The organism is Paenibacillus sp. JMULE4 (assembly GCF_013337105.1).
Lineage (GTDB): Bacteria > Bacillota > Bacilli > Paenibacillales > NBRC-103111 > Paenibacillus_G > Paenibacillus_G naphthalenovorans.
Window position 1 is genome coordinate 288,358 of the sequence record NZ_SGWF01000012.1, and the last position, 57,671, is coordinate 346,028.

Genomic DNA, 57,671 nt, shown 5'->3' on the forward strand with positions numbered 1-57,671 from the left:
TCAAATTGCGGAGATCGCATCGATCAACAACCGCGTATACCGTACGTTAGGCTCGCCGATTCTGCTGCCGAAGCATCACCACTGCGACATCTATCCGAGGGCGAATCAGAACATTCTGCTGTCTCTTGACCACGTATACATGCAGCGCAACGACATCATTTCGATTCGCAGCATGGTAGCGGCAGGCAGGAAGGTGAAGTTCGCCAGGTTTCGCCCGTTCCCGTTTTGGAGCCGCGTTCGCGAAGCCTTTATCGGCTACGATATGATATAAGCGGAGTCCGCTGAACCTAAGAAAGCCCTGCACTCTCTAAAGAGTGCAGGGCTTTCTTGCTGTGCCGCCCTATTCATCGGCAGCAGCGCGAGCCTAGTCGGATTTATTCTTTTGCCGCTTCCATTTCTTCCTCGCTTAATGCCATAGATGCATATACCTGCTTATCCAATTTTTTAGCGGCCTCTATGTTATAGGTTTTCTTATACACCGGCTCTTGAGCTATTTCCGCTCCATAGAACATAATGTCGTGCAGTTCATCGGTTGACAATTCAATAAGGGTCAACGGAAACGGAACGCCCGGCATTTTTTTGGTCAAGATCCTGGCTTTGTTTTGGAAGGATACGATCGATTTGTTGTAAAAAAAGGAGAAATTTACATTGGCGTTCGACTCGATATTGCTGACGATGTCCGATTTGGTGGAAACGGCTACGCGAAGGACTTTCGGTTTATAGCCATAAATCCAGGAGACGGCATTTTTTTGAATCGCTCCCGATTCTTTATGGATCGTAGATAGAAACCCCAAACGCTCATCGGCAAAAATTTGAGTGAAATCAAATTCTGTCGTTGTCATCATGCCATCCCCTATCCATTTTTAAAAATCATGTGATGGTAATATGTGAATCAGTCAGGCTTGGCTTGCTCTCGGAAATGGCAGTCCTCGTCTTGGCGTTTTTCATGCTGTCCTTTAAGCATAGTTTTCCCAATAAAGGGTTAAACATGAGGCCAGTCCGCCATGGCCGAATTTCAGTCTTCCGTTTTCAACCGGATGATGAACACAGTCCAAAAAATGGATAATCCGTTTTCTTCGATCCGCTATATCTGTAGCTCCCTTTTGATAAAACCAGGAATCCACCGTATTATAGACTCCGCGATTCAAACCATATGTTTTTTGACAAAATTGAACAAAGTTTAAATCAGGCAGATGAATGACCTTCTCGGCATCTAACGTAAATCCCATGATTGAACCTTCCCCCCAAACTCCTCCGGTCCCCGGACAATCAGGCTGTTAAACGTAACTGAATTTTTTTTGATACCCCAGAGAATGGGATAACGATAAACATTGTTCCATGATGATGGGGATCGTTTCGGAATTTTCCGAAACATCCAGTGTATCGATTAATCCGACGACCGTAATCGCAGCTATGATTTCACCGTTTTGGCCAAATACAGGGCAGCTGATCGCGGAAATTCCCGGAATTAACGTGCCTTGCGTGACGGCATATCCTTTTCTTTTGACTTCTTCCATCTCATTATAGAAAGCCGCCTGCTCCAGTTCGCCGTTCGGCAGTTCCCGTTTAACTAATTCCAGCGTTCGTGACTGAGGCAGATAGGCGGCAAATAACTTTCCAGGCGCACTGCGCGTAACACTGACTTGAGAACCGGCGCGAATGCCGAGATTAACCGCCCGGTTGCTCTCCTCCCACCGGAGAAAGAAAGGTCCGTTCTCCCCCCAGATAGCAAGGGCGACCGTCTCATTTAATCTTTCTCTAAGGGCCGTCAAATACGGTCCTGAAATTTCCTTTACATCCAATTTTTCAGATGTTTTTAATCCTAATAAAATCAATTCGGTGCCAAGGGAATAGCGTAAATCATCCTGCTTTGCCAGGAAACCGCATCGGCAAAAGCTGGTGAGATACCGGTGCAGCTTGCTTTTGGACATTCCGCATAAATTGGCTATTTCCGTAATCGTGAGCGGTTTGTCCTGGTCCGCAATTTTTTTCAAGATATCCAATCCCAATTCAAGGGATTGGATACCGTGTCCTTTAAGGTCGTTCGTCGTCATCTCTTTTAAACCTTCCCTCCGCGTTTCATTTATTTGAATCATATCACTCCTATGGAAATGATATCAACAATAGAGGGAAGCTGGTCCGTTTTAAGCATTCACGACATTTTGATTAAAATGAGGCAGCACATGCTTGGCAAAGCGTTCCATAGACTTCATGGTATCTTCATGCGACAGGCCGCCGAAGTCAAAGTACAGGATGACTTCCTCCAGACCCGCCGCTTCGCATTTCTTCAGACACTCGGTTACATATTCCGGATCCCCTACAATAATGCTCTTGTCGCTCAAATCGTCGGTCTTCATCTTTTTCAGCTTCTCTACGATATCCACAAAATAACGGATATGAGGAGGCGCCGTCGTCGGATCGGACGGGAAGGCCGGTACCAGACCGGTGAAGTATTTTAGCATACGCTGTTTCGTCTTCTCCGTCTCTTCCTTCGTTTCGGTCACATTAATGAAATACGAACAGCGGGCGCCTTTGCCTTTAAAACCGTGCTTTTCGGAGAGCTCCTTAAAGGATGAAACCGCTCCTTCCAGACTTCCGAACACCATATTGGCGGCAAATGGGGCAAAGATCACATTCTCTCCCATCTCGGCCGCTTTCTCCAAAGAAGGACGGCTGAATGCCGCTACATAGATCGGAGGATGCGGATCCTGCACCGGTCTTGGCGTCAGCTCCACTTCAGGGAACGAATAGAACTTCCCTTGATAAGAAAACGCTTTCTCTGTCCACGCTTTTTTAATGATATCCAGCCCTTCAAAGAAGATTTCCCGGCTTTGGTTGAAATCGGCGCCGAATACATCGTATTCACGCTTGTCGTATCCTCTTCCTGCAGAGAAAATCGCTCTGCCGTTGCTCAAGAGATCCAGCAATGCATATTCCTCAGCCATACGAATCGGATGGCTCGCCGGCAAAAGCACCGTTGCAGGAGCCAAGGTAATTTTTTTGGTTCTTGCCGCGATGTTGGCCAAGAACAAGGATGGTGAAGGCAGAACTCCCAGCACACTAAAGTGATGCTCCGGAACCCAAACGGAATCGAATCCGAGCTCCTCCGCGTATACGCATTGCTCGGCCAAATCCCTGATCATCTGGTTCGCATCTTTCCTTGTGCTGCCGTACTCAATCGGGTTGTCAGTCAAAGTAAAATAACCAAGTTTCATGATTAGTACCTCCCGTTGTTCACTATTAGTGAATAATATTTATTTATTGTTTACACTTTTATATTACCAACAGATTTTTCATTTGTAAATACTATTTATCTTAAATTTGTTCAAAATCGTATTAAAATGGTCAAAAATAGCCGAAATCATCAATAAACCATTGATTTTCGGCTATTATCCATTTTTATTTAGCTATAGCGTCAATACTCTTCGATTGCGGACTGACTTGTTCTTCCGTTGCTGCCGTGCTGCGCATGTCGGCATATTTTTCCTGAACAAACCAGATGGCCAAAGCGGCAATCAGTCCGGGCACAGCAAAGGCTATGAAATTTTGCATTAACGGCAGATCCAGCGACAGCAAAATCCCTCCCATCATCGGGCCGACAATGGCGCCTAACCGGCCTATCCCTAATGCCCAACCGATACCGGTGGATCTCATATGAACCGGATAATATTGAGAAACATAAGCATTGGCAATAATTTGTGTCCCGATCGTAGCTGCACCGGCGATAGCCACCAGAACAAACAATACGACCATGTTGGCTTTAAAGCCGAGCAATGTTAATGAAACCGCTGCCAGCAAATAAAACGCGATCAATACTTTCTTTGAACCCCAACGATCGGCCGCCCATCCTCCGAATATCGCGCCAAAGATGGCTCCGAAATTTAAGACAAACAAGAACATGAGGCTTGACCCCAACGGGTAATCCGCTTTATCCATCAGTTTAGGCAGCCATGTATTCAATCCGTAAATCATCAGCAAGCACATGAAAAACGAAATCCAGAACATGATTGTGCTTAAACTACGGCGATTCTCGAACAGCGTGATAACCGGCATCCCTGTTTTTTTCGGGATAACCATTTCATATTTGTCGTCCTTTTGCGGAGTAAACTCCGGATTGATTTTAGACAAGATTTCACCAAGCTTTTCCGTCTGATTTTTGGCCAGCAAAAAGCTGGGGGAATCAGGCAGCGTCTTAACCATAAACGGCAGGGCAAATAACGGGAGAGCTCCGACAAAGAAAACGGCTTCCCAGCCGAACCGGGAAATTAATAAAATACCCAGACCTGCAGAAAGCATCCCCCCGACGGAATAACCGCTAAACATAATCGAAACGAGCGTACTCTTCAGCTTTTTGGGTGAATATTCCGTCATTAATGCAACCGTATTGGGCATCACCCCGCCCAGGCCTAAGCCGGCTATAAATCGATAGATCCCGAATTCTGCGGGGGTCTTGGCCCATCCGATGATCCCCGTAAAGATGCTAAAGAGTGCAATACAGAACAAAATGACATTTTTACGGCCGATCCTATCCGCCAGAGGACCAAAAATTAAAGCCCCTAACAGCATCCCGAACAAAGCATAGCTTCCCAGCGAACCGGCTTGAATAGGGGTCAACCCCCAGGCTTGCATCAAAACAGGAACAACCGAACCATATACGACAAGGTCATATCCGTCAAAAACAATGATGAAACCGCACCAAAACAAAACAAGACCATGAAAGCGGTTAAATTTTGATTCATCAATCATCCGATTAATATCGATTGAACGCAATGTATTCTCCCCCTCTACTCACAAGCTAAAATTCAGTACAGGATGGCTTTCTCCAGACCCGCCGCTTCGCCAGTCTTCGGCAGTCTGTCATAGTAAAATAACCGAATTCATGATTTGCACCTCCTGTTGTTCACTATTGGTAAATCAAGTTTAATATTATTTATTGGATCACTGTTAATATACCTAAAATCATTTTTTTTGTAAATGCTTTCTTCGGAAAGTTTCACATTTTTTAATTTGTCTTTACAACAAGGAAGCACTTTTGATATATTCACATTGTACGATATTGATAAATCATATTTATTAATTGTGAACAAAAAGGAGAGATGGATGGTGCGTTTAGTCCATTATCGCATTCATGGAGAAAGTCGAATCGGATGTATTGAAGACGGCAAAGTGATTGATTTAAATACCGCTTATGAACTCATGCTGCAAGCCAATGGCTCTATTCGGGCAAAACAAATTGCCGAAGCATTTATTCCGGCCAATATGGTGGAATTTCTTCAGGGCGGAGATGAAAGCCTTTCCTTGGCGAAGAAAGCGGTTCAATTCATTCTCCAATCCCCGGGGCCGTTCGAACGAAACGTCATATATGAATACTCCGACGTTAAAATTGAAGCTCCCGTTTTAAATCCGGGAAAAATCGTTTGTGTCGGCCATAACTACCGGGAGCATATTTTAGAAATGGGCCGCGAGCTTCCTCCATACCCTGTTGTCTTTGCCAAATTCAGCAACACCATCATTGGTCCCCAGGACGATATTCCTTTCTTTCCGGTCTCGGAACAGCTGGATTATGAGGCGGAATTCGCCTTTGTTATCGGTAAACGCGCCAGAAACGTCTCCCGGGACAACGCTTTAAATTATGTTGCCGGTTATACCGTGGCTAACGATGTTACCTACCGGGATATTCAAAGAAGAACACTTCAATGGCTGCAGGGAAAAACAGTGGAAGGAAGCCTGCCGCTGGGTCCCTGGTTGATCACAGCCGATGAATTGGACGATCCTTCAGGTCTTGAGGTGGTCTTGACCGTCAATGGCGAAGAGCGCCAGCGTTCGAATACCGCCAACCTGGTATTTACCGTCCCCTATTTGGTGGAGTTTTTGTCGAACCTGATGACGCTTGAGCCCGGCGATCTCATCCTTACCGGTACTCCGGGCGGTGTCGGAGTGGCGCGTGATCCCCAAGTCTTCCTCAAAGACGGTGATGTGGTGCGCGTTGAAATCGACCGCATCGGCGTCCTCGAAAACCGGGTAAAAAAAGTACAGGAGGGATAAACTCATGAGCGAATTGCAGGACCGGATCCAGTCTATTCACCGATCCATCGATCAAATCGTGGAGATTACCCAAGACCTCGACGAAGAAATTCTCCGCTTTAAACCTGCGGATGACGCATGGTCGGTTATGGAGATTCTCTGTCATGTGGAAGAAGCCACCCCTTATTGGCTGAATGAGCTGACGCAGGTCATTGCATCTCCCGGCATCGAATGGGGACGAGGCTTGCAGCATGAAGGAAGGTTAAACGCGGTCGCTCAAGCCGGACAGCGAACAAAGGACGAAGTATTGAAGGGCATTATCGCTTTGAAATCAAAAGTACGGGATGTGCTCGGTCCGCTGACGGCCGAAGATTTAACTGTCGAATCCCCGAGCCGAAACCCGAGATTCGGAACCAAGCCGATGGCGTTCATTGTAGATCACCTGCTGGTCGAACACGTGGAAACGCATTTAAAACAAATCAAAAGAAATCTGCGGCAGTACGAGGACGCAAAAGGAAAGTGAGGGTCAAAGTATGGCAGAAAAAAACGAATTTTTTCAAAGTGAAACCGTCCAAAACTTTAACAAAGAGATTGAAAAATATTACCTTGGGCCGCTGTGGAATGCGATACCCGATTTAATGCATAAACAGCCTGCGCCTCATGCGCAAGCCTATCTTTGGAAATGGGAAACGCTTTATAAGAAATTGATGGAAGCCAAAGATATTTTCACGCCGGACCGCGGCGGTGAACGCCGGGCGATTTATTTGCAAAATCCCGGCCTGACCAACCGCCAGCCTTGGGGATGGGCTTCAACGACACAGACGCTTTATGCCGCTGTCCAACTTATTCTTCCCGGGGAAACGGCCCCTTCCCATCGGCATACGCAAAGTGCGCTTCGGTTCATTATTGAGGGCCAAGGCGCTTATTCCATCGTGCAGGGCGAACGGATTTTCATGGAGGAAGGAGACTTCCTGACCACGCCCCAAACGTTATGGCACGGGCACTCCCATCCTGGCGATAAGCCGATGATCTGGATGGATTGTCTGGATATCCCAACAATCTATGCCCTTGGAGGCACCTTCTTCGAATCTTATCCGGAGAAAATCGAACAGCCTTCCGTACCGGATAACTATAGCGCGATGCGGTACGCAGGCGGAATGGTCCGCCCGATTTCCGACCGCAGCTCCAAAATCGCACCTTTGGGCTCGTTCAAATGGGCGCAAACGCTTGCCGCTCTGCATGGACTGAGCCGGTTCGAGCCTGACCCGTTTGACGGGTATGCCGTCGAATATATCAATCCATCCAATGGATTAACGGCAAACCCGACGATTGCCGCCTGGATGCAAAAGCTGCCCAACGGTTTCCGCTCTAAAGCTCATCGCCATACCCATTCAACCATCTATCAGGTATTTAAAGGAGCCGGCTATACCGTGATCAACGGGGAACAGTTCCATTGGTCCAAAGGTGATTTCTTCGTCGTACCGAATTGGGCTTGGCACGAGCACGTCGTTACCTCTTCCGAAGACGCCTACCTTTTCTCCTGCAGCGATCTTCCGATTATGGAAAAATTCAATCTCGAAAGAGAAGAGGCATACGAAGAGAACCAAGGTCATCAGCAAATTGTCAAAGAATTTGTTCCATTGCTTCCTTGATACGTAAACCCGCAGGGTGTTCCGAGAGTCAAGCGACTCAGGCACCCTGGTTTATTGTTAACCCGTAAAAATTCAATCCCCCGCGTTTATTTCAACACATACCAAAAAAGCCGACCAGCTTTATCGCTAATCGGCGGTTACTTTATCTATTCCTTTTCTTCCCACACAAAAACAACCCCGCTTGTAGGAAGCATTTTGCTCGTTATAGCTAAATCCGGCGATCAGCTCCCGGTTTATCAAATTGCACCCTGCCGTACATAAGCCCCATCGATCGCTGTGGGAATGTTCATGGCGTAATAGTACGGACGAACGATCATTCGATGGGTTAATCGGTTCAAGGAGACCAGTTGTTCATGATTTTCTTCAATCGGTATCCTCTGCCACCCGCGACCCCCGGGCCAGCAGGTATTGGAGAAAGGTCCTTCATGCAGGCATCCTCCTTAAAGCGCTATTTTTTAGTGCCCAGCTTGCCGCCGCCTTTGCCCTGCAGCGCCAACAGATTGGTGTCGTAAGAGAAGGTGAGCTGCGCCCGTTCCCGGCTCCGCTTGAGCGCGAGCTGGATCAGGTCGTCCGTCAGCTGCTCGAAATCCTTCCCTTTGGGCTGCCACAGGTAAAAGGAGAGCGAGCCCGGAATGGTGTTGATTTCATTAATATACACGCTGTTGGTGTTCTGATCGATCAAAAAATCGATCCGTGACACACCGCTGCAGCCCAGCTCCAGGAAGGTTTGCTTCGCCAGCTCCTGCACCCGGCGTGTGGTTTCCTCCCCGATCTCCGCCGGGATAATCCGGCTCGTACCGCCCATTCCTTTGGCGGCCTGGTTCATATATTTATCCTGATAGCTCAGGATTTCGTCCGATTTCAGCACTTCTTCACACTCGGAAGCTTCCACATGCTCATAGTCGCCGATGACCGAACAGTTGACTTCCTTCAAATTGGTGACCATTTTCTCCACAATAATTCTGGGAGAATAGGATGCCGCTGACTCTATCGCTTCGACCAGTTCTTCCCTGTCGTCCGCTTTCTGTATGCCGACACTGGACCCCAGGTTTGCCGGTTTTACGATCACGGGATAACCCAGCCTTTGCTCTACCAGCTCCACACACTCCTGCTGCGCGTCAAACCAACGTTTGCTGTAAAACCACACGTAATCGATCACCGGCAGACCGGCGCCGCGGACGATCGTTTTCATCATGATTTTGTCCATACCGACCGCAGAGGAGAGCACATCGCAGCCGACATAAGGGATCTTGTTCAAATCGAGCCAGCCCTGCAAGGACCCGTCCTCTCCATAGGTCCCGTGCGTGACCGGAAAGGCGACATGAATTTCATCGATGATTTTTTTGCGGAACAGCCCGGATGCGGCGTTGATCAGAAGATGCTTTCCTTCCTGATTCGTATGTAAAATCACTTGCTCGCTCTTTTTCAAGAGCTCCGGAAGCTGCTTGTAATTGTCGATATCCATCAGCCCTTCCCCGGTATACCAGTGCCCCTGCTTGTCGATATAAATCGGTACGGGCTCGTATTTATCACGGTTCAACGCGTGAATAGCCTGCAGAGCGGATATGATGGATACCTCATGCTCTACCGACATGCCTCCGAACAAAACCCCTACTTTTACTTTCATTGCGAGTCCCCCATCATTCATTATAATTATCGGGCAGGTCATTCTCGAGCAGCACAATGCTTCCCTGTTCGGCTACAAGATGCATTTGCCTGAGCGCATCCTGAAGATCCCTGGCGATATACAGCCGCTCCTGCGGGTAGCCTGCTTCACGCAAGCCGTCCTGAATCGGCTTGGTTTGTTTCTGCCCGACCAGTATAATATAATCGCAGGCTCCCGCCGCATGAATGCCAAACTTGCGGTTAAGCTCATATTCCTGCTCCCCGAGCTCGATCATCCCCGGCGTAATCAGGATCCGTTTGCCCGGCATCTGGGCCAATACATCCAGAGCCGCTTTGGAACCGACCGGATTGGAATTGAAGCTGTCGTCCAGTATCGTGATTTTGTCGGATAATTTCTTGAGCTCCAGCCTGTGTTTTACCGGCTTGATCCGCTTCACGAGCAGCGCCAGTTTTTCCTCGGGAACCCCAAGCTCAAGGCTGACGGCCATGCTCAGAAGAAGGTTATAGATATTATGCTCGCCAAGCAGGCTCGTCTCACAGGCAAGAACCGATCCGTCCGGCTTCACGAGCTCGAACGCTGCGCCTTTGCCGGTGTATTGTATATTTTGAGCACGATAATCGACATCCTGCCGGTGAATTCCGATACTTACTTTTCTTGCCGCAATATTCCCGCGGTAGGATGCGATATTCTCGTCATCCATGTTCATAAACAGGATGCCGTCCGGCGGAAGGCTCTCTCCAAGCTCGAATTTGGTCCGCTGCACATTCTCCAGTGTCTTGAACGTCTCCAGATGCTGGGGCCCGACGGCGGTCAGAATGCCGATCTTGGGACTGACCAGTTCGCACAGCTCGCGGATATCGCCGGTTTGCTTGGCCCCCATCTCGGTAATGAAAAACCGGTGCGTAGGACGCAGCATCGACCGGATCGTCTTGGTTACGCCCATCGGCGTATTGTAGCTTTCCGGCGTCACCAGCACCTCGTACACTTGACTGAGCAGTGTATTCAGAAAATGCTTCACGCTTGTTTTGCCATACGAACCGGTAATGCCGATCACCGTCAAATGCTTCATCTGCCGCACAATCTGCGCAGCATCGTTCAAATAGTAGCGGTTGATCCGGTTTTCGACAGGCAGGTTCATCGTATTGGCCAACAACACCACCATGTCGGACAGCAGCGCGACGACGAACAATATGATGAACGGTGCAAGGCTGTTTCCGGCGGATGCAAAGGTTAGGGAAACCGCCAAAGCCGCCGCTACCAAAACGCCAATCGTCACAAGCAGCCGCTTGACCCTGGCCGTATAGACCAGCTTCTTTTTCTCCTGTTTCCTGGGCCGCAGCCATATCAGCATCGCATATAGCAGCGTCCAAAGAATTAAACCAAGCATCGGCGCTTGGAACAGCAGGGCGGCAAAAGACAATAACGGAAGCCACTCTCTTAAGGACAGCCGTTCCTTCACGTGGCCTTTAAACCAGCCCATAAACCGCTCATTGCGGTAAGAATTCAATTGAAGCATATGTACGCCGTTTAGAAGACGCAGGACAGCATGCCCCAGCCATAACAGCGACGCTAACGCAAGAACAAGCTCAAACATGGCTGCCTCCCTTATCCTTCGCCAAAAAATGGTCTACGATGACGATGAACTCGCGGCCTTTTTCCAAATAGCAAAAATGACCGGCGTTCTTCAGCACGACCAGACCGGCATCCGGTATCATTTGTTCCATCAATTTTCCGTCCGCAACAGGGGTAGCCGTATCGTTCTCGCCCCAGATCAATAAGGTCGATGCCTTGATATGAGGAAGATGGTGCCGCAGATCCTCGTTGACGACTTTGGTCAGCGTCTGCTGCATTACGCCTGATGCATTCTTATAGTCGCTGGAGCCGAATTTGGCTCGCATCCGGTTCAATATGCGCTCCGAATACCGGTTTAGGCCCGGGAGCTTGAGCAATTGTTTGGCCGTTTTGAACGAATATATCTTTACATAATAATTCAGGCTGCGTTTCGGCTTGATTCCCGCGCTTCCGGTCAATATCATTTTCCTTACAGGATTCGCAGCAGCATATCGAATTGAGACCCTTCCGCCGAAGGAATGGCCGATCAGTATCGGATTATCGATCCCCATCGACTGTATGAATGAAGCGAGCAGATTCGTATATTCAGTAACCCCCCACGGCTCGGGAGGAGTATCGCTTTCTCCGAAGCCGGGAAAATCGAATGCATACACTTTAAAATGCCGGGATAAATGCTGCTGAATCGCATGAAAGGTTTGCAGATTGGTTCCCCAACCGTGCAGCATCACCACCTCATGCCCTGTGCCGACAACGGAATAATGGATGTCAAGCCCATTTATGTTTACTTTAGTCAACTCCATCAGCATCCTTATGTCTCAATGTCTCAAATAAATTAATCATAACACTCTCCGATATTTGTTATCAAGCCTCGCATGGCATCCGTGCAACTTTGAAACGCTTGAAAGACAAAGCATTCCGTATTGTATATGCGCAGACAAACTTGGCTTATGTCAGGTATACGAAAGAATCCCGTGCTTTACGTTTCCCCGTAAACGCCGAAAAAGAGCCGCAATGGCTCTTTTTCACAAGAATGGCTTTCATTTTTTGAAAAACTGCATCGAGCCGAACGCCTCCGTCAGCCGTTTCCACTGCGCATCGGTCTTGACGGCGTCGTTAATCCGGATCGTCACGGTATAAATCTTTCCGTTCTTTTCAAACACGTATTCGTTCAAGGTGTACGGAACATAAATTTGTTCAGTCCGTTATCGTGCTCGCTTTCGTAGCCGCTGAACCACAATTCGGGTGCTTCATCATCCATTTCCCCCTACCATTCATTTCCACGTCCACTAAAATCTATCATATCCTCTAATGATCATCAACAGTAATTTAAAAGGCTGCCGTGGGGAGACCACGACAGCCTGGTTCGTTCTTTGTTCCCTATCAGGCATCGGCAGCACAGCGAAAACCGATATTGCCCGTGGAACTATCCGGTGTATTTTTACTGCGCGCAGCGACTCTGTACCGGTTACAATACGATTTGTGGCACAAATAGGAACCTCCGCGCAGCACTTTTTCCTGACCCGTCGCCGGACCAAGCGGGTTAACAAGCGGGTCTGCCGTATGATTCGCAGCAAACCAATCCGAGCACCATTCCCATACGTTCCCGGAAACATTATATAATCCGTAACCGTTGGGTTTAAACGCATGGACAGGCGCGGTTCCCGCATACCCGTCGCTGCAGTTGTTTTTATCCGGAAACTTGCCCTGCCAAATATTGCAGCGATGCTCCCCATCCGGTTTGAGGACATCTCCCCACGGATAACGTTTTTGCACAAGACCTCCTCTTGCCGCGTACTCCCATTCCGCTTCGGTCGGCAGCCGTTTGCCGGCCCATTGGCAGTAGGCATTCGCATCATTCCAGGAAACATGGATCACCGGATGGTCCATGCGGTCATCAATGTGAGAATCCGGACCTTCCGGATGCTTCCAGCATGCGCCGTTCACAACCCACCACCAGGGGGTCTGCTGAACCGCTTGCGTCACACCTTTCGCCGTTTCGGCGGAAACGAACAAATGAAACACAAAGGACCAGCCAAAAACCTCCGCTTCCGTGCGATAACCGGTAGCATCGACAAATGCTTTAAATTCTGCATTGCTCACCGCGTAAGGATCGATATAAAAAGAATCCAGTCTAACCGAACGAACGGGGCCTTCGCCATCTTGGGCAAACCCTTCCTGATCCGCGGTTCCCATTAAAAATTCACCGCCGGGCAAATAAATCATGCCTTCTTTAGGATCTTTGGCCGAGCGTTTGCCCTGCAAGGGCAAAGAATGAGAATCCGGCTGGCCCGAAACCTCTCTGCCGGCCGTGCAGCAGCACGGTTTTTTTCCATTCATTTCAATCCTCCTCCACCGTTCAACGGAGGTCTTATCCCTTCGGACGGCCATGACCGAATTCCGCAGGATGTCTCCGTTTTAGCTCTGTAATCGCATGACCGCGTCCTGTCTGTTCCAACCACTGCGCATACTTCGGCAAAAATCCTTTGGCATGATAAGGTCCTCCCTCTTTCATCACCGTCCAGAGCAGATCTGTATCGAAAGGCATCGTCTCCATCATGTGGTCATGCCACTCATTTAAATAATATACCGCATCTCGGCAAACTTGGCGATGCTCCGCAGCCAGATTCGTTTGCTCATAAGGATCGCTGTCGAGATCGAATAGCATCTCTTGATCGAATAAATGGTACCCGTCATGATACGTTCGGACATAGAGCCATGACCCGAAACGAACGCTTCTTTGGCAGACGTGCGCACATTGCGAAACGACCAGATAGTCGCGTCCCGCCTCCTGACCCTTCAGCAGGGAGGCTGCAATCCACGCCGGCAGAGGATCGCCGGCAAACGGATTGCCGAAATCTTCCGGCGCCCGGTACGGCGTATGAGGGTCCCAATAGTTCACATAAAGAAACCAGTTGTCCTTCCGGGCATTGTGCTCAATCCAATTCAGTACGGCAGGCGTCACTTCCTCGGCCGATTCCATTCCGCATTTGCCGGTATTATGGATTTCATTGAAGCCTGCATAAAACGTCCAGGACGAATGCCGTTCCGCAAAAGGACTGACCAATACCGTCTTTAATCCGGCAGAAGCTATGTCGCATTAAAATATCATGGCAAACAAAAGGACTGCTGAGACATTCTCAGCAGTCTGTTCTTTTAGTCCGAATTAATTTTTGATAAACATCTGTACCCACACGCCATTATAATAAGCCACTCCGATTTTGTTGAAGTTCGGGCTCATAATGTTTTGACGGTGTCCCGGACTGTTCATCCATGAATCCATTACCTCTTGCGGTGTTCTTTGCCCTTTGGCAATATTTTCACCCGCGTAGGTATAACGGATGCCATAAGAGCGCATCATATCAAAAGGAGACCCATAGGTAGGAGAATTATGGTCAAAATAACCTTTTTCATACATGTCCTTTGCCTTGTCTAAAGCCACCTTCGTCAATGCACTGTCGCTGGCAAGCGGGCTTAAACCGGCTTTGGCACGTTCCTGGTTCACCAAATTTACCACTTGGCTGGCATAAGAAGACTGTGTCGTGCTGTCTGTTCCTGTTCCCTGCTGCGATCCGTTACCCGAACCGTAACCCGAGCCTTTACCTGAACCTGTACCGTAACCTGAACCTGTACCGTAACCTGAACCGTAACCCGAACCTATACCCGTTGACTTACCTGGAATATTAAGCACAATTCCTGGCCATATTAGATTTGGGTTAAACAATTGCGGATTCACCGTAATAAGCGATTTCAGGCTGATACCGTATTTCTGGGAGATCGCCCACAGGGTATCGTTGCTTGATACCGTGTGCGACGGAGCAGCTGAAACCGCGCCGGCGCCAATGATCGGGCCAAGTGCCAAAACACCTGTCAAAACCAACTTCTTAAAACCTTTCACTGCATTCCTCTCCTTTTTACGGCCTGCGAGGTTAGCTGACGGATTCGGGTCAAAGAGCAACCACCCGGCCACCATAGTGGCTTCACCCCAAGGATATGGGTTCCCCCGCGCTTACAAATTAAGCTTCGGCCTTTTTGATGTCGCATTCCTAAACAGGAACGGAAACCATTGTAACACGGATACAATGAGATTTCATGACACAAAGTTTACCAACTGTCCCCTAAGCTAGCGAATTTTTGAGAGAAACCCCCGGCGGCAGCACAGCTTCAACGCGGGCCCGCAGCATGGGCTGCCTGTGCAGCTCTGCACATAGAATGGCCACGATCCCCCGATCCTCACGGGAGCGAATCAATCGTCCCATCCCTTGCCGGAGCCTCAGCAGCATATAAGGCAGATCGACCTCTTCAAAAGGAGACTCCGCCGCGCTGCGTTTGGCCATAAAGACCGGATCTTGAGGCGGAAAAGGCAGCGACCATATGATGACATTGGACAAGGACGGCCCCGGTACGTCGAGTCCCTCCCACAAGCTGACGGCGCATAGAACACTCGTTTCGTCATGCTGAAAAGAAGCGATAAGATGGCTGATTTCCTGATCGCCTTCAAACAAGAAGCGCATTTTCCCGAAGAGTTCGGGATACGACGCAATCTCCCGTTTAAACCGCTGCAGTTCGGCTTTCGCCGGAAACAACAGCAGCGCTCTTCCTTCCGTTCGTTCGAGCAGCGAGACAGCGGCCTCCATTTTCTCCGAAAATGTCCCGCCGGCAGACCAAAGAGGCGCGATCGCTTCCATTTGCCGTTCGTATTCATATGGAGAGTCAACGGAAAAGGACAAATATTGCTCGATCCCGAGACTTTCCGCTACATAACGGAAGGAGCCCTCCACGGATAATGTGGCCGATGAAAAAACGATAGGCATGCTCGAGCCAAACACCCGCTCCCGAAGCACTTCCTTGACGGTTCTCGGCATGATCACCAAAGCCGCTCCGCTCCCGCTTTCCGTCAACCAGCATACCAATGACTCCGATCGCTGGAAAAGACTCAATGCTTTCTGCATCATTTCAAGATGCTCTTCGACAATGCGGAGCTGATATTCATTCAAGGTGTGAAGACCGCTTTCAAACACGAGCTCTTCTTCAATCGCTGCAAGCACCGTCCGGAACCGGTGTATTTCCTGAAGCAGCCGATCGTCGAGCAGAAGCTCCTTCCGGTCCGAACCGGGAATCTCTCTGCTCCGGCGCCTTAACCAGTCAAACATCGTCTCGCTTTGCGCAATCGCCTCGTCAATGAGCACAGCCAATGATTCGCGTATTTCCCCCTGCAGCAGCCGGGTAATCAGTTCTTCAAACACGTCATGCTTTAATTTATAGGTCAGCGCCTTCTGCGCGGCAGATTCCAGCAAATGCCCTTCATCAAATACGACCGCACAGTGATCCGGCAGCAGCGGCAGCTGCCCTTCCCGCTTCCTGCTCTCATACGTCCACACATGCTCCATGTAAAAATCGTGCGAACAAATGATCAAATCGGCAGATCGGCGGTAATGCTCGCGGGAGAGCGTTTGCCCGCAGCGGTGCCTTTTGTCGCATACGAAGCAATCCTGGAAAGCATCCCAATTGATCTTGCTCCATTGCTCGTCATTCAAATTCGGATATTGCTTCCGGTCGCCGTAAGCATAAAACGATTGCAGGGTTTCATGAGAATGAACAAACCCGGGCAGCTCTTCGTATAATTGCTCGAACATTTCCGCATCCTCGTCCCTGAATCTCGCTTTGTCCAGCTTGACCAGACAAAGATACTGGTCCGCAGACTTCCCCAGCCTGGCGTCAACGGCCAGGCTCAGGTGCTTCGCCAGCTTTACGATATCCCCTTCCGGCTTGACCAGTTGTTCAATTAAAGACTCGTCCGCACAGGCGATCACAGCCGGCTTTCGCATATAACGGGCGTAACAAATCGCATATAACAAATAAACAAGCGTTTTCCCCGTCCCCACTCCCGCCTCCGCAAAAATGGTTTGTTTCTCGGCAAACGCCCGTTCCAATTGGAAAGCCATATAAATCTGTTCATCGCGGACTTCGAAACCTGCTTCCGGCAGAATATCGTAAAAGACATCAGCTATCCATTCGCCGGCCTGCCGGATGAACGGTTGAGAATGATCATAAGTAAAAGGGTAACGCTCCACTATGATTTTGCCTCCATGATAATCAAAATCGAGAAGACTTTTCTTCCATATGACAACCCCATATTATCACACGGTCCCGGCAGATATGCAACAAAAAAACAGTCCAAACCTCCTATAAAAAAGGTTTGGACTGCCGGATCAGGACATTACATGGCTATCTTCTGGTCCAGTTTGCCCTGTAAATGAACAAGTCTCATCAGAGCGGTTGCCGCTTGGGCTTTGGTCACTTCTCCCTGCGGATTGAACTTCCGGACGGAACCATCGAGCACACCCAGCTGAGTGATCAGCCAGACGGCGCCTTTCTCGGCAATGAGTTCCGAATCCTCGAAATTCAACTGCGGATTCTGCTGCAGTTGTTCCGCAAGCTTATTGTACTTGATCATTTGAGTCAGCAGAACCGCCAGCTTTTCCTTCGTTAGAGCTTCCTCCGGACGAAGCTGCGGCGTTTTCTTCGGATCAAGCCACTTCAACTGAACAAAAAGCTGGGCGGCTGCATAGTAAGGACTCTGCTCGTCGATATCTTCGAACGCCGGCTTGGCATTTCTGTCATAATAGGAATTCGCATAATGCGGATGTACCGCCTGAGACACCATAAGAAGCCAATCGCCTAACGTGATCGTCTTATCAGGATGCAATTGGCCGCTTGAATCTGCGGATAAGATGTTGTGCCGGATCATCGTCTCCAAATCTTTCTGTGCCCAATGCCCCGCAATATCGACAGGCATTTCCACCGGGCTTTCAACGGTGCTCACAGGATTGACGAAGGTAGCCCGCCACCGGCCGTTCGCCGCATCGATCACATAACCGTTTTTCGCACTGTCTTTGTACGTTTGTTGATAGACCAGCTTGATATCGGGCTCCACGTATTGACTGTCCGTATAAAAACCGCCAAAGTTTTTGTACTGCAATTCCTGTGATATGCCCTCCAAAAAGATGGCTTCAGCCTGAGCTTTCGTTATATTCGCTGCAAGGGAAGCCGTACCCGCTTCCAATTGATCTGAACGCGTGCTCTGATAGCTCTTCAATTGGCCCTGGGCATCCAATATAATGCTCACGGAATCCCCTCCGACAGGGATCCCCTTATAGAATCGCTGGAATCGGAATCCAAAGGTTTGTTCATCTCCCGCCGGTGCGGCATACGGATCGGAGGACAGCCATTTTAATTCTTCCGACGCATTCGGATACAACTCGTTAATCAGAGCCAAAGCCTTCTTTTCGGCTTCAGCCTGAGAGATTGCAGCCGTTGTCTTCTCCGTATCCGGCTTTGGATTGGTCCATGGGGGAGCCATACGATCCACGCGGAACTCCAGAATTTGTCCGGTTCGCGCATCCACCACGGCGTTTGTTTGACCGCTATAAGGATAAGGACCGGCAGGCGCCGCTTCCATCCAGGTAATATTCCAAACCTTCTTATTCACGTCCGACCAATATGTATTAAGGCTCTGCGTGGATCTCGTGCGATTGCCCGGAATGGACGCTACTCGCTCGACAAGCTCCGCCGCCTGCTCACCTGTCAATAATTGGTTTTCGCCTTTGCCCGTTGTCACGGTAAACAGTTTATCCGTCTTTTGAATGTCTTTATATTGAACCTTTTCAGGCTGAACGACTGCACCCGTGAAGTTAATGTATTCACCGGTTTGTGCATCGATACTTAAGTCGGCATAAAAAGGCTGCACCCAACCGAGAAACCAGCTCTTGCCCTTGAAATTCGGCTGATTCACCGGGACATACTGCAGGGTTAAATCCCTTAGGGGCACGAACTTCTTGGCGGCCTCTTCCGGGGTGATGGCGGGCTCAGGAGATGGATAATCGGCAGTAACCACGTTCCGGTAATAGCCTGTGACCTCTCCGTTGCCGTTGATCGTTACTGAAATATGTCCCCCGGGATGGGCCAATCCATGAACTAAAGTGGTAAAAGAAAATTCATACTGCACCGGACCGAAAAGCGCCTGATTGGTGTATGGAGACTGGTCCACGGGCTTCAGGCTGTCAAGCGATAAGGTCGGTGAAGCTTTCTGAATAAATGCTTTGGCCAGCCCCAGCGCCTCTTCTTTGGAAACCTTCGGCGGATAGTACGCTTCATTGCCCTCATCCGTCGGGAAATGCAGATGGGTTTGCAGAAGATCGCCGGTGATCGAGTCGACTTTACTGTCGAAGCCGTAGCTGCTGTTGCCGAATGTAATCTGCCAGCCGATGGTCCAAACGTTCTGATATTGGGGAGGATACGAGTGGGAATCTCCAAGCTCCACACGTACCGGCTGCGCATCCTGCAATTTCGGAAAAAGTTTTCTCACGATGGCGACCGCTTCATCCTTCGTAATCTTGGCCTCCGCTTTCACCTGTTTTGCTTCCTTGGCAGCAGAAGGTGCAGTTCCGGAGGAAGCATTAAAACCGCTGACGGAAGCTGCAGCCGCCAAACTGGTGCCCGTACTGATCTCGTTCGCATGAGCCGTTAACGGAAGAAGACTTAAGCTGAGCGCGGACAGCATCACCAGCTTGCCTTTGAATCTCCCGCGATGGGGCCGTCGATTCATCCCTATCACACTCCGTATTTGTTATTTTTTCAATGGCTTTCTGAAATCTATTTACGCAATCCGTTCCAAAAAGTTCCGAAGTTGCATGATTTTATATTAAGTCTATGTCATGCTTCATGTTGATTCGGGAGAATACATTGAGCCTGCCTTGTTCCAGACAAAATAGCAATCTAAAAGAAACCGTATAATTGGTTAGGAGATATAATAGCAATAAAAAAAATCCCTTAACATAGGCAGCTGTTAAAGGATTGAATAAACGGAGTTTTTGCTTTGTAATTATTTTCCTAAAAGCGATAAAACGCCGCGAACGACCAATGTTCCTCCAAAAACGATGACGGCCAGAGAGCCGACTACGTCGAGGATTGTATTTAAACCGGACAGTGCTGTGATTTCTTCTACCGGCACTTTAATCAGTGCATATCCACCTATCAACCCGCCTACATAGGTCAGAAATTTATCCATATATCCCACCTCCTATGTTTTATAGAAATATCATATGATCAGGAGATTTATATGGTTCTAGACCTGTGTATCGATTACAACGGCAGATTGTAAAAGCGCCGTGTATTTTCGAATAACACCATCGCTGCTTCTTGTTCCGGCATTCCCTTCAGCATAGATATTTGCCTAATGGATTCACGAATCATACGCGGATGGGTCGTTTGACCCTCGAATACGCCTCGAAAAGGCCACGGACCGTCCGTTTCCACCATCAGAAGTTCGAGCGGGTACGCACGAACCACCGCTTGAATCTCCGGCTTGTATACCACATCAGGCGTTACCGAAACGTAATAGCCTCTCTTCATCATCCTTGCCATTGTCTTCCCGCTTCCCTTGAACCAGTGGAAATGAGCTTTCTCTGCTCCTTGCTTCTCTAGCAAATCGCATACCCTTTCCGCATCCTCATATACGGCATGCAGCACCACCGGTTTATCCAGCCGGACAGCCAACTGAACAAAGCGTTCCAACAGAAGCAAATAGGGCTCATCATTGAAATGCTCGCCTCTGTTCTCCGCCGCTTTACGCATGTAATAGGGAAGTCCGATCTCGCCGATCGCCATCATTTCATCCCGGTGCCGATCCATCCATTCGAATAAATTTTCCATATCTTCTTCGGCAGGCGGCGCCTGCTCCGGATGATAGCCGAATGCGGGAAAAACAGCATGCGGGAGCTGACGCTTCAACCGGAGATTGCGCAGGCACGATTCCGCATTCATCGAAACCGTCAGCAGCCCTTGAATCCGATATAAATCACAGGATTGAAGCAGTTTCTCCAGCACCGCCGGTTCATATAAATCCAAATGCACGTGAGCATCAATGATAGGATACATGGTTCATCCAACTCCAATATGGGAGAGTTCTTACAAGCATCCTGCTGCTTGTACGGTTTTAGGTATCTGAAATAAACGCAATCCGGGAAGAAAACTGCTGCCAGAGGCTATGAAATCCGTATGCCTTTCTTGAGCGATTTCAGATCGCCATTCGAATTTACAAGGAGAGGCAGCATCTTCATGCTGCTAGTCATGGGGGAGAGGCACTTCCAGCAAGTTGGCACATACTCGAAAGCAAAGTTGTCCCGTATCCATCCATTACAGCCTTCCGTCTCGCAAGACCAAATCCTTGTGTATTCCTCAGGGATTTCCTCTAATGACTTTTTGCGAAAATTCATCGTTTTCCTTCTCCTTTGGTCCAAAAAAGAAAAGCTGCTCTCAACACTTGTTAAGAGCAGCTTGCTTTTGGATTCGTTTATCACAGCTTTATTACATCTTATCACAGCCTGCACCGAATGGCAAGTTCGGATTATTTTTCCTGATCCGCCGGGAATTGAAGTCCGATTTGTTGTCTGGCCTCGTCCATAATTTCCAAAGTGGTCATGGAATGGGCATGAGAATTCGTCGCCGATTCCGTTCTCCCGGCTTTCAACAAGTCGATAAATTCTTTGACCTCATAATACATCGATTGGCTTCTTTGGGGCCGCGTCAGCTCTTCAACCTTGCCGTCTCTATAGCGGATTTCCACTTTTTCCGGCTGGTTGATTTTATCGATGATCATGGTGCCGTATTCTCCTTGAATTTCGGACGGCAGGCAAGAGCTTGAAATTTTGGAGTGCATGATGACCGCCTCCATCTCCTTGTACTTCATCAGTATGCTTCCTTCCCCGTCCACCCCGGACCCGAGCAGGATGCCGGAGGCCTTGATCTGTTCCGGCTTCCCGAACAGCACCGCCATAGGATAGATGCAATACACGCCTAAATCCATCAAAGAACCATTAGAAAAAACAGGATTGAACGCATTCAAAACGGTTCCCTGCTTATAGGCGTCATAGCGCGAGGAATATTGACAATAGCCGGCAAAATAACGGCGTACCGGACCTATTTTATGCAAGTGCTCCCGGATGGCCTGAAAATTCGGAAGCAGCGTTGACTTTAAGGCTTCCATGAGCAGGACATGATTCTCTTTCGCCGCCGCTATCATGTTACGCAATTCTTGGGTATTGGAGGCTATCGGCTTTTCGCACAATACATGCTTGCCGTGACTCATGCAGAGAATCGCTTGCTGCGCATGAAATGAATTCGGGCTGGCAATATAAACCGCATCGAACACATCGCTTTGCGCCATCTTCCCCAAGTCCGTAAATAGGTGAGGAATATCATGCTTGGCCGCAAATTCCTTGGCCTTCTCTTCCGTACGGGAATACACAGCCGTCAAGGCGAAGTCTTCGATTTCCCGGGCCGCCTTGATGAGCTCCTCCGTGATCCAGTTGGTTCCGATAACAGCAAAACGTATCATATGGACTTCCTTTCCGATATTTATTATGTCATCTTGGGATAGCGCCTGACAGGCTTCCCGGCGATCCCCATTTCATTCTATATCTCTTGCCGGGCTGCGTCCACTTCGGCCGCGAAGCGTTAAGATACCAGCCATTTTACCGATTGCGGTTGTACGGAGTCTATGATACATTTGTTCTATATACAAGATTAGTGTTCTTTTATATGCAACAATATGCGACAGCGCTAAAGGGAGAGACTGCTCCATGGACCATTCGAACCATAACGATTATGTACTTTCGTCCGTTAAAAACGCCCTTCGTATTTTAAACAGCTTTTCCTTGGATGAGCCGGAGAAAAAAGTAACCGATTTGGCCAAATCGCTGGGGTTAGGAAAAAGCACGGTCAGCCGACTGCTGAGTACGCTCGCAAGCGAGGGATTCGTCACCAAGGATCATGAAACGCAAAAATATCGGCTGGGGTTGTCGATTTTGAATTTGAACACGATCGTCACCAGCAATCTGGAAGTTGAAAGGGAATCCTTGCCGGTACTGCAAAAACTCGTGGACGACATTCAGGAAACGTGCCATATTGCGGTATTGGACGGCACGGATGTCATCTATATTAAGAAGGTTGAGTGTAAACATCCCATCCAAATCCTGACCCATATCGGCAGAAGGAATCCCGCTTACTGCACAAGCTCGGGAAGGGTGCTGCTCGCCTATCAGGACGAGCAGGTCGTCCGGCGTATTCTTGGGGGTGAGCTGAAAGCCTACACGACAAAAACGAATACCGATCCCGAAACGATCCTCAACCTCATCAAAAAAGCCAGAGAGCAAGGATACACCGTATCGGTTGAAGAGTTGAGAGAAGGGGTCACATCGATTTCAGCACCCATCCGGGACTATACAAACCAGGTGGTCAATACATTGACCGTCATCGGCCCTACCCATCGCATGAATCCCGCCAACCTGAAGGGATACATCCACAAAATCATTAGCGCCGCCAACGAAATCTCCGTCAGGCTGGGCTATAGAAAGCGGCATTAAACGTTGTTGCGTTAAAGACCTCTGTCAGCTAAAAGCCGCAGCGAAACAAAGGAGACTGCCGAAGCCGTCTCCTCGCTCGCTTACACTCCCAAATATTGATGCTGAATGTCCTCGTTTGCCAACAGCTCCTCCGGCGTACCCTTCCACACGATTTGCCCTTTGTTCATCACCAAGACTTCATCGGCCGCATCGCATGCCAAATAAAAATTTTGTTCTACCAACAGAATGGATAGGCCGGTTTCCTTCAATTTTTTAATGATATCCCCCACCTGTTCAATCATGACGGGAGCTAATCCTTCCGACGGCTCATCCATCAGGATAAACTGCGGATTGGTCATTAATGCTCTTCCGATCGCCAGCATTTGCTGCTGCCCGCCTGATAGTTGGGTACCCATGTTGTGTTCGCGCTCCCTGAGAACCGGGAACAATGCATACACGCTCTCCAAATCCCAGCTCTTATGCCCCTTATCCTTCTGCCGGCTGTCTTTGGCGGGCACCGTCAAATTCTCCCGGATGGTCAACGAAGGGAAAATGCGCCTTCCCTGGGGCACCAATCCGATGCCAAGGCGCGCGATTTTGTAAGACGGCAGCCCGGAAACCGGTTTGCCCCTATACGTAATGGTTCCCTTGCGCGGGGGCGTCAAGCCGGCGATGGAATGAATCGTGGTCGTTTTGCCCGCTCCATTCCGGCCGAGAAGAGCCACGCACTTCCCTTGGGGCACTTCAAAGGAGAGGCCCTGCAAAATATGACTGTTTCCGTAATACGTATGAACTTCGTCAAGCTTCAGCATGCTGCAGCTTACCTCCCCCGAAGTAAATATCCCTGACCCGCTCGTCGCCGCGAATTTCCTCCGGAGCGCCGCTTAAAAACACTTCACCGTGGTGCAAAACGGTGATGCGGTCGGCAATCGAAAACACCACTTCCATATCATGCTCAATGACCAGCAGGGTAATGGAACGCGGCATGCTCTGAATGAGCTTGGTGGTTTGAACCGTCTCCGCGGGAGACATGCCCGATGTCGGCTCGTCGAGGAGCAGAATTTGCGGTTTGCAGGCCAGGGCGAGCAGCACTTCCAGCAGCCTTTGTTCGCCGTAAGAAAGCTCATTGACGATGCGGCCGCGGCGTTCCCAAAGATTCCACTGCTTCAGCAGTTCTTCGGCTTCTGTTAACAATTCATTATATTGGTAGTAGGGCTTAAAAAAGTTAAACCGGTACGGCTTGCATGCGATGATGGCCAGATGCACGTTTTCTTCAACGGTCAAGCTGCCGAACAGATTATTTTTTTGAAAGGTTCTGGACATCCCGACACGGACAGCCGTAAAGGCGGGAAGGCCGCTGATTTGTCTGCCGTTCACCTCAACGCTTCCTTCATCGATCGGCAAAGTCCCGGTAATACAATTAAAAAGCGTCGTTTTTCCGGCTCCGTTTGGTCCGATCAGGACATGACGCTCACCGGCCTGCACTTCCAGAGATACATCCTTCAACACCTGCAATCCTTTAAACGATTTGTACAGACGTTCAACCTTTAGCAGACTCAAAGCCGTTCTCCTCCTTTGGAAGCACAGGGTTATCCCGTTTGGTACTCCGTTTGGGTCTGATTTTGCTCCATACCAAATCTGCGATGTGAATGACCCCTCCCCGTCCATAAAGCACGATGGCGACAAAAATCAAGCCCATCACGATCGGCCAACGGTCCGTATAGGAGCTGATATAATTTTGCAGAATGACGAAAAAGCCCGCGCCGACAGCCGGCCCGATCAAGGTTCCGACGCCGCCTACGATAACCATGATCAGCGCTTGGCCGGAGTAACCCCAATGCAGCAGATCGGGCGAAACGTATTCATTAAAGTAGGCATAAAGTCCGCCCGCAAAGCCGGCCATCATGCCGGACAAGGAATACACGATCAGCTTGTAATGCCGCGTATTGTATCCGAGCGCCGTCATGCGCAATTCGTTTTCCTTTATCCCTTTAATGCCTTTTCCTAACGGTGATGAGATCAATGCGCGGAGCAAAAAATAACTCACAAGAAATGCCACAGCGGCTGCATAGTAAAATCCCAGTCGGCTGTGAATTTCGCCTGAACCTAGGTTGAAGCTCGCCGCAACCGCCTTACCGTCAACCCCCCCGGTCAAATTCTCCATTTTATACGCAATGGCGTACAGCATCTGCCCGAACGCCAACGTAATCATTAAAAAATATGCTCCCGACGAACGGATAAACAGCAATCCGGAAACGAAAGCGGCGAACCCCGATAAAACAATAGCCGCAAGGAGCAGCACATAAGTATTGTCCAAGTGTTCGCCAATCAATGTCACCGCATAAGCGCCTACTCCAAAAAAAGCGGCGTGCCCCAGCGATACAAGCCCCGCAAAGCCGATAATCAGCCCGAGGCTCATGACAAAAATGGCCATAATCAGCACTTCGCTTGTCAATTTCAGGCCATACGACGAAAGAACAAGGGGCAGCAGCAGGGTAAAAACGACAAGGGCGGCGCTAAGCGATAAGGTGCTTTTTTTCAAGCATGAGCCCCCCTTCCAAACAGGCCGTTAGGCTTCAGCAATAAAACAATGATCATAATGGCAAAAACCATGGCCATCGTAAACGAAGGGAACCAGACACGTCCCAACGTATCGACGACGCCGATTAAAATCGCCCCTATAAAGGCCCCTTTCCATGTTCCGAGACCGCCAACCACGACAATGACGAGGGATGAAATCAAGATTTCCGAATCGATGCCCACATACATCCCCATGATCGGCCCGCCCAATACACCACTTAAACCAGCCAGCGCGGCTCCCACCGCGAATATGGAGGTAAATACGATTTTAATATGAATGCCAAGCGCGGACAGCATTTCCCGGTCATCCACTCCGGCCCGTATGATGGCGCCGATGCGCGTTTTATTTTCCATATACCACAGCAGAACCGCAAGAAGACAGCCGACGAAGATAACAAAAATCCGGTACGCCGGGAACGTGATCACCCCCAAGTTCATTGAAGCATCCAGCGCAGCCGGAACAGGCAGTGTCAAAGGGCTCGTTCCCCAGATCCACTTCACCAGATCGGCAAATATAAAGGCAAGCCCGAACGTCAGCAGTACCTGCTCAAGCTCCTTGCCGTACACCCGTTCGAGCAGAAATTTCTCCATCAGGATGCCAAGGATGGCAACAATGATTATCGATATGAGCAAGGAAGGCCAAAATCCCATGTTCTGCTTGACAAAAGTATAGGCGATATATACTCCCGCCAAGTAAAAAGCACCGTGTGCCAAATTGACGATATGCATTAATCCGAAGATAATGGATAGCCCCGCGGCGATCATAAACAAAAGCATGCCGTAGGCCAAACCATTCAAAATATGCATGAGCAGTGTTGTACCAGCCATGGTATCCTCCTCTTTCCTTCAAGGCCATAGACGCATTGGATAATAAAACGGGGGGACAAGCCCCCCTTGGATATGGCTTGTTAATTCGTCTTAGCCGGCGGCGTTTCCGGTATTTTGAGCCCTTTTGCGGCTATTCCCATGATTTCCTGCGCAATCTTTCCGTCTTTCCATACGTTTTTCGCCAAATACATATCCAAAGCCAGATTGTGCGTTTTCGGATCCATTGCCAGTTCGCCGCGCGGGCTGCTGAAAGTGATATCCTTCAACACCTTGATTAAATCCTCGGACTTCGTACTGCCCGCCTTCTCTATGGCTTTGCTGATGACCTGCGCCGTATCGTATCCTTGAACATTAAAGTAGTTCGGTGTTTTGTTGTATTTCTTCGTAAACTCTTCGACAAACTTATGGTTGGTCGGATTATCCAGTGAAGCGGTATACATCGTGGCCCCGATAATTCCTTCAGCGGCTTTTCCGGCCGGGTCGGTCACTAACGGGTCCAAAAACTCCTGGGTTCCGGTTAATGGAATCTTGCCTTTTACGCCGAATTGCTCGTATTGCTGCACGAAGCGGATGGCGTCGGTTCCGGCCAGGAAAGGGAAGACAAGATCGGGCTTCGTGTTTAAAATATCCGTCAGGTAAGTGGCGTAATCATTCGTCCCCAGCTTTGGCCAGGCTTCCTTGACAATTTCGCCGCCCGCTTGAATGAAGGCCGCCTTAAAGGCCTCTATCGTTTCGTGGCCGGCCGGATAGTCAGGTGCAAGGACGTAGGCCCTTTTCCCGATATTTTTATAAATATATTCGGCTCCCGGCGTACCGTCCTGCCAGTTGGATATGGAGACGCGGTAAATATAATCGCTTTTCTTGTCCCACGAAATATCGTTGGCAGCCGCATTGGCATCAATCAAAACCACTTTGTCCTTCTCGATCACATCGCGCAGTGCGTAAACAACGGCGGAGGAAATAGGGCCCGCAAGGATATCGACTTTCTCGCTTTCGACCAGCTGCCGGTATTTGCGGAGGGCGACTTGAGGACTGGCTTCGTCATCCTCGTATTTGATGGTTACAGGACGGTTGCCGATTTTATTGCCGTTCAGCTCAAAATACAGCTCCATTCCTTGTTTAATACTTTCAGACAATGGAGCAAAATTTCCGGAAAAGGACAGAATAGCCCCTATCTTTACAGGCTGATCCCCGCCGCCGGAGGATGATGAGCTGCCGGCGGGACCGGTACTGTTATTGCTGCCGCAAGCGGCAAGAAACATCAGCATCACGGCCAGCATGATCGCAACGATTTTATGTTTTTTTATTTTCAATCCCATTGCATGTGCCCCCCTCAATTCAAAATGAAAGACCGCATGATAAAACCCCATTCAAAGTAAGCGCTTTACTTTTGTCCCCCTAAATCATTCCAAACGTGCTTTGGTTCATAAAAACATACTTAAATTCATCACATTTAATACGGTTTGATCAGGATAGATCGTCCTCGAAGCGATTTTCCATTGGCCGTTTACTTTCCGGAGCACATCGAGCCGCTCTCCAAAGATTTCTTCCGTTGCAATATCTCCCGCTCTGCTTCGCTTGAACAAAAAATAGCTTCTGACCTCGAACCCGTTCTCATCAGAACCCGATTCGACAAAAATATTCGATATAAAATGACGGGTTCTCGGAGCCGGATTCTCCGCCCAGGCCGATGCGGTATCCAGCCTTTTCACGCGCGTGGTCAACGATGTTTTGGTTTCTTCAAAAAAAGTCATCTCTTCCACAATGCTGGAGCCCTCTTTATTTTCGCGTGTCGCCCTAAGAGGCATTCGATAAATGATGTCGTCCGTAAATAAATCCAGCCATTCCCCAAACCGCCGGTCGTCCAGCAAAAAGGCTTCCTGGTGAAGAAAGCGGGTAATTTGGAGTTGCAGCTCACTATTCATCGCCATGGCCCCCCGCATATTCCTTTCGCATCATTTCCTGTTCATTTTCCGGTCCTTCCCCGGTAAGAAGCTCCAACCAATACTCATGGGTTGCTCTGGATATCGCATCCAGATAACAAGTCGGATAGGCAACGCCGGGTCCGGGCCACGTGTCATCCGGCAGTACCCGGTCAAGACCCATTAAATAATTGAGCAGATTGTTATAGCTGTGGTCTTTGCTTCGGGCCATGATCCCTTTGCTTGATTGGGTCACGCGGATCCAAATCTCCGTATCGTCCTGCTCCAACGTGCCCGAAGGGCCGAAGGAGCTGATATAGCCTTTATAGGCGTCTTCTTTGTATTCGTCCGATGCGGCCTTATCGATCATAAACCAGGACCAAATCTCAATTTTCTCCGGACCTAGCGGGCGCCATACGCGGAAATTCAAGTAATTGTGCAAATGCCCTTCACTTCCATGCACCGGACTAACGAACGACAAATTCGGGAAAATGGAACCTACAAGAACGGTTGCTTTCGAGAAAACCTTTAATTGATCCTCATTCAAGTTTCTTTCGAACATCGGCCACATCTCTTGGGGTAAGCCTTGATACGGGGGTCTTTGCGGTTTGCCCGGAGCGGAGGCCGTGATTACGTTCACTCCATGTCCATGCTGCAGCACCACTTGATGCCCGTAACCGGCATACAGCGGGTCCTGCGGACTGATGCCCATTTCAACCGTCGAACGGTGCGTGGTTTGGACATGATAGGGATCTCCAGAGAAGTTCTCCAATACCAGCTTCCAATTGGTATTCACTACCCATCGCTGCGGGAGTCCCCTGACCTCCATGCCTCCATCGCTGCGACCCAGCATGATGTCCATATACCATTTCATATCTCCAAGATATTCTTCCAACGACATGGCATTCGGGTCCAAATTGCCAAAAATCATGCCTTGGTACACGCCGACCTGAGGAATGGGACGCAGCCCCCACTCATCCTTTTTCATTTCTCCGCCATACACCTTGTCACCGGCTACGACGCCAATGAGGTCGCCGTTCAAGTTAAAGCTCCACCCATGGTATGGGCAAGTAAGCGTTTTCTTTTTTCCGAAATCAGCAGTGCATAATTGTGTTCCCCGATGCGGGCAGGAATTGAGAAATGCCTTCAGCTCCCCGCTATTGGTCTTCACCAGCAAAACCGGATCATTGACCATCCATCTTGTCACATAGCTTCCGGGTTCCTTCAGTTCCGTTTCATGCGCTAAAAATTGCCACGTATGAGCAAATATCTTGTCGATTTCCATCTCGTAAATTTGAGGATCCGTTAATATCCACTGGGGAAGCAAGCCCTGCTTCATCTTTTCTTTGAGTGCCTGAAATACGTTTTTGTCTAACTCCTGTTTCAGCATCATTCCCAATCCTCCTTGCAGTTTGCGGATTCACAAGAAGCGGAAGATCTATTCGGGTCTGTTCCGGTTCTTATGCCGTGATATGGGCGGATTCTGTCGATCCGGGCTGAAAAGTCATCACCACATTGGCGCTTGCCGAGGATTGCCCGTATCCGTAATATTTGCTTGTATAATTTCCTTCCAGCACTCCGAGCAGCATCGCCAGATGGCGGCCCCCGGACTCAACGGACGCCGCTTTGGCATATTGGGGAAGCATCTTCCATGCCGATTGCAAATCATTGTGATTGAGATAGTCCAGGAATTGTTTATCCAGCGCCTGTTCGGATATGGACGGCATGACCTCGGGACCTCTCACAAGATTGTGGGAAAGCGCTCCGCTGCTTACAAAAACGGCCCGCTTTTCACTTTCCCGCAATACCTTTCCTACTTGCTGCCCCCACTGATAGGTTTCTTCCAAATTTGCCGCCCATGTCACGGAAAGATCGATAACCGGGATGTCCCCCTTGGGCACGAGATACCGGAGAGGGACAACAGTTCCATAATCCCACACATAGGTCGGATCATTTACTTTTACGACGGAAAGTCCGGCCTGCTGGCCCGCCTCCACCAACCGGCTCCCCAGCTGCTCGTCTCCGGGATATTCATAGGGAACATCGGAAATCAATTCGGGACATTCAAACGCCGTTAGAATGCCTTTGTGATGCGGTGTCGCATCCACAAGATGGTGAAAGCTCGACATCCAATGGCAGGAGATGAGGACGATGACATCCGGTTTCAGGCTTGCAATCACATCTGCGGCTTCATGCATGGATCGAACCAATTCTTTTTGAAACGCCGGTGCTTGCTCCTCATGGCACATACGAGGCGTGTGGGGTACCAGTAAACCCAATTCAATGGACATTTACATTTCCTCCTCCATGTTCATTCACAATTTATCTGCCCGGAATATCCGACACGGATACTCCGCCGATCCCCCAATGTGTTTTCGGTATTTCAGTGACAATCACACGGACGCTTTCTTTTTTTACTTCCAGTGTATGGCATACCGTCTCCGTAACATTCCGAATCACTTCCTTGACCTTCTCTTCGGATCTTCCTTCCAGCAGTTGAATATTCACAATGGGCATCGTATGGAATCCTCCGCTTACGGTATAGTTTTATTCTGTCACCCTAAAGCCAACCTGCCCCAATCCGTCAAACTTTGCCGTTATCGTATCGCCGGCGTTCAAGATCAGGGCGCCTGTTATACCTCCGGTCAAAATGATGTCTCCCGCTTTTACTTTCTCGCCTTTTCTGGCCAGCATATTGGCCAGCATAGCAACTGAATTGGCCGGATGTCCCAGGACGGCGGCTCCCACCCCCAAATCCTTGATTTCCCCATTGATCGAGAGGGTCACGCCGACCAAATCCAGCTCCAGGTTATCAGGCCGTTGAAGCACGGTTCCAAATACCACCCTGGAAGAGGAAGCATTGTCGGCAATGACATCCGGCAAGGTAAATTTAAAATTTTCGTAACGGCTATCGATAATCTCGAGCGCCGGCACCACATACTCCGTAGCGGCAAGCACCTGGGTTCCCGTAACGGCCGGGCCTTCCATATCTTTGCCCATGACAAAGGCGATCTCCGCCTCCACTTTAGGATGGATCAATTCCCGCATCGAAACCGTTCCGCCTTCGGGAACCGCCATATAGTCGAATATATATCCGTAAATCGGCTCTTCCACGTTCATTTGCTTCATTTTGGCCTGGCTGGTTAGACCCATTTTCGGTCCGATGATCCGATGCCCCCGCTGACGTTTGATCGCGACCAATTCAGCGAGCACTTGATAGGCATCCTCTATGGTCATGTCAGGATAATCAGCCGTAATTCGAACAACTTCACGTTTCTCCATTTCGGCCCGGTGCAGAAATTCGGCTGTAGATTTAAAATCGAGCGCGCGCATCTTCTTCCCTCCCCTAACGGACAGCAGGCTCCTGCCTGGATTTGGCGATTTCCGCCGCTACATCCACAATCATATCTTCTTGACCGCCGACCACTTTCCGCCTGCCAAGTTCAATTAAAATGTCCCGCGAATCAATATTGAATTTTTGGGCTGCACGCTTTGCATGAAGCAGAAAACTGGAGTAGACGCCCGCATACCCCATCACCAGGCTGTCTCTCGTGATCTCCTGCGGCACCTGGAGGATAGGCGCTACAATCTCTTCCGCCAGGTCCATCATTTTGTACAAGTCAACCCCTGTAGATAAACCTAATCGTTCCAAAACGGCAATTAAGACTTCCGTTTGGGTATTTCCGGCTCCCGCTCCCAGGCAGCGAACGCTGCCGTCGATTCGGGTAGCCCCTTCTTCTATAGCCACCAACGTATTGGCCATGGCAAGCGATAAATTGTTATGTGCATGGAATCCGATCGGAATGCCCAGATGCTGCCGAAGGGCCCGAATCCGCTCTTTCACTTCATGAGGGAGAAGGGCTCCCGCCGAGTCGACGACATAGACGGTATCCGCTCCGTAGCTCTCCATCAATTTGGCCTGTTCAACAAGCTTTTCGACCGGAGCCATGTGAGACATCATCAGAAATCCAACCGCTTCCAATCCAAGCTCCTTGGTTAAAGCGATATGCTGCGCCGACACATCCGCCTCTGTCACATGGGTAGCAATACGCGCCATTTTGACGCCCAGGTTTGCGGCCTGCCTCAGCTCTTCCATCGTACCGATGCCGGGCAAAAGCAGTACGGCTATCCGGGCTTGCCGGCATACCGCTACCGCAGCCTCAATCAATTCCAGCTCATGGGTGCGGGATAGGCCATACTGCAGGGACGAACCGGCCAGCCCGTCTCCGTGAGACACCTCAATATAAGGGATGTTCGCTTCATCCAGCGCTTTGGCCACTTTGGACACCTGGTCTACGGTATACTGGTGGGCGATCGCATGGCTTCCGTCACGCAATGCCACTTCGGTGATTAAAATCCGCTTATCTTGCGTCATGAATGCTCCCTCCTTTATATCGCTTTTTGCGTCAAACGGTGCTGCGCCAATTCTTCGGCCACCTTCACGGCTGCGGCCGTCATGATATCGAGGTTGCCCGAGTACTTCGGCAGGTAATCCCCCGCGCCTTCCACTTCCAGAAATACGGTGACTTTATTTCCTTCAAAGATGGGCTCCGTTCTCAACCGATAGCCGGGAACGTAAGATTGTACCGATTTGACCATAGCGTAAATCGAATCCTTGATTTTGTCCTCGTCCAATTGTTCTTCCGCCACTAAAGCATACACCGTGTCCCTCATAAGAATAGGTGGCTCGGCCGGATTCAAAATAATAATGGCTTTTCCTTTTTGCGCCCCTCCGATAACTTCAATCCCCCGTGCCGTTGTTTGCGTAAATTCGTCAATGTTCGCACGCGTTCCCGGTCCTGCGCTTTTACTGGATATTGTCGCAACAATTTCCGCATATTGCACCGGACTGACCCGGTTGATCGCATGAACGATCGGGATGGTCGCCTGTCCTCCGCAAGTCACGAGGTTAATATTGTCCTCTGCGATATGCTCGCCAAGGTTGACCGGAGGAATGACCAAAGCGCCGACGGCGGCAGGGGTCAAATCAAGCACGCGCTTTCCCGCTTCCTTCAATAATTTCGCATGGCGGATATGCGCTTTAGCGGAAGTCGCATCAAACACAATGTCCGCAAGCTCCGGACGCTCCAGAAATCCCTTGATCCCCGTAGTAATCGTTTCGAATCCCCGCTCTTTGGCGCGAAGCAGACCGTCGGACTCCGGATCAATACCGATCATGGCGGTTAACTGCAGTATGTTGGAGCGCTCTAATTTCAGCATCAAATCCGTGCCGATATTACCTGATCCCAGAATGGCTGCTTTGATTTTGGACATGGAAGCCCACTCCTTTCATATCTTCGGTACCCTTCATGCTTGAACGCTAAAATCGAACCTTGACTTCGCCTAAATGGGCAAATCTCGCCAGGAAAGAATCTCCCGGCCCGGCATTTACGGCAGCGGAAAGAGCGCCTGAGAGAATCACCTCGCCTGCTTTGAGTACAATGCCAAACTCGGATAATTTATTGGCCAGCCAAGCCACGCATGCAGCCGGGTGTCCCAAAGCGGCCGCGCCCACCCCTGTGTTCATGATTTCGCCGTTCTTATACAGAACGACGCCAAGCTGTGCAAGATCGATCTGATCTACGGAATGAGGCGTTCCCCCTAACACATAAAGTCCGGAAGAAGCGTTGTCGGCGATCGTATCCTGCAGTTTAATTTTCCAGTCGGCTATCCTGCTGTCCACAATTTCCAGAGCAGGAATAATATAATCGGTGGCTTTCAAGACATCCATCACCGTAATCCCCGGCCCCGCCAAGTCCTGCTTCAGCACAAAAGCAATCTCGGCTTCGACTTTAGGCTGTAGTACCCGGTCCAAAGTGATTTGGCCCCCGTTTTCCGCCGCCATACTATCCAATAAGTGGCCGTAATCCGGCTGATCCACGCCTAGCAATTGCTGCATGGCAAGGGAGGTCAGGCCGATTTTCTTTCCGACGATGCGCTGTCCGGCGTCCACCTGCTTTTGAATGCCATAAAGCTGAACCTGATAGGCCTGCTCCACCGTCAAATCCGGATCAAGCTCCGTAAGGGGCGAAACCCCTTGACGTTCTGCGACCGCCTTCTCAAGATGTTCGGCATATTGTATCGTTTTCCGATCAAACCTGGAACTCAACGCCATTCCCTCCTATAGTTTGATACAAACATTCGTCAATTCGGTATAGAACTCGAAGCTGTGAATACCGCCTTCACGACCAATGCCGCTTTGCTTCATACCGCCGAACGGAGTCCGTAAATCACGCAAAAACCACGTGTTCACCCAAACGATACCCGCTTCAATCCGGCCTGCTACCCGATGGGCCCGGCGCAGATCATTGGTCCATATCGACGCGCTCAAGCCGTAGTGTGTATCGTTGGCCTGGGCAATGACTTCTTCTTCTTCATCAAACGGCATCACCGTTACCACCGGCCCGAAAATCTCCTCGCGCACGACGCGGCAATTGCGGTTTAATCCTGTGATGATCGTCGGCTCAAGAAAATATCCCCTCTCCAATCCTTCGGGACGCTTGCCGCCGATCAGAATTTGCCCTCCTTCTTCCTGGGCCAGCCGGATATAGCCGGTTACACGCTCATAATGCTCCGCCCCTACAAGCGCCCCTACCTTTGAATGATGATCAAACGGATCTCCGACAACAAGCTCTTTGGCTTTCGCCGTAAATTTGTGCAGGAATTGTTCGTATACGGGCCGCTCTACATAAATGCGCGACCCGCACAAACACACTTCTCCCTGGTTAATAAAGCTCGATTTCAACGTGGTTTCAATGACTTCATCCAGATCCGCATCGGCAAAGATGATATTCGGATTTTTGCCGCCGAGCTCGTAAGAAAGCTTTTTAACGACCGGGAGGCCGCCTTCATGATGATTTTCCCGGTTTCCGTTTCCCCCGTGAAGGAAATGGCGTCTACATCGGGATGCTCCGATAATGCCGAACCGGCGGAATCGGGGCCAAAGCCGTTGACAATGTTCACCACGCCGTCGGGCACGCCCGCTTCGCGGCAAATTTCCCCCAGGATCGTAGCCGTCATCGGGGTTAATTCGGCCGGTTTGATGACGCACGTATTGCCAGCTGCAAGACAGGGAGCCAGCTTCCAGGTCAGCAATAGCAGAGGCAGGTTCCAGGGATTAATCAAGCCGACGACGCCTACTGGACGACGAATGGAATAGTTGATAGCAACGTCATCCGTATGGTAAGCTTCGTTGCCGACAGAACGCAGATAATCGGCAAAGAAATGAAAGTTAAAGGCGGAGCGCGGAATATCGACCGAGCTTGAAAGCCATAACGGTTTGCCGGTGTCCAGCGATTCCAGCCTGGCTAACTCATCCTTTCGCTCCAGAATAATATCTCCGATCCGGCGAATCACGGCAATACGGTCATTGAGGGTCATGGTTTTCCACGGTCCGTTTAACGCTCTTCTCGCCGCTCCCACAGCGAGGTCAATTTCTTCCTTCCCGCCTTCGGAGACCTTGCCCAATACTTCTTCCGTTGCCGGATTAATATTATCAAAGGTCCTTCCGTTGAAGGATGAAATATATTGTCCGTTTATGAAATGCTTGCAATCCATAGATCTTACTTGATCTTGTACAGCCGACATAAGTAAACCTCCTTATTTTTGGAAGGAATTTTTGGAATAAAATTGAAATACAGCGCTTACATATTGCTTTTTTATTAGCTTACCTGAATACAATTTTATATACAACACCATTGTTCCTCTATACGCAACAATTAAATTTATTTTTTAAAGTATTTTTTTGTGATCCCGGCTGTGCTAAAATAAGTACATTTCCTTATACAAGACTATCGTTCTTGTATATGCAACAATTTGGCGTCGATCACCGTGGCTTATGAAGCGGACGATGCAAGGAGCGTGGTTTGATGTTTGATGTACACACCCACTTTATTCCCCCGGATGTGATGCTCTGGCTGAAGGATCATCAACAGACCGTCCATGCCAAGTGGGAAAGAAGAGCACCGGATCAGGAAGATTTTCTAACGGTGAACGGCAAATGGAGCTTTGAACTGAAAAAGGCTTTTATTGAACCCCATCGATACCTGCAGGAACAGGAAGCGGCCGGCGTTGCTCATTCCCTGGTTTCACCGATCCCCCAGCTTTTTATGTATGACTTTCCCGATGAAATCACAGATGAACTCTCCGCCGTCTATAACCGATCGCTAGCCGATTGGGTCCAGGCCCATCCCGACAGAATTTCTGCATTGGCCACCGTTCCGCTGAACAATCCCGTTCTTGCGGCAAAAGAATTAAAGCAGGCGATGGAGTGGGGATTAAAAGGGGCCATTATCGGGCCCGGCCTATCCCATCGGATGCTGACGGACGATTTTTTTACCCCGTTCTGGGAGGAAGCCGATGCCCGGAGAGCGATTATTTTTATCCATCCGTTACTGTGCGAAGACCCTCGTCTAAAGAAGCGAATGATGCCCAATCTCATCGGCGTTCCCTGGGAGACGACGGTGTGTGCTGCGGATTTATTGCTGAGCGGAATGCTGGACAAATATCGGAACGTCAAAATATTACTGGCCCATGGAGGCGGATTTCTGCCTTACCAGATCGGGCGCTTGAATGAAGGCTATACCAAATGGAAAGCGGTTTCCTCTATGCTGGAAAGCCCTCCCGGCGATTATTTGCGCCGTTTCTGGTTTGACACGGTGCTGTGGAATGGAGCAAGCTTGCGCTGCCTGATTGATTTGGTAGGTGAAGAACAAGTGGTTCCCGGCTCCGATTTTCCATTCGATCTTTGCTCATGGCCCCCCGAATTCGACGGCGGAACCGGCATTAAGGGACTAATGGGATGACAGCTTCGGGCCGGCATTTTTTTGCCGGAATGAACGCGTTTGCGTTACGGTGGTAGGTTTTGATTTTCATAGATTTGGGATTTAAGCCAATAACATCATTACAGGAGGTCTCAACCATGCGTACACAAGTGGGAATTATCGGGGCGGGACCGGCAGGTCTCATGCTTTCGCATCTTCTGCATCTCCAGGGAATAGAGTCGGTCATCATCGAGAACCGGACCCGCGAAGAAATCGAGGGAACGATCCGTGCAGGCGTACTTGAGCAGGGCACCGTCGATCTCATGAAAGCAACGGGCGTCGGCGAACGGCTTAGCAGGGAAGCGCATTTTCACCATGGGATCGAGCTTCGCTTCAACCGCAAGGGCCACCGCATTAACATGCATGAGCTTACCGGCGGAAAGAATGTGACGGTATATGCCCAGCATGAGGTCATCAAGGATCTGGTTGCCGCCCGTCTCCAAGCCGGCGGGGAATTGATTTTCAATGCGGGCGACGTCAGCCTGCACGATCTGGACACCGCCACACCGAAAATCCGTTACCGCAAGGACAAAGCTGGAGAGCTCCAGGAAATCGTTTGTGACTTTATCGCCGGATGCGACGGCTTCCACGGCCCGTGCAGAGCGGCGATCCCGGGAACCGTCCGCAAGACTTACGAGAAAAAATATCCGCTCGGCTGGCTCGGCATCCTTATCGAAGCACCGCCGTCAGCGCCTGAACTGGTCTACGCCCATCATGAACGCGGTTTTGCACTGCTCAGCACACGTTCACCGGAGATTCAGCGCCTCTACATCCAGGTCGATCCCAGAGATGACATCGCCAACTGGTCCGACGACCGCATATGGACGGAGCTCCATGCCAGGCTGGAGACCGATGAAGGGTGGAAACTGATCGAAGGCCCGATTATTCAGAAGGGCATCATTGCCATGCGCAGCTTTGTGTGCGATCCGATGCAGTACGGCAGGCTCTTCCTGGCCGGAGACGCGGCGCATATCGTCCCGCCGACCGGCGCCAAAGGGCTTAATCTGGCCGTTGCGGATGTCCAAGTCCTGGCACGCGGCTTTGACGCCTTCTACAAAACCAGAAAAACGGAGCTGCTTGAGCGTTATTCCGCGACCTGTCTGCGCCGCATCTGGAAGGCTGAGCGCTTCTCCTCTTTCATGACATCACTGCTGCACGTCAATATGGACCACAGCCCGTTCGAGCGAGGTATCCAACTTGCCGAACTGGATTATATCACTTCCTCCCGGGCCGCCTCGACCAGCCTTGCAGAGAACTATGTCGGGCTCCCCATGGAATGGTAAGAAAAACACAACGGGCGCACACCGATTAGGTGATGCGCCCGTTGAGCATGGTCTCCTATGGATATGTATACTTTATAGGCGTAGGCCGCCTCCAGCTGCAATGCCGGACGACGGCCGCTGCATTGACCTTTGATCTATTTTCAACCTTGTCAGCTTGGGTATGGGAAATCCGAGGTTTTACCGTTTGATCAAATCTGCCGCTGCCGCTTGCTTTGTTTCCTCCAAACGGAATCACGGGACTGTCATTCACCGTTTGGTCGGTCATATGGGTCATTCCGCTCTCGATTTGCAGCGCAAGCTCCTCTCCTCTTTCCAGATCAGACGTAACGATAGAGGAGCTTAAACCATATTCCGTATCGCTTGCGATGGCGCTGGCAGTGGGGGTGTGCCTCTCCCGCTGGCCACTGCGCTGAAAATCAGCCTTACAGGCGGCGTTTTCCCGGCGCCTGTTAGATGGATTTTCAATCTAACGGACGCCAGCGGACGCCTCATACACAGTGCCTTTCGCTTCCATATACACATCTAACGCAGCCTGCACGGCCCGGCCGGCGTCGATTTTGGCCCGGTGCCGGATCAGCACGGCTTCAAGCGCGCCCAGCACATGAAGCACATTTCTTTGATTGCTGCTGTATCCCATGGTACCGATTCTCCAAATTTTCCCCTTCAGCGGGCCGAAGGAGCTGGCAATCTCCACGCTAAACTCGCTGAGCAGCATATGCATCACCGAATCCCCCGATATTCCCTCCGGGACTTGAACACAGGTCACTACCGGAAGCTTGCAGTCCGGATCGCCGAACAGCAACAATCCCATGGCCTGCAGCCCGGCGACCAGAGCCTTTTCCTGGAGCTTATGCCGGGCAAAACGCTGCTCCAATCCCTCCTCCAGCACAAGGCGCAAGCCTTCCCTGAGCGCATACAGCATGGAGGTAGCCTCCGTATGGTGGTTCAAACGGCGCGGTCCCCAATAGTCCTGCAGCTGGCTCAAGTCGAAATAATTGCTGCGGATCGTTCTCCCCGAACAGCTCAAGTCGACATGGGGATCGCGCAGCCCGCGCTCCACTTGCTTGCGTTTGCGGATTTTCGATTCCGCTCTTTCGTTGTAGGTGATCGGGGCCATGCCGGACGGCACCGACAGGCATTTTTGCGTACCGCCTATCGCCGCATCAATCATCCATTCGTCTACCCGTACGTCCGTCCCTCCGATCGTAGCCACCGCATCCACAATGAACAGCGCATCCAGCTCCCGGCACGCCCGGCCGATCTCCTGAAGAGGCTGCATCCGGCCTGTAGACGTCTCTCCGTGCACCATAGCAACCACATCCGGACGTTCCCGCTTCATCAAGGCGATGACCTGCCCGGGGTCAAATACTTTGCCCCACTCTTGTTCCATTGTCATCACCTCGGCTCCGCACCGCTCGGCGATTTCCGCGAGAAGATGTCCGAATCGCCCGTAAATGGGAACCAATACCTTGTCGCCCGGCTCAATAAGACTGACCATGACGGCCTCGATACCGGAGCGGGAAGTACCGTCGATCGGAAAGGCATACTCATTCCCGGTTTGAAACACTTCACGCAGCATGCCCATCGTTTCATTCATGATATCGGTAAATTCGGGATCGAACTGCCCCAGAATCGGCGTGGCCATCGCCCTCAGCACGCGCGGATCCACCTCCACAGGGCCGGGGGTCATGATGGTGCGCAATGACGGTGCCAGATCTTTGTATTTTCTCATCGCAATTCCTCCTTGTAACCGTACAAATACAACCATTCCACCAACGTAACGATGCCGTCCGCCAAATCCCGGGGATCGCTGTACTCCAGCGGCGAGTGGCTGATCCCTTCTTTGCTCGGAACAAACAGCATGGTCGTCGGGCAGACTGCCTGAAACATCTGCGCATCATGCCCCGCTCCGCTGAACATAGAGCGGTAGGCAAAGCCGCGCCCTTCACAGATGGATGCCAAGCTGCGGTTCATATCCGCATTCATCCGGACCGGGTGCATGCTCATCCATTCATGAAAATCGACCGACAGCTGCCTCCGCTCGGCGATCTCTGCAAAAACGCTCTTGAATGTGCTGCAAAACTGCTCCAGCACTTCCGAATCGGCATCGCGAACATCCACCGTAAAAACGACCTGGCCGGGGATGACATTGGCCAAATTAGGCTGTACCTGCAGTTGACCCGTCGTAGCCACGAAAGGCTCCCTTTGCGACAAAGCCGTTTTTTCCAGAAACGCTATCATTTCGCACGCTCCGGCCAATGCATCCCGGCGCAGCTTCATCGGTGTGGTTCCCGCATGGTTGGCCGTTCCGTCGACCCGCACCATAAACCGCTTTTGCCCGACGATGCCGTCCACGATTCCGATAGACAGCCGTTCCCGTTCGAGGACTAATCCCTGTTCGATATGCAGCTCTATGAAGCCGGCAAGAGCGCTGCGGCGCGGCGACGGATACCTGCCGAGCCCGAAGCCTGCGGCCTCCATCGCTTCCTGCAGGCTGATGCCGTCGATATCCCGAATCGCCGGAACCGCATCCAGAGCGTACTTTCCCGTAATATTGCCCGATCCCCAATACGTCAGCGGAAAACGGCTGCCCTCTTCTTCACACAATGAAACAACCTCCAGCGTTCTCCGCGGAGCCCCAAACCGTTCCTGCAAATATGTCAGCGCAATCATGCCGGCCAATATCCCGTAAGCGCCGTCGTACCTGCCGCCGCACTTGACGGTGTCGAGATGGGAACCCGTCAGCAGGACCGGCTCATCCGGACAGCTTCCCTCCAACCGCCCGAACAAATTGCCGCAATCGTCGTAATAGGCGTGCAGTCCCGCCTCTGCCATCCGCCGGGCCAGCGCTTGCTGGGCCAAGCTCCAGGCGTCGCTGTACAGGAAACGGGTAACTCCTCCCGACGCATCCTTGCCATAGTCCGCCAACCATTCAATCGCCTGCTGAATATCCGCTGCAAATCGTGAACGGTCGCTATCGGACACTTGAAGTTCGGTCACGTATTTATCTGCCATCTTGAAGCACCCTTTCACGAAAAATCTGCTCGGATTGTTTAACGATAACGATAAAGAAAATATGCATTTTCAGCGGTGCTGAACGCCTCCGAATCGCGGCCGCTCATCCCTGAACGGCTTTACTTGACGGTTCAGGAGCGCAGCCATCGTCCGTTTTTGGGATTCGTTATGCCGGATTGCCAATCATAAACGAGCTGCCCCCGAACGAGCGTGTACTTTACCCGGCATTCCATTTGTTTGCCTACATAAGGATTGTGCTTATGCCGGTCGTACAAATGCTCCTTCTGCAAAACGTAGGGCGCGGAAAAATCGACGATCGCCAAATCCGCATCCGCCCCTGGCCTGATCTCCCCCTTTGTACTGTGCAGCCCAAAGCGGCGGGCCGGATGGGTGGACAGCATGCGGCATAATAAAGGGAGCGGAATGTCCCGCCGGACGTAGCCTTCGCCAAGGAACAGCTCCAGAGAGCTTTGCGCCCCGGAAATGCCTCCCCAAATGTCGAACCAATTGTCGGACACCTTCAGCTCCGGCGGGCAGGGAGAATGGTCCGAGCTAATCATGTCGATATCTCCTTGCCTTATCGCCTCCCACAAGCCTTCCAGCTCCTCTTCCGTGCGCAGCGGAGGCGCGCACTTGGCCAGCGCCCCGATCTCCTCCATGGCATCGCCTGTGAGCATCAGGTAATGCGGGCAGGTTTCGAGCGTTACATTCAAGCCCGCCCGCTTGGCGGTACGGATCTCCATTACCGCCGCAGGACTGCTGATATGGACAAAATGCAGCGCGCAGCCCGTCAGCTCCGCATAATACAAAGCTCTGCGGACCGCTTCAAACTCGGCATAAATCGGCCTGGAGTGCAAATAATCCTTTGCTGAAACCAGTCCTTTGCTTTGCTTCTCGGCAGCCAGCGCGCTGATGATCGGTTCGCTTTCGGCATGCAGGGCGAGAATTTTGCCCAATCTTGCAATCTCCCGCATCCCCTGATAAAGCGTCCGGTCGTCGACTTCGCGAAAAGCCCCCTCCTGCTTCCCGCCGGCTGCGGACAGGAAGGCTTTAAACCCGATCACTCCCGCTTCCGCTAAAGGCGCAAGCTGCTCTACATTACCGGGAACAAGCCCGCCCCAGAACGCATAATCGATGCAGGAACGCTGCTTGGCCAGCTCCAGCTTTTCCTTCAAGGCCGCCACCGTCGTCGTCGGCGGGAGGCAGTTGAGCGGCATATCGAAGTATGTCGTGCACCCTCCTGCGGCCAGTGCGGCCGAACCGCTTGGAATGCCTTCCCAATCGCCCAGGCCCGGCTCATTCAAATGAACATGGACGTCGATCATCCCCGGAACGGCCACTTGACCTCTGGCGTCAATCTCCATTCGGGCGGACTCCGCAATCGTCTCCTGAATGCAGGTAATCACCCCTCCAGCAATGCCGATATCCATTCGCTCAATCCGGTCATACCCGACGATATGCCCGCCCTTGATCACTACATCGAATTCCGCCGCCATGCTGTTTCCTCCTAGTCCGTTTACAAAATCAGTCCTTAAGATCGGAAGCGATCTTCAGGACTGACATGATTTCTTACTTCAATTCCGCTTTCACCAATTCGGGCGCTACTTCTTTGAGCAGGCTCAAATCGTGATAGCTTTTCGGATCCTGCAGCTCCCTGATATTCCCTACGCTTTTCAAGTAGCTGCCAACCGCTTCTCCGTTGCTGTCATTCAAGTAGTTATCATTCACTTCCATGCTGTACACATTGCGGTTCATAATTTCGGTCAGTTCGGCTTCCGTTAAGCGGAGCTCCGGCGAAAGAATTTTGATCGCTTCCTCACGGTTATTGTTAATGAAATCGGTCGCCTTGTTCAGAGCACGCAGCACCGCTTTGATCGTATTCGGATTTTTCTTCAAAAAGTCGTCCGTGACCTGAATCGTCGTATGCACGCTCATCCAATTGACATCGCCTTGTTTGTCCGGCAGCTCACTCTTCGTCCCGCTGAACAAAAATTTGCCTCCGCCCTGGATCGCCTTCGTAATGAACGGCTCCCATGCAGCCATCGCATCGATATCGCCTTTCTCCAGTGCGGTAACGGCATCGCTGGGCGCCAGATTCACGTACTTGATCTTCTTTGCATCGACGCCAAGCTCTTTGGCCATGTTGTCGATCGCGATGACGACGTCCGCACCGTTTGGTACGCCGATCGTTTTTCCTTCCAGATCCTTCGCGCTTTTGAGCTCTAAATGTTTACCTCCCACCACGGCCTGCGTACCGGCAATTTGCGCCAGCGGGGCAACGATTTTCACGCCGACATTATTGGATTTCAAAATGATATCCATAAAGTTGGTCTGGATGCTGATCGGCGCGCTTCCTCCGGCGACCATCGGGCCGATGTCCGGACCGCTTTCAATCAACTGACTCGTAACCTCCAGGCCTTCTTCCTTAAAATAACCCTTCTTGTCGGCAATGATTTGCTGCGAAGAGATTTGCGCATCGCGCACACCTACGAGGGTGAACTGTTTCAATTCAATGCCGTCGTTTTTCACATCAGATGCGTTCGGCGTGCTGCTTCCGCCCGGTTCCGCCGCATTTCCAGGTGATCCGCCCGAACCGCATGCCGCCAGATTCAATGCCATGGCCAATACGACCATTGTGCTTCCCAAAAACTTCAAACGTTTTTTCATGGTTACCCCTCCGAATGTTGTGTGGTTTTTATTTCTCTACAGCGCTGCGCATGCCGTTTTTACGCCATGTCACCATTCTTCTCTCCAAGCGCTTTAAGAGATACGAGAAGAAACTGAACTCCAAGCCTATTAAAACAATCGCAACAAACATATTGGACATCTTGAAGTAGTTGCGAGCGTCAACGATAATGTAGCCCAATCCGGATTTGGCACCCATCATCTCCGATACGATCAGAGCTGAAAAACCAAGCCCCAGGCTGACCTGCGCACCGACAAAGATACTCGGAACGGCGGAAGGAAAGATGACTTTGAAAAAGATATGCCGCTCACTGGCACCCAGGCTCAGCGCCGACCGGATCAGCGTGGGATTGACCGACCGCAGTCCGTCCAGCGTATTGGTCAATACCGGAATGAACGTAGTCCATGCAATCAAAAGAATTTTGGGAAATTCTCCGATACCGAACCAGATGATGAAAATCGGAAGCAGCGCCAAAGCGGGAATCGGGCCGAGCAAATTCAAAATCGGACTGAGCCAATAATCCACTCTGCTGTATTTGTTCATTAACACCCCGACCGCTATGGCACAAACCATTCCGATGGCAAAGCCGACCAGAATGCGTGCGGTGCTCGCCGCAATACTGCTGGCGATCAGCCCCGTCTTGGCCAAGTACCACGCTTCCCGTACGATAGCCGAAGGCGCCGGAAGGAAGATCGGATTGAAAAAAGCGAATCTTCCATTCAGTGTGCTGACGGCTTCCCACAGCAGAAAGAAGACGACGACCGGCAGCAGTCCGTTATCGACCCAAGTTTTCTTTTTCCGCAGCATCCTGCCGCCCTTGGCCGAAACCAACGCTTTGGAGGCAACGAGAGAATCCGGCATTTTACTCATGACTTACGCTCCTCACTCATCTGTCAATAATTTTTGGATCTCGCGCATCAGCCCGATAAACTCCGGATGCTGGTTGGATCGCGGGCGGTCCATCGTTACCCGGAATTCTCCGGCTACATCTCCGTCCTTCATGACCATAATGCGGTCCGCTAAATAAACGGCTTCACTAAGGCTGTGCGTGATAAACAACACCGATGGGCGCAGTTCGAGCCAAATGCGAAGCAGTTCCTTTTGCATCATTTCCCGCGTAAGGACGTCCAGCGCCCCGAACGGCTCATCCATCAGCAAAATGTCGGGGCCGCTCGCAAGCGCCCTCGCAATCCCGACCCGCTGCTTCATCCCGCCGGACAACTGGTCCGGAAGATGCTCGGCATAATCCTCAAGCCCCACCAGCTTTAAGTATTTATGCGCGATTTCCCTGGCTTCCGCTTTGCTTTTGCCCTGCACCTCAGGACCGAAAGCGATGTTATCGATCACCTTGTACCAAGGAAATAAAGCGTGATCCTGAAACACAACTCCCCTTGATTTGGAAGGCCCTTTCACCGGCACCCCGTTTACCGTGACCGATCCGCTGTCGGGCTGCAAGAAGCCGGCGATCAGATTCAGCAGAGTGGATTTGCCGCAGCCGCTGTGGCCGAGGATACAAATAAACTCATGAGAGTCAACGTCAAAGGTAACATTTTTCAACACGCGTCTGCCTTCATAGCCTTTCTCCACATTTTGAACAGCTAATTGCAAGCCCCTCACCTCTTTTATGTTATAATTAATAACATATAACGAAACTGTTAACTACATAATACCACTCATTTTGTGATTTTCAATATTAAATGTGAACAATTTACACATTTACTTTTGTTCAGCTTGCACAAAATGAGGATTTAATGTACATTTTTCATAAGATAACACATTTTAATGTTATGTTTCATGACAATTAAAGAGGTGTTTCCATTGAAACTAGCGGATTTATTTCAACTGCCCTTGTATCAGAACATCCGGGTATTGGCCGGTCACGAAGGATTGCAGAGGCAGGTCAAGTCCATCAATATGATGGATGCCCCGGATATCATGGATTATTTGAAGCCCGATGAACTGCTGTTGACTACAGCATATGCGATTCGCGACCGCCCCGAGGAGCTGCTTCGTCTTGTTCGTCATATGGCGGCAAGCCAGTGCGCCGGTTTGGGGATCAAGACCAAGCGGTTCCTTGACCAGATCCCCAAAAGCGTCCTGGAGCTTGCCGACGAGATTCATTTTCCCATCATTGAGCTTCCTCTTCATCCGCCGCTTGGAGAGCTGCTGCAGGAATCGCTCAGCTACATAATGGAAAAGCGCAATGAGGAGCTTCGCTATGCTTTGCAAATGCACCGGGAGTTTTCCCGCCTGGTCATGCAGGGTCAAGGCATCCCGTCCGTTATCAACGCATTGTCTCCGCTTGTCGGCGGAACCGTCCTGCTGATCAACCACAGGCTGCAATTCGAGGCAGGCTCCGGACCGGTGACCGAACCTTTCGGCAGCCGGCTGCTGAGTCAAACGCGGGAGCTGCTTGCCAGGCGGGAGGACGGCCAAAGCCGCATTGTCTCTTTATGCTTTGTTCATGGAGGGCTCAAAGGGCCGGAGGTTGTATTTTATCCGATCGAACTGACGCAGCAGCGGTGCTTTCTGGTCCTGGTGAACGCACAAATGGATGATTCTCCTCTGCCCAAGCTTGCCATTGAACAAGCGGCGAATGTGATCGGGTTTGAGCTTATGAAGCGGCAGGCGGTCAAAGAAAGGTCGCGCCGTTTTAAAAACGAGTTTTTTGAGGATTTGGTAGAGGGGAGGTTTCGCTCGGTTGCGGAAATGCTTCACCAGGGAAAGCGTTACGGACTGCAGGAGCCGTACCCTTGTTTGTGTGTCGTAGGGAAAGTCGACGAATCGCTCGATTCGGCGGAAGACAATTTGTACAGCAAGCGGGACCGCATCTATGAACACCTGAAAACCATGCTTGCCGAACGGCAGCAGCCCTATATTCTTTTTAACAAGAAGGATCTGTTCGTGACTCTGTTGAAGTGGGAACGAAGTCTGCAGCAGCACGAATTTCAACTGTTGGACCGGCTCACGGATTTTCAGGAAAAGCTGTTCCAGACCGAACACATTTCGCTTTCCTTTGGCATCGGCAATCCTGTAGAACATCTGACGCTCATTCCATCCACTTACAAGGAAGCGCTGAATGCGCTCCATTTGGGCTATCAATCCAGGCAGTTCCGGTTTGTTCAATCGTACAGGGCCAAAGAAGTCGTGGAGCTGCTCAAAATGATTCCCCAGGAAGCGCTGGGCGATTTCTACAAGGAATCCTTTCATGCCCTGCTGGAGATCGATTTCCGCGAACGCGAGGAATTAATGAATACGGCGCGCGTATTTTTGGAGACGCACGGCCAAATCGCAGAAACCGCCAAACGGCTGTTTATTCATCGCAACACGGTCGCTTACCGCCTTCATAAGTATGAACAGTTGACGCGCCGCAGTCTCCGCGATCCGAACGACTCCCTGCGCTTCCGTCTCGCTTTTCTGATCGATAAGGTGCTGGAGGATTTTGCGCCCCGCGCACCGGCAAACGAATTTTAATGACAAAAAGCCCGCCCGTTTTTTTCTCTAAAGAGAAACGGGCGGGCTTCGGATTCACGCAAACCGCGCCATAGGGTTACCAGCCGATGGCCGCGCCGTCGCTGCGAGCGTCCGAACCGCCGCTGATGAACCCTTCCTCATCCACCATGATCACATGAGCATGGCCCATGATGCCGTCAAAGTCCTTTACCTTGCGTACGGTGTGACCGGCCTTGGCTAAAGCTTCTGTCACTTCCGGGGAGATGCGGCCTTCAACCCTCAGATCCTGCGTCGACGCCCCCCACGTCCTACCCCATACCCATCGCGGCTCATCAACAGCCTGCTGGGGATCCATTCCAAAATCGACCATACGGGTCAAGATCGCCGTTTGGGTTTGCGGTTGTCCCTCCCCTCCCTGCGTGCCGTAAAGAATAACCGGCTTGCCCTCACGGCAGGCCATCGCCGGCATCAACGTATGGAAGGTTCTTTTGCGCGGCTGCAGGCAGTTGGCATGCGCCGGGTTCAGCGAGAAGAACGATCCACGATTCTGCAGCGTAATGCCGGTATTCCCGGCCGTAACCCCCGAGCCGAATTCAAAGTACAGGCTCTGTATGAACGAAACGGCATTGCCCTCCTGATCGACCACGGCGGCATAGGCCGTATCGCTGCCCATTTGTTCAGCCTCCAGGCTCAGGGCGCGATCCATCCGGATGGAGGCCGCAAGCTCGCGGGCATACTCTTGGCTCAGCAGACGATGAAGCGGAATATCGGCAAAATCGGGGTCCGTCAAATATTCGTTGCGATCGCGAAACCCGAGTTTCAAGGCTTCGATCATCGAATGATAATATTCAAAAGACCCGTGCTCCATGCTGCCGAGGTCGAAGTTCTCCAGGATGTGAAGCGCCATCAAGCCCACAAAGCCTTGGGAATTCGGCGGCATTTGATAAACAGAGTACCCCCGGTACGACCCCTGCAATGGAGTGACCCAGTTCCCCTCATGATCGGCAAAGTCGTCCATGACCAGCAGTCCCCCCTGTTCCTGCAAATAGGAGGTCATCTCCTCCGCTATGGCACCCTTATAGAAAAAGTCCCTTCCATGCTGCGCCAATTCGCGCAGCGTTTGCGCCAGTTCAGCTTGCACGAAACGTCGGCCCGGCTTCACAATCCGCCCTTCCGGCAGGTAAATGGCCGATGTCGGTGCCGTCCCCCTCAGCATCGCCTCGTTCATAACCGTGTACTCGTATTGATTTCGGGACATCGCAAATCCTTTGGAAGCATACTCGATGGCCGGCGCAAGCACTTGCCCCAAGGTCAACCGTCCGTATTCACGAAGCATCGCATCCCAGCCGTCCACCATCCCCGGAACGGTTACAACGCTGAGCACACCGCGGGTTGGAATCTCGATCCGGCCCGCATAAACCTCCCGATTCGCCCGATACCCGGACCGACCGCTGGCGTTGTAGCCCCGCACCTGCCCGTCACTGTGATGATAAGTCAGCCAAAAGGAATCTCCGCCAAGACCGGTCATATGAGGATAGACCACAGCCAGGCAGGCGCTGACCGCCACAGCCGCATCAAATGCATTCCCGCCCTGTTCCAAGATACGGGCTCCGGCCGCCGAAGCCAAATAATGCGGACTCACCACCATCGTTTTTGTTCCCACAACCGCTTTCCTCATCTGCAGCCCCTCCTACATGGCATATAACCTGACATTTAATATTTTAAAAAATAACACGTTCTATCGCGCATAGCAACTAAAAAATTAAAAAATGTCATCATTTTTCTGAAATTGTATTGAAAATGAAGTTGATTGAATATATATTTATCCATATGGTAATGAAATCGAAATAATAACTTTCTTTTCGTAATTTATAATTCTTATAACAAGGAGTCGGTCTCTGTGCATTCCAGAACCTCCGGTGAAATTCCTCCGGTTCCCATCGATGAAATCGACCGTAAAATCATTGCCGCTCTCCATCAAAACGGAAGAATTTCTTACACCGATTTGGCCAAAGAAATCGGATTGTCCCGTGTAGCTGTTCAAGCCCGCATTAATGCCCTGATGGAGTCCGGCGTCATCGAACGGTTTACGGCCGTCATTAATCCCGAGAAAATCGGCATCCACGTATCCGCTTTTTTCAACGTGGAGGTCGAACCGAAGCATCTGCAAGATGTTGCCGAGCAGTTGGCGTCGGAGCCGGTCGTCACAAGCCTTTATCACATGACCGGACCGAGCAAGCTTCACATGCACGGTTTGTTTACGAACAACCTGGAGATGGAGACGTTTTTGAAGGAAAAGCTCTATAAGCTGCCCGGCATCATGAGCGTCGACTGCCAGGTTCTGATTACGCGGTACAAAAGCCGCATGGGAATGAGGTTATAAGAAGATGACCAAATCAAATGGAGTACGTCCTTATATGGATCTGGTATGGGCTATGGGCAGGACAGGGATTCTGGGCTTTGGCGGAGGACCTTCGGTGATTCCGTTAATCCGCTACGAAGCGGTAACCCGTTACCGCTGGATGGAGGATGACGAGTTTGGCGAGATTCTCGCTTTGGCCAATGCGCTGCCGGGGCCGATCGCAACCAAAATCGCCGCCTATCTTGGCTACCGGCAAAAAGGCGTTTCCGGTGCGATCATCTCCGTCCTGGCTCACATCATGCCTTCCGCTGTGGCCATGATCGCTTTGCTTTCGGCCGCCCAACTGCTGAGCGCCTCCCCGATCGTGCAGGGAATGATTGCAGCCGTGACGCCGGTGATCGCGGTTATGCTGGGGGTCATGGCTTACGAATTTGCCGAACGCGCCGTCAAAGGTCTCGGCAAGCCTGTCGGCTTCGCTTTATTTCTCGTCTGTTTTGCACTTTTGCAAATCATCGATATTCATCCGGCTTTCGTTGTCATTGCCTTTCTGGGGTATGGCGCTTTTCATTTCAAAACAACGGCATGGTTTAACAAGAAGAAAACCAGAAAAGAGGACTACACGACATGGAGTGGATAAATCTCTTCATCGGCTTTTTCCTAGCCAACGTACTCGGATACGGCGGCGGCCCCGCTTCCATTCCGCTGATGTATCAGGAAATCGTCGTTCGCCATCAGTGGGCGACGGATGCGCAGTTTTCCAATATTTTGGCTCTAGGCAACGCTTTGCCCGGTCCGATCGCCACGAAAATCGCCGCATTTGTCGGCTATGACACCGTCGGGTGGCTCGGCATGACGATTGCTTTGGCCGCAACCGTGGTTCCCACAGCGGCCGCGCTCATTCTGATGCTGAGAATACTGAACAAGCATCGCCAATCGCCGGTCGTCAAAGGAATGACGCTGCTTGTCCAACCCGTGATTGCCGTCATGATGGTCATCCTCACCTGGCAAATGGCATCCACCAGTTGGCAATCGCTCGGCCTGTGGCAATCCCTTGCGATTGCCGCCATTGCTTATTGGGCGATGGAACGGCGCAAAATTCATCCCGCCCTAGTCATTATCGGCGCCTTCGCTTACGGAGGATTGGTTCTGCCTTATTTTATATAATCGTTGGAGACTGCCGGTTTAAGCCGGTTTAACCATTCCCGTATCAGCCTCATCCGGTCCGCCCCGCCGTTTGGATACTGCGTGTATCCGAACGGCGGGGCGCTCGCATTAAAGAACGGTTTTATAAAAATACGGAGTAATTACTATATTTTATTTTATCCAAATATTGTACAATCATGGAAAAGAGCTGCGAACCAGCCAACGGACGACGGGTTTTTCACGAATCGATAAAACCGCTCTCCAAGCCTATCGAACCATTCGCCATTCGGAAGTCGAACTAAAACCAATGCTTCGGGGAGGGTTTTCTATGCATTATGGATGGATTATCGTATCGATCACCTTTATTACCATACTGATTGTGGCAGGAATCCGTTCCACTACAGGAGTGCTAATCATTCCGTTGGAACAAGAATTCGAATGGAGCCGTTCAGCCATTTCTCTCGCTTTTGCGGTCAATTTGACGTTATACGGATTCTCCGGTCCCTTTATTGCGGCAGGAATGGAACGGTTCGGCGTCCGCAAGATGATGGTGTACGGCATGATCCTTTTGGTTTCCAGTATTGCTGCAAGCCTTGTCATGACGCACATCTGGCAGCTTCACCTGATATGGGGGATCATTATAAGCCTGGGCTCCGGTGTATTTCTCACCGTCCTTTCGGCAACCGTGGCCAACCGCTGGTTCGAGCAAAAGCGGGGGATGGTGCTGGGGCTGCTGATGGCAAGTACGGCCGCGGGGCAAATGGTATTTCTTCCTCTGCTCTCCTATCTGATTCAAGCCTATTCCTGGCGTATCGCTTTATCCCTATTTCTTGGTTTAGGGATTTTGATGATTCCGCTTATCGCATTTTGGATGAGGGAGCGTCCTTCGGATAAAGGGCTTCTGCCCTATGGAGCAGCGGATGACAAACCGCCAATGCCATCGGATACAAGGAAGAAAGACCCCGTTTCTGCGGCTTTTGAAGGTTTATGGGCCGGGGTTCGCTCCGTGCCCTTTTGGCTGCTGGCAGCAAGCTTTTTTATTTGCGGCGCATCATCGACAGGTCTCATCGGCACTCATTTCATACCCGCATCCTCCCATCACGGTATTCCGGAGGTTCAGGCTGCCGGTCTGTTTGCTTTCATGGGTATTTTTAATATTATCGGAACGATCTTTTCCGGATGGCTGTCCGACCGGTTTGACAACCGCTGGCTTCTGTTTTGGTTTTATGGATTGAGAGGCTTGTCCCTGCTTTTGCTGCCCTATCTTTTTGACCTGAAATCGTATGTTCTTTTTATGGTTTTCGCTGTATTTTACGGTCTGGATTGGATCGCCACCGTTCCTCCTACCGTCCGTTTGGCTGCGGATCATTTCGGCAAAGAGCGCGGCATTGTCATCTATGGCTGGCTGTTCGCCGCACATCAGTTAGGTTCCGGCGCAGCCGCTTACTTAGGAGGATACATTTACGAGCAATACCATAGCTATACGCTTTCCTTTATCTTTGCCGGACTCCTGTGCATTGTAGCGACTTTATTTGTGTTTAGCGTAAGGAAGAAGCCCCAGTCGCGGCCTCTTAATGTATAAATCAAACAAGCTGATTGTCTGTTTGTACAGGCATCAGCTTGTTTGTCCATCAAGAATCGAGCGTTCTATATTTGGCTATCTCCTGCTCGTACAGGTCTCCTCCATGTGCATCGTACACCACCAGTACCGGAAAATCCTCTACCGTAAGCTTACGGATGGCTTCCGGCCCCAGATCTTCGTAAGCGATAATTTCAGCCGATTTGACTCTCTGCGCCAACAGCGCGGATAAACCGCCGATCGCCGAGAAGCATACGGCTTGTTCCTTTATGCAGGCCTCCTTGACTTCCTTGCTCCGCGGCCCTTTCCCGATGGTGCCTTTGACTCCGTACTTATACATTGCGGGTGTATAAGGATCCATACGCGACGCTGTCGTCGGCGCAATCGATCCTATAATTTGTCCCGGCTTCGGAGGGGTGGGGCCGGCATAAAATACAATTTCATTTTTTAAATCGACCGGAAAATCGCGGTGTTGAGCCAGCAATTCCAACAGCCTCTTATGTGCCGCATCCCGGGCCACATAAATCGTTCCATTGAGGAGCACTTCGTCGCCCGCTTTAAGCTGGATTACCGCCTCTCGGGTCAGAGGAGTTTCCAGGCGAACTTTTGCCATAACCAATCACCTTCCCGATCTAGTTTAGATGATACACGTTTTTTTGCGCGCAGCATGACATTGAAGATTCACGGCCACCGGAAGAGCGGTAATATGACAGCCGTAGGTTTCCACGGCAACCCATAGAGCCGTACTCGTGCCTCCCAGTCCTTGAGGTCCGATGCCCGTCTTGTTGATATCCTCCAGCAGCTCTTTCTCCAGCTGGGCGATATGGGGCTCATGATGATAAACCCCCACTTCCCGCAAAACGGCTTCCTTCGCGATTTCAGTGACCTTATCGAAGCTTCCGCCAATACCTACACCTACGACCAATGGCGGGCATGCCCTTCCTCCCGCGGCCTGGATCGTATCCAGGACGAACTTCTTCACGCCGGCGACGCCGTCTCCGGGAAGCAAAAACTTCATGGCACTCATGTTCTCGCTTCCGCCTCCTTTCGGAAGAACGGTGAATTGGATTTTATCCCCGGGCACAATCTTGGTATGAATCACGCCGGGCGTGTTATCGTTCGTGTTATTGCGCAGCAGCGGATCGCCTACAATGGAATTACGCAGATACCCTTCTTTGTATCCTTTGCGAATGCCCTCATGAATCGCGTCGGTGAAGCTGCCGCCTTGAATATGAACATCCTGGCCCACTTCGGCAAAAACCACCGTAAGTCCCGTATCATGACAATAAGGCCGATTTTCTTCAGCAGCCAATTGAGCGTTTTCAATCAACTGATCCAAAATACTTTTGCCCAGGGGCGATTTCTCGCTTTCACTGGCCCTATGAAAGCCTGCAAGGATATCATCGGGCAGATAATAACAGGCTTCCCAGCACAAAACGGCGATAGAATCACGAATTTGATCGACATGAACGGTTCTCATGGTCATCTATCCTCTCTCATTTGATTTGCTTCAAGAGCACATGTGATCAGGTCAGGGCGCCGATTCATTGTTCCCCGAAAAAGCGCTTCCTTGCCGGAGTGATCCATTGATCCATTTCTTCCCGCTTATCTTCCGTGACCAACCGGTTGACCAGCACATCGTGCCAAATATAATCCTCCAGCAGGTAAATATGAACCGGGTCGTCGGTATAGAAGGCGCCGCCGCTCTGTTCAGGAGAATGGCCATAGAACAGCTCCTTGCCATCTATGGACAGAATAAACCACGGATGGTCCACATGCTCCACGTAATGGGTTTTACGGTGAACCTCCAGGCCCGGCAACGGGTCCTTTACCTGGAACAGAAGCCCGCTCAGCAGACATTGATCCCGCTTGGCCTCCAGATCCTCCTTAAGCCTCCGATACATGGGCTCCCACAAAGACAGCAGAATTCGCTTCTCCGCACGCCGGATAAGAACGCGGCAAAAGGATAAGATGTTGTCCTCTCCTTTAATCGTCGTCACATAGACTTCCGGTTCGGGGCTTTGTTTTTCAAGAAGCTTCAATTCGGTTTCCAAACCGCTGTAGGTCGCTTCCCATTTCGTTTTCATCGACTCCAGGAAAACCTCGACCGGCAAGGAGGAATAATGGGCACCTCCGCCCACGTCTTCCTTCATCACCAGTCCATGCTGTACCAAGCCGTCCAATACTTCATACACGCGTGCCCGCGGCACACCCGAGGCTTTGCTTACCTGATAGGCATTCGAAGGTCCGCGGGAAACCAGCGTCAGGTACACCTTGGCCTCGTACTGGGTCAATCCCGTCGATTGAATCTTTTGCAGCAGATCCTCCATCCATCTCCCTCATTTCTAATTCCAACAATAGTTACTACTACAGTAGTGTATATTGCTCTTAATGCCATAATAACCAGTTGCAGAATTTTTTACAACTATTTTTTTGATCGGCCGATGATTTATCCCGACTCGTGACTCAAAACAAAATAAAACCGCCCGGAATTTCCCGGACGGTGGCTTGATCAGATATTAAAAGAAACGTTTCAGTTGTTCGGCTACTTCCTGCTTCGAGTTTTCAACCACAGTCATATGCTGGGGCTTGTCGAAAAGCGCTTGAATTTCGGCAGGGAACTTCTGGGAGATATCGCAAAGCTGAATGGATTCGTTAAACTTGGCCGGGTGAGCGGTAGCCAGCGTTACGCACACCTCATCCTTGTCGCAGCAGGCCTCGTAAGCCGCGATGCCGCAGGCCGTATGCGGATCGGCCAAATAGTCGTATTCCCCGGAATATTTGCTGATGATTTGCAGGCATTCCTCGTTCTTCACCCCGTGAGCCGAGAAGTCCGACTGTACTTTCTTCAGCAGCTGCGGGTCGATGACGATTTGGCCTTCCGACTGGAACTGCTGCATGAGAGACGTAACCTTCTCCTGATTTTGATCCAGCAGGTAATACAAATATCGCTCGAAATTGCTTGCAATCTGAATATCCATAGACGGGCTATGAGTAACCCGGAAATCTCCCGGACGATACACGCCCTCTTTTACAAAACGCTCCAAAATATTGTTCTCGTTGGTAGCCAGCACGAGGCGGTGAATCGGAAGTCCCATCCGCTTCGCCAGATAGGCCGAGAAAATATTGCCGAAATTACCGGTAGGAACGCTAAAGCTGATTTTCTCCGCTTGGGTCCTCCTGGAAATTTGGAAATAGGCGTAAAAATAATATACCGTCTGCGCCAATATGCGAACGAAATTAATCGAATTGATCGCCCGCAGATGATATTTGTTTTTATACTCCACATCGGCGAACAGCTCTTTAATGATCCGCTGACAATCGTCGAAATTGCCATGAACCGATAAGTTCAGGACGTTCTCGTCGTCGACCGTGGTCATTTGCAGCTCCTGCACCTTGCTTACCTTTTGATGCGGATGCAGAATGCAGATGCGGATGCCTTCTTTCCCCCTGACCCCTTGAATGGCGGCAGCCCCCGTATCCCCGGATGTTGCCCCCAGAATGTTAATGATTTCGTTCTCCTTGCGGGAGACGTACGAATACAGGTTGCCCATAAATTGCAGGGCGATATCCTTGAATGCGAACGTCGGTCCGTGAAACAGCTCAAGCACATACAGCGAATCGTGAATTTGTTTCACCGGCGTCACTTCAGGGCTGCGGAAGCCCGAGTAGCTTTCGTCAATTAATTGCTTCAGCTCTTCCCGCGGAATCTCACCGTTGGTGAAATAGGAGAAAATTTCGAGCATCAGGTCCCGATAGCTTAATTGCTCCCATTGTTTGAACACTTCTTGCGGAACGGTCGGAATATCCGTCGGAAGCATGAGCCCCCCGTCATCTCCAAGCCCCATCAAAAAGGTTCGGATAAAACCCGTTTTTTCCACTTTGCCTCGTGTGCTTATAAAGTCCATAGCAGTCCCCTCACGTCATAATTAGCCCCTATTATAACACACTTTTTCGCAAAGCGGAAAAGCCCCGGGGGCGTTCGGGGCTTTTTTCGTTTATTCCCGTTTATGCAAAGCATTCAGCTTTTCCGTCACGCGTCTTGCCCGTTCATAAATTCGTTCTTTATTCAAAGCCTCGTAGATGGCATGATGAAGCTCGGCCATTTCCCGGTAGATGTCTTTCATCTCGCGGTTCGCCGTTTTCATCCTTTGCAGATCGAGCCTGCCCATCTTTTTATGCGCCTCGTTCAAGTCGGGAAACAGTCCTAATGCGGTGAAGGCGATCATGGCAGCTCCGAGGGAGGTCGCCTGCTCCGTTTGGTCGGGAATGACGACCAGACCGTAAATATCCGCCTGAATTTGATTGAATAAGTCCAACCGGGCCAACCCCCCGCTGACATGAACCGCCGTGAGCCGGATATGGTCCGCCTTCTGATCCTGCGAAAGCAGGGAATCGATCACATTCAGATTTTTTTGAATTTCAAAGCAGATGCCCTCCAGATAGGCGCGAACGACATCGCTCTTCTTGGTCCCCAGCGACAAATTGAACAAAAGTCCCGAGGCGTTGGCATTCCAATACGGCGCGGCGCTGCCTGCATAATGCGGAATATGAAACAGACCGTTCGCCCCGGGGGCGGACATCTCCGCCTGCTGATTCAGGGCATCGTAAGATCCGTCCGTCCCAAGGAAATCCCTCAGCCAGCGATAGGTGGAGCCGGTCGTAAAGATGCCCGCTTCAATGACCCACTGGCCCAAAACCGCGGATGCGCTGCACACGACC

54 protein-coding genes, 3 pseudogenes and 1 riboswitch (2 of these 58 only partly in view) are annotated in these 57,671 nt (G+C 50.8%); of the genes and pseudogenes, 12 read left to right on the forward strand and 45 right to left on the reverse strand.

Annotation, left to right across the window (positions count from 1 at the left end; genetic code table 11):
• Window positions 1-271, forward strand: partial view of an NAD kinase gene (locus tag EXW96_RS11010; RefSeq protein WP_054817608.1) — the 3' portion only. The gene continues 542 nt to the left of window position 1, outside the view; only the last 271 of its 813 coding nucleotides appear in the window; its start codon lies beyond the left edge, outside the window; it ends in the stop codon at window positions 269-271.
• A gap of 103 nt (window positions 272-374) precedes the next feature.
• Here EXW96_RS11010 and EXW96_RS11015 read toward each other — a convergent pair whose 3' ends face one another.
• The 5 genes from EXW96_RS11015 to EXW96_RS11035 form a co-directional block, all read right to left on the reverse strand.
• Window positions 375-845 (reverse strand): PNPOx family protein, encoded by a 471-nt coding sequence (locus EXW96_RS11015; protein ID WP_082660599.1) that lies wholly within the window; start codon window positions 843-845, stop codon window positions 375-377.
• Between the two features lie 111 nt (window positions 846-956).
• On the reverse strand, window positions 957-1,229 hold the full coding sequence (locus EXW96_RS11020; protein ID WP_062406411.1) for a hypothetical protein: 273 nt from the start codon (window positions 1,227-1,229) through the stop codon (window positions 957-959).
• A 48-nt stretch (window positions 1,230-1,277) separates the two neighbouring features.
• Entirely contained in the window at window positions 1,278-2,054 is a 777-nt protein-coding gene (locus EXW96_RS11025) for an IclR family transcriptional regulator (RefSeq protein WP_174350550.1), read from the reverse strand.
• Between the two features lie 90 nt (window positions 2,055-2,144).
• Complete coding sequence (locus tag EXW96_RS11030; RefSeq protein WP_062406407.1) at window positions 2,145-3,215, reverse strand: LLM class flavin-dependent oxidoreductase; 1,071 nt, start codon at window positions 3,213-3,215, stop codon at window positions 2,145-2,147.
• Between the two features lie 184 nt (window positions 3,216-3,399).
• Window positions 3,400-4,770, reverse strand: a complete 1,371-nt coding sequence (locus EXW96_RS11035; protein WP_174350551.1) for an MFS transporter — start codon at window positions 4,768-4,770, stop codon at window positions 3,400-3,402.
• Window positions 4,771-5,103: 333 nt separating this feature from the next.
• Here EXW96_RS11035 and EXW96_RS11040 point away from each other — a divergent pair, with 333 nt between their 5' ends.
• Genes EXW96_RS11040 through EXW96_RS11050 form a run of 3 tightly spaced genes read left to right on the forward strand, consistent with a single transcriptional unit; the run spans window position 5,104 to window position 7,676 of the window.
• Complete coding sequence (locus tag EXW96_RS11040; RefSeq protein ID WP_174350597.1) at window positions 5,104-6,045, forward strand: fumarylacetoacetate hydrolase family protein; 942 nt, start codon at window positions 5,104-5,106, stop codon at window positions 6,043-6,045.
• A gap of 4 nt (window positions 6,046-6,049) precedes the next feature.
• On the forward strand, window positions 6,050-6,547 hold the full coding sequence (locus EXW96_RS11045; protein WP_174350552.1) for a DinB family protein: 498 nt from the start codon (window positions 6,050-6,052) through the stop codon (window positions 6,545-6,547).
• Between the two features lie 10 nt (window positions 6,548-6,557).
• Entirely contained in the window at window positions 6,558-7,676 is a 1,119-nt protein-coding gene (locus EXW96_RS11050) for a cupin domain-containing protein (protein WP_062406402.1), read from the forward strand.
• 448 nt (window positions 7,677-8,124) lie between these two features.
• On the opposite strand, the gene EXW96_RS11055 is transcribed toward EXW96_RS11050, so the two are convergent.
• The 13 genes and pseudogenes from EXW96_RS11055 to EXW96_RS11110 form a co-directional block, all read right to left on the reverse strand.
• Window positions 8,125-9,303 (reverse strand): D-alanine--D-alanine ligase family protein, encoded by a 1,179-nt coding sequence (locus tag EXW96_RS11055; protein ID WP_174350553.1) that lies wholly within the window; start codon window positions 9,301-9,303, stop codon window positions 8,125-8,127.
• 13 nt (window positions 9,304-9,316) lie between these two features.
• Complete coding sequence (locus EXW96_RS11060; protein ID WP_174350554.1) at window positions 9,317-10,897, reverse strand: UDP-N-acetylmuramoyl-tripeptide--D-alanyl-D-alanine ligase; 1,581 nt, start codon at window positions 10,895-10,897, stop codon at window positions 9,317-9,319.
• Window positions 10,890-11,669 carry an alpha/beta fold hydrolase gene (locus EXW96_RS11065; protein WP_254611340.1) on the reverse strand — a complete coding sequence of 260 codons (780 nt, stop codon included), beginning with the start codon at window positions 11,667-11,669 and terminating at the stop codon, window positions 10,890-10,892. Before EXW96_RS11065 ends, EXW96_RS11060 begins: the two co-directional genes overlap by 8 nt.
• Window positions 11,670-11,912: 243 nt before the next feature.
• On the reverse strand, window positions 11,913-12,047 hold the full coding sequence (locus tag EXW96_RS28060; RefSeq protein WP_256380579.1) for a hypothetical protein: 135 nt from the start codon (window positions 12,045-12,047) through the stop codon (window positions 11,913-11,915).
• Window positions 12,048-12,255: 208 nt separating this feature from the next.
• Window positions 12,256-13,212 (reverse strand): formylglycine-generating enzyme family protein, encoded by a 957-nt coding sequence (locus EXW96_RS11070; RefSeq protein WP_054817597.1) that lies wholly within the window; start codon window positions 13,210-13,212, stop codon window positions 12,256-12,258.
• 31 nt (window positions 13,213-13,243) lie between these two features.
• Window positions 13,244-13,957: pseudogene (locus tag EXW96_RS11075) on the reverse strand (sulfatase); the annotation flags it as partial.
• 81 nt (window positions 13,958-14,038) lie between these two features.
• A complete protein-coding gene (locus tag EXW96_RS11080; protein WP_309225076.1) occupies window positions 14,039-14,770 on the reverse strand; it encodes a CAP domain-containing protein in 732 nt (243 codons plus the stop codon).
• 5 nt (window positions 14,771-14,775) lie between these two features.
• Window positions 14,776-14,911, reverse strand: a riboswitch (cyclic di-AMP (ydaO/yuaA leader).
• Between the two features lie 79 nt (window positions 14,912-14,990).
• Entirely contained in the window at window positions 14,991-16,946 is a 1,956-nt protein-coding gene (locus EXW96_RS11085) for an ATP-dependent DNA helicase (protein ID WP_174350556.1), read from the reverse strand.
• 146 nt (window positions 16,947-17,092) lie between these two features.
• The gene (locus EXW96_RS11090) at window positions 17,093-19,480 is read right to left on the reverse strand and encodes a YcdB/YcdC domain-containing protein (protein ID WP_174350557.1); all 2,388 of its coding nucleotides are present in this window, start codon (window positions 19,478-19,480) and stop codon (window positions 17,093-17,095) included.
• 276 nt (window positions 19,481-19,756) lie between these two features.
• Window positions 19,757-19,942, reverse strand: coding sequence for a hypothetical protein (locus EXW96_RS11095; protein WP_054817590.1), 186 nt, complete (start codon window positions 19,940-19,942; stop codon window positions 19,757-19,759).
• Between the two features lie 74 nt (window positions 19,943-20,016).
• Window positions 20,017-20,811 carry a TatD family hydrolase gene (locus tag EXW96_RS11100; RefSeq protein WP_174350558.1) on the reverse strand — a complete coding sequence of 265 codons (795 nt, stop codon included), beginning with the start codon at window positions 20,809-20,811 and terminating at the stop codon, window positions 20,017-20,019.
• 107 nt (window positions 20,812-20,918) lie between these two features.
• Entirely contained in the window at window positions 20,919-21,149 is a 231-nt protein-coding gene (locus EXW96_RS11105) for a cold-shock protein (protein WP_054817589.1), read from the reverse strand.
• Window positions 21,150-21,280: 131 nt separating this feature from the next.
• Entirely contained in the window at window positions 21,281-22,270 is a 990-nt protein-coding gene (locus EXW96_RS11110) for a Gfo/Idh/MocA family protein (RefSeq protein ID WP_174350559.1), read from the reverse strand.
• Between the two features lie 244 nt (window positions 22,271-22,514).
• Here EXW96_RS11110 and EXW96_RS11115 point away from each other — a divergent pair, with 244 nt between their 5' ends.
• Window positions 22,515-23,297 (forward strand): IclR family transcriptional regulator, encoded by a 783-nt coding sequence (locus EXW96_RS11115; RefSeq protein WP_074728041.1) that lies wholly within the window; start codon window positions 22,515-22,517, stop codon window positions 23,295-23,297.
• 80 nt (window positions 23,298-23,377) lie between these two features.
• Here the strand turns inward: EXW96_RS11115 and EXW96_RS11120 are convergent, their stop codons facing one another.
• From EXW96_RS11120 to EXW96_RS11185, 14 genes and pseudogenes are all read right to left on the reverse strand, one after another.
• Window positions 23,378-24,088 carry an ABC transporter ATP-binding protein gene (locus tag EXW96_RS11120; RefSeq protein ID WP_074728043.1) on the reverse strand — a complete coding sequence of 237 codons (711 nt, stop codon included), beginning with the start codon at window positions 24,086-24,088 and terminating at the stop codon, window positions 23,378-23,380.
• Complete coding sequence (locus EXW96_RS11125) at window positions 24,075-24,836, reverse strand: ABC transporter ATP-binding protein (RefSeq protein WP_074728045.1); 762 nt, start codon at window positions 24,834-24,836, stop codon at window positions 24,075-24,077. The genes EXW96_RS11120 and EXW96_RS11125 overlap by 14 nt, the downstream gene beginning before the upstream one ends.
• Complete coding sequence (locus tag EXW96_RS11130) at window positions 24,817-25,818, reverse strand: branched-chain amino acid ABC transporter permease (RefSeq protein WP_062406377.1); 1,002 nt, start codon at window positions 25,816-25,818, stop codon at window positions 24,817-24,819. The genes EXW96_RS11125 and EXW96_RS11130 overlap by 20 nt, the downstream gene beginning before the upstream one ends.
• Window positions 25,815-26,684 (reverse strand): branched-chain amino acid ABC transporter permease, encoded by an 870-nt coding sequence (locus EXW96_RS11135; protein ID WP_174350560.1) that lies wholly within the window; start codon window positions 26,682-26,684, stop codon window positions 25,815-25,817. Before EXW96_RS11135 ends, EXW96_RS11130 begins: the two co-directional genes overlap by 4 nt.
• Window positions 26,685-26,764: 80 nt before the next feature.
• Window positions 26,765-28,003, reverse strand: coding sequence for an ABC transporter substrate-binding protein (locus tag EXW96_RS11140; RefSeq protein WP_062406373.1), 1,239 nt, complete (start codon window positions 28,001-28,003; stop codon window positions 26,765-26,767).
• Window positions 28,004-28,108: 105 nt separating this feature from the next.
• Window positions 28,109-28,609, reverse strand: coding sequence for a 3-phenylpropionate/cinnamic acid dioxygenase subunit beta (locus EXW96_RS11145; protein ID WP_174350561.1), 501 nt, complete (start codon window positions 28,607-28,609; stop codon window positions 28,109-28,111).
• Window positions 28,602-29,996 carry an aromatic ring-hydroxylating oxygenase subunit alpha gene (locus tag EXW96_RS11150; RefSeq protein WP_174350599.1) on the reverse strand — a complete coding sequence of 465 codons (1,395 nt, stop codon included), beginning with the start codon at window positions 29,994-29,996 and terminating at the stop codon, window positions 28,602-28,604. Before EXW96_RS11150 ends, EXW96_RS11145 begins: the two co-directional genes overlap by 8 nt.
• A 70-nt stretch (window positions 29,997-30,066) precedes the next feature.
• Window positions 30,067-30,897, reverse strand: coding sequence for a DODA-type extradiol aromatic ring-opening family dioxygenase (locus EXW96_RS11155; RefSeq protein WP_054817586.1), 831 nt, complete (start codon window positions 30,895-30,897; stop codon window positions 30,067-30,069).
• A gap of 31 nt (window positions 30,898-30,928) precedes the next feature.
• On the reverse strand, window positions 30,929-31,123 hold the full coding sequence (locus EXW96_RS11160; RefSeq protein ID WP_054817585.1) for a 4-oxalocrotonate tautomerase: 195 nt from the start codon (window positions 31,121-31,123) through the stop codon (window positions 30,929-30,931).
• Window positions 31,124-31,153: 30 nt separating this feature from the next.
• Window positions 31,154-31,939 (reverse strand): 2-keto-4-pentenoate hydratase, encoded by a 786-nt coding sequence (locus tag EXW96_RS11165; RefSeq protein ID WP_074728051.1) that lies wholly within the window; start codon window positions 31,937-31,939, stop codon window positions 31,154-31,156.
• Between the two features lie 13 nt (window positions 31,940-31,952).
• Window positions 31,953-32,981 carry a 4-hydroxy-2-oxovalerate aldolase gene (dmpG, locus tag EXW96_RS11170; RefSeq protein ID WP_062406367.1) on the reverse strand — a complete coding sequence of 343 codons (1,029 nt, stop codon included), beginning with the start codon at window positions 32,979-32,981 and terminating at the stop codon, window positions 31,953-31,955.
• Between the two features lie 14 nt (window positions 32,982-32,995).
• Window positions 32,996-33,880 carry an acetaldehyde dehydrogenase (acetylating) gene (locus tag EXW96_RS11175; RefSeq protein ID WP_054817584.1) on the reverse strand — a complete coding sequence of 295 codons (885 nt, stop codon included), beginning with the start codon at window positions 33,878-33,880 and terminating at the stop codon, window positions 32,996-32,998.
• 46 nt (window positions 33,881-33,926) lie between these two features.
• Complete coding sequence (locus EXW96_RS11180; protein ID WP_254611341.1) at window positions 33,927-34,715, reverse strand: 2-keto-4-pentenoate hydratase; 789 nt, start codon at window positions 34,713-34,715, stop codon at window positions 33,927-33,929.
• 12 nt (window positions 34,716-34,727) lie between these two features.
• Window positions 34,728-36,193: pseudogene (locus tag EXW96_RS11185) on the reverse strand (aldehyde dehydrogenase).
• Between the two features lie 281 nt (window positions 36,194-36,474).
• Between EXW96_RS11185 and EXW96_RS11190 the strand changes: the two are divergent.
• Window positions 36,475-37,410: an amidohydrolase family protein gene (locus tag EXW96_RS11190; protein ID WP_074728055.1), complete on the forward strand. Its 936-nt coding sequence runs from the start codon at window positions 36,475-36,477 to the stop codon at window positions 37,408-37,410.
• Window positions 37,411-37,526: 116 nt separating this feature from the next.
• Window positions 37,527-38,711, forward strand: coding sequence for a 4-hydroxybenzoate 3-monooxygenase (gene pobA, locus EXW96_RS11195; RefSeq protein WP_074728057.1), 1,185 nt, complete (start codon window positions 37,527-37,529; stop codon window positions 38,709-38,711).
• A gap of 190 nt (window positions 38,712-38,901) precedes the next feature.
• Here the strand turns inward: pobA and EXW96_RS27455 are convergent.
• The 7 genes and pseudogenes from EXW96_RS27455 to EXW96_RS11230 all read right to left on the reverse strand — a co-directional run.
• Window positions 38,902-39,078, reverse strand: a pseudogene (locus EXW96_RS27455) (aldehyde dehydrogenase family protein); the annotation flags it as partial.
• 99 nt (window positions 39,079-39,177) lie between these two features.
• Entirely contained in the window at window positions 39,178-40,443 is a 1,266-nt protein-coding gene (locus tag EXW96_RS11205; protein WP_074728059.1) for a pyridoxal-phosphate-dependent aminotransferase family protein, read from the reverse strand.
• Window positions 40,440-41,726: a Zn-dependent hydrolase gene (locus tag EXW96_RS11210; protein WP_074728061.1), complete on the reverse strand. Its 1,287-nt coding sequence runs from the start codon at window positions 41,724-41,726 to the stop codon at window positions 40,440-40,442. Before EXW96_RS11210 ends, EXW96_RS11205 begins: the two co-directional genes overlap by 4 nt.
• A 131-nt stretch (window positions 41,727-41,857) precedes the next feature.
• On the reverse strand, window positions 41,858-43,222 hold the full coding sequence (locus tag EXW96_RS11215) for an allantoinase (RefSeq protein WP_074728062.1): 1,365 nt from the start codon (window positions 43,220-43,222) through the stop codon (window positions 41,858-41,860).
• A gap of 73 nt (window positions 43,223-43,295) precedes the next feature.
• The gene (locus tag EXW96_RS11220; protein ID WP_174350563.1) at window positions 43,296-44,393 is read right to left on the reverse strand and encodes an ABC transporter substrate-binding protein; all 1,098 of its coding nucleotides are present in this window, start codon (window positions 44,391-44,393) and stop codon (window positions 43,296-43,298) included.
• A 28-nt stretch (window positions 44,394-44,421) separates the two neighbouring features.
• The gene (locus EXW96_RS11225) at window positions 44,422-45,282 is read right to left on the reverse strand and encodes an ABC transporter permease (protein WP_062406346.1); all 861 of its coding nucleotides are present in this window, start codon (window positions 45,280-45,282) and stop codon (window positions 44,422-44,424) included.
• Between the two features lie 12 nt (window positions 45,283-45,294).
• Complete coding sequence (locus tag EXW96_RS11230) at window positions 45,295-46,020, reverse strand: ABC transporter ATP-binding protein (protein ID WP_074728068.1); 726 nt, start codon at window positions 46,018-46,020, stop codon at window positions 45,295-45,297.
• A gap of 210 nt (window positions 46,021-46,230) precedes the next feature.
• On the opposite strand from EXW96_RS11230, the gene EXW96_RS11235 reads away from it, so the two are divergent.
• Window positions 46,231-47,886 (forward strand): PucR family transcriptional regulator, encoded by a 1,656-nt coding sequence (locus EXW96_RS11235; RefSeq protein WP_174350564.1) that lies wholly within the window; start codon window positions 46,231-46,233, stop codon window positions 47,884-47,886.
• A 76-nt stretch (window positions 47,887-47,962) separates the two neighbouring features.
• Here EXW96_RS11235 and ggt read toward each other — a convergent pair whose 3' ends face one another.
• A complete protein-coding gene (gene ggt / locus EXW96_RS11240) occupies window positions 47,963-49,543 on the reverse strand; it encodes a gamma-glutamyltransferase (protein ID WP_062406340.1) in 1,581 nt (526 codons plus the stop codon).
• A 222-nt stretch (window positions 49,544-49,765) separates the two neighbouring features.
• Between ggt and chrS the strand changes: the two genes are divergently transcribed.
• The 4 genes from chrS (at window position 49,766) to EXW96_RS11260 (ending at window position 52,952) form a co-directional block, all read left to right on the forward strand.
• Complete coding sequence (gene chrS, locus EXW96_RS11245; protein WP_062406338.1) at window positions 49,766-50,248, forward strand: chromate efflux transcriptional regulator ChrS; 483 nt, start codon at window positions 49,766-49,768, stop codon at window positions 50,246-50,248.
• 4 nt (window positions 50,249-50,252) lie between these two features.
• Entirely contained in the window at window positions 50,253-50,864 is a 612-nt protein-coding gene (gene chrB, locus EXW96_RS11250; protein ID WP_082660583.1) for a chromate efflux transporter ChrB, read from the forward strand.
• Window positions 50,852-51,391, forward strand: coding sequence for a chromate efflux transporter ChrA (chrA, locus tag EXW96_RS11255; protein ID WP_062406334.1), 540 nt, complete (start codon window positions 50,852-50,854; stop codon window positions 51,389-51,391). The genes chrB and chrA overlap by 13 nt, the downstream gene beginning before the upstream one ends.
• A 307-nt stretch (window positions 51,392-51,698) precedes the next feature.
• On the forward strand, window positions 51,699-52,952 hold the full coding sequence (locus EXW96_RS11260; protein ID WP_174350565.1) for an MFS transporter: 1,254 nt from the start codon (window positions 51,699-51,701) through the stop codon (window positions 52,950-52,952).
• 49 nt (window positions 52,953-53,001) lie between these two features.
• Here the strand turns inward: EXW96_RS11260 and EXW96_RS11265 are convergent, their stop codons facing one another.
• The 5 genes from EXW96_RS11265 to EXW96_RS11285 form a co-directional block, all read right to left on the reverse strand.
• A complete protein-coding gene (locus tag EXW96_RS11265; RefSeq protein ID WP_062406330.1) occupies window positions 53,002-53,562 on the reverse strand; it encodes a Fe-S-containing hydro-lyase in 561 nt (186 codons plus the stop codon).
• A 24-nt stretch (window positions 53,563-53,586) separates the two neighbouring features.
• Window positions 53,587-54,429 (reverse strand): fumarate hydratase, encoded by an 843-nt coding sequence (locus EXW96_RS11270; RefSeq protein WP_062406328.1) that lies wholly within the window; start codon window positions 54,427-54,429, stop codon window positions 53,587-53,589.
• Between the two features lie 64 nt (window positions 54,430-54,493).
• Window positions 54,494-55,279, reverse strand: a complete 786-nt coding sequence (locus EXW96_RS11275) for a TrmB family transcriptional regulator (protein ID WP_174350566.1) — start codon at window positions 55,277-55,279, stop codon at window positions 54,494-54,496.
• A gap of 189 nt (window positions 55,280-55,468) precedes the next feature.
• Window positions 55,469-56,857 carry a threonine synthase gene (gene thrC, locus EXW96_RS11280; RefSeq protein WP_174350567.1) on the reverse strand — a complete coding sequence of 463 codons (1,389 nt, stop codon included), beginning with the start codon at window positions 56,855-56,857 and terminating at the stop codon, window positions 55,469-55,471.
• Between the two features lie 90 nt (window positions 56,858-56,947).
• Window positions 56,948-57,671, reverse strand: the end of a protein-coding gene (locus tag EXW96_RS11285; protein WP_174350568.1) for an FGGY-family carbohydrate kinase. 860 nt of this gene lie beyond the right edge of the window; 724 of the gene's 1,584 nt are visible here — the last part of the coding sequence; its start codon lies beyond the right edge, outside the window — the gene reads right to left on this strand; its stop codon occupies window positions 56,948-56,950.

Bases quoted from the DNA above. Each gene is read 5' to 3' on its own strand.
- EXW96_RS11025 (WP_174350550.1), bottom strand. From the start codon at position 2,054: ATGACGACGAACGACCTTAAAGGACACGGTATCCAATCCCTTGAATTG.
- EXW96_RS11275 (WP_174350566.1), bottom strand. From the start codon at position 55,279: ATGGAGGATCTGCTGCAAAAGATTCAATCGACGGGATTGACCCAGTAC.
- EXW96_RS11190 (WP_074728055.1), top strand. From the start codon at position 36,475: ATGTTTGATGTACACACCCACTTTATTCCCCCGGATGTGATGCTCTGG.
- EXW96_RS11140 (WP_062406373.1), bottom strand. From the start codon at position 28,003: ATGGGATTGAAAATAAAAAAACATAAAATCGTTGCGATCATGCTGGCC.
- EXW96_RS11020 (WP_062406411.1), bottom strand. From the start codon at position 1,229: ATGGGATTTACGTTAGATGCCGAGAAGGTCATTCATCTGCCTGATTTA.
- EXW96_RS11045 (WP_174350552.1), top strand. From the start codon at position 6,050: ATGAGCGAATTGCAGGACCGGATCCAGTCTATTCACCGATCCATCGAT.
- dmpG (WP_062406367.1), bottom strand. From the start codon at position 32,981: ATGACGCAAGATAAGCGGATTTTAATCACCGAAGTGGCATTGCGTGAC.
- EXW96_RS11070 (WP_054817597.1), bottom strand. From the start codon at position 13,212: ATGAATGGAAAAAAACCGTGCTGCTGCACGGCCGGCAGAGAGGTTTCG.
- ggt (WP_062406340.1), bottom strand. From the start codon at position 49,543: ATGAGGAAAGCGGTTGTGGGAACAAAAACGATGGTGGTGAGTCCGCAT.
- EXW96_RS11225 (WP_062406346.1), bottom strand. From the start codon at position 45,282: ATGAGTAAAATGCCGGATTCTCTCGTTGCCTCCAAAGCGTTGGTTTCG.
- EXW96_RS11175 (WP_054817584.1), bottom strand. From the start codon at position 33,880: ATGTCCAAAATCAAAGCAGCCATTCTGGGATCAGGTAATATCGGCACG.
- EXW96_RS11135 (WP_174350560.1), bottom strand. From the start codon at position 26,684: ATGGCTGGTACAACACTGCTCATGCATATTTTGAATGGTTTGGCCTAC.
- EXW96_RS11155 (WP_054817586.1), bottom strand. From the start codon at position 30,897: ATGTCCATTGAATTGGGTTTACTGGTACCCCACACGCCTCGTATGTGC.
- thrC (WP_174350567.1), bottom strand. From the start codon at position 56,857: ATGGACTTTATAAGCACACGAGGCAAAGTGGAAAAAACGGGTTTTATC.
- EXW96_RS11160 (WP_054817585.1), bottom strand. From the start codon at position 31,123: ATGCCCATTGTGAATATTCAACTGCTGGAAGGAAGATCCGAAGAGAAG.
- EXW96_RS11270 (WP_062406328.1), bottom strand. From the start codon at position 54,429: ATGAGAACCGTTCATGTCGATCAAATTCGTGATTCTATCGCCGTTTTG.
- EXW96_RS11060 (WP_174350554.1), bottom strand. From the start codon at position 10,897: ATGTTTGAGCTTGTTCTTGCGTTAGCGTCGCTGTTATGGCTGGGGCAT.
- EXW96_RS11110 (WP_174350559.1), bottom strand. From the start codon at position 22,270: ATGATACGTTTTGCTGTTATCGGAACCAACTGGATCACGGAGGAGCTC.
- EXW96_RS11105 (WP_054817589.1), bottom strand. From the start codon at position 21,149: ATGAATTTTCGCAAAAAGTCATTAGAGGAAATCCCTGAGGAATACACA.
- EXW96_RS11205 (WP_074728059.1), bottom strand. From the start codon at position 40,443: ATGAGAAAATACAAAGATCTGGCACCGTCATTGCGCACCATCATGACC.
- EXW96_RS11145 (WP_174350561.1), bottom strand. From the start codon at position 28,609: ATGAATAGTGAGCTGCAACTCCAAATTACCCGCTTTCTTCACCAGGAA.
- EXW96_RS11265 (WP_062406330.1), bottom strand. From the start codon at position 53,562: ATGGCAAAAGTTCGCCTGGAAACTCCTCTGACCCGAGAGGCGGTAATC.
- EXW96_RS11050 (WP_062406402.1), top strand. From the start codon at position 6,558: ATGGCAGAAAAAAACGAATTTTTTCAAAGTGAAACCGTCCAAAACTTT.
- EXW96_RS11100 (WP_174350558.1), bottom strand. From the start codon at position 20,811: ATGTATCCTATCATTGATGCTCACGTGCATTTGGATTTATATGAACCG.
- EXW96_RS11090 (WP_174350557.1), bottom strand. From the start codon at position 19,480: ATGAATCGACGGCCCCATCGCGGGAGATTCAAAGGCAAGCTGGTGATG.
- EXW96_RS11165 (WP_074728051.1), bottom strand. From the start codon at position 31,939: ATGCGCGCGCTCGATTTTAAATCTACAGCCGAATTTCTGCACCGGGCC.
- chrA (WP_062406334.1), top strand. From the start codon at position 50,852: ATGGAGTGGATAAATCTCTTCATCGGCTTTTTCCTAGCCAACGTACTC.
- EXW96_RS11030 (WP_062406407.1), bottom strand. From the start codon at position 3,215: ATGAAACTTGGTTATTTTACTTTGACTGACAACCCGATTGAGTACGGC.
- EXW96_RS11115 (WP_074728041.1), top strand. From the start codon at position 22,515: ATGGACCATTCGAACCATAACGATTATGTACTTTCGTCCGTTAAAAAC.
- EXW96_RS11120 (WP_074728043.1), bottom strand. From the start codon at position 24,088: ATGCTGAAGCTTGACGAAGTTCATACGTATTACGGAAACAGTCATATT.
- EXW96_RS11210 (WP_074728061.1), bottom strand. From the start codon at position 41,726: ATGGCAGATAAATACGTGACCGAACTTCAAGTGTCCGATAGCGACCGT.
- chrB (WP_082660583.1), top strand. From the start codon at position 50,253: ATGACCAAATCAAATGGAGTACGTCCTTATATGGATCTGGTATGGGCT.
- EXW96_RS11150 (WP_174350599.1), bottom strand. From the start codon at position 29,996: ATGCTGAAACAGGAGTTAGACAAAAACGTATTTCAGGCACTCAAAGAA.
- EXW96_RS11055 (WP_174350553.1), bottom strand. From the start codon at position 9,303: ATGAAAGTAAAAGTAGGGGTTTTGTTCGGAGGCATGTCGGTAGAGCAT.
- pobA (WP_074728057.1), top strand. From the start codon at position 37,527: ATGCGTACACAAGTGGGAATTATCGGGGCGGGACCGGCAGGTCTCATG.
- EXW96_RS11220 (WP_174350563.1), bottom strand. From the start codon at position 44,393: ATGAAAAAACGTTTGAAGTTTTTGGGAAGCACAATGGTCGTATTGGCC.
- EXW96_RS11015 (WP_082660599.1), bottom strand. From the start codon at position 845: ATGATGACAACGACAGAATTTGATTTCACTCAAATTTTTGCCGATGAG.
- EXW96_RS11215 (WP_074728062.1), bottom strand. From the start codon at position 43,222: ATGGCGGCGGAATTCGATGTAGTGATCAAGGGCGGGCATATCGTCGGG.
- EXW96_RS11260 (WP_174350565.1), top strand. From the start codon at position 51,699: ATGCATTATGGATGGATTATCGTATCGATCACCTTTATTACCATACTG.
- EXW96_RS11095 (WP_054817590.1), bottom strand. From the start codon at position 19,942: ATGGATAAATTTCTGACCTATGTAGGCGGGTTGATAGGTGGATATGCA.